The sequence below is a fragment of the Mycolicibacter arupensis genome, from assembly GCF_002086515.1.
GTDB classification, from domain to species: Bacteria; Actinomycetota; Actinomycetes; order Mycobacteriales; family Mycobacteriaceae; genus Mycobacterium; species Mycobacterium arupense.
In genome coordinates this window covers 114,443-170,395 of sequence record NZ_MVHH01000001.1, presented here as the reverse complement: position 1 = coordinate 170,395, position 55,953 = coordinate 114,443, and the positions used below count along the sequence as shown (strand labels likewise).

Annotated in this window: 59 protein-coding genes (2 of these 59 only partly in view); 31 read left to right on the top strand and 28 right to left on the bottom strand. The window is 67.2% G+C overall.

Translation table 11 applies throughout. The annotated features are described in order from the left end of the window. Window positions 1–846: the 3' portion of an Acg family FMN-binding oxidoreductase gene (locus BST15_RS00795; RefSeq protein WP_046190403.1), read on the top strand. 210 nt of this gene lie to the left of the window's left edge; only the last 846 of its 1,056 coding nucleotides appear in the window; its start codon lies off the left edge, out of view; the stop codon is at window positions 844–846. On the opposite strand, the gene BST15_RS00790 is transcribed toward BST15_RS00795, so the two are convergent. Then, complete coding sequence (locus tag BST15_RS00790; RefSeq protein ID WP_046190404.1) at window positions 843–2,549, bottom strand: GAF domain-containing sensor histidine kinase; 1,707 nt, start codon at window positions 2,547–2,549, stop codon at window positions 843–845. The two genes, BST15_RS00795 and BST15_RS00790, sit on opposite strands and share 4 nt — an antisense overlap. After that, window positions 2,542–3,183 (bottom strand): hypoxia response regulator transcription factor DosR/DevR, encoded by a 642-nt coding sequence (gene dosR / locus BST15_RS00785; protein WP_046190405.1) that lies wholly within the window; start codon window positions 3,181–3,183, stop codon window positions 2,542–2,544. The genes BST15_RS00790 and dosR overlap by 8 nt, the downstream gene beginning before the upstream one ends. Before the next feature lie 166 nt (window positions 3,184–3,349). On the opposite strand from dosR, the gene BST15_RS00780 reads away from it, so the two are divergent. Further along, on the top strand, window positions 3,350–4,120 hold the full coding sequence (locus BST15_RS00780) for an SDR family NAD(P)-dependent oxidoreductase (protein ID WP_046190413.1): 771 nt from the start codon (window positions 3,350–3,352) through the stop codon (window positions 4,118–4,120). Here the strand turns inward: BST15_RS00780 and BST15_RS00775 are convergent. Genes BST15_RS00775 through BST15_RS00765 form a run of 3 tightly spaced genes read right to left on the bottom strand, consistent with a single transcriptional unit; the run spans window position 4,117 to window position 7,882 of the window. Next, the gene (locus tag BST15_RS00775; RefSeq protein WP_276037617.1) at window positions 4,117–4,890 is read right to left on the bottom strand and encodes a slipin family protein; all 774 of its coding nucleotides are present in this window, start codon (window positions 4,888–4,890) and stop codon (window positions 4,117–4,119) included. The two genes, BST15_RS00780 and BST15_RS00775, sit on opposite strands and share 4 nt — an antisense overlap. Window positions 4,891–4,907: 17 nt before the next feature. Beyond that, a complete protein-coding gene (locus BST15_RS00770; protein WP_046190407.1) occupies window positions 4,908–5,546 on the bottom strand; it encodes a hypothetical protein in 639 nt (212 codons plus the stop codon). 2 nt (window positions 5,547–5,548) lie between these two features. Then, window positions 5,549–7,882, bottom strand: coding sequence for a nitric-oxide reductase large subunit (locus BST15_RS00765; RefSeq protein ID WP_046190408.1), 2,334 nt, complete (start codon window positions 7,880–7,882; stop codon window positions 5,549–5,551). Between the two features lie 164 nt (window positions 7,883–8,046). On the opposite strand from BST15_RS00765, the gene BST15_RS00760 reads away from it, so the two are divergent. From BST15_RS00760 to secA, 4 genes are all read left to right on the top strand, one after another. After that, window positions 8,047–8,712 (top strand): carboxymuconolactone decarboxylase family protein, encoded by a 666-nt coding sequence (locus BST15_RS00760; RefSeq protein WP_046190409.1) that lies wholly within the window; start codon window positions 8,047–8,049, stop codon window positions 8,710–8,712. A 49-nt stretch (window positions 8,713–8,761) separates the two neighbouring features. Further along, window positions 8,762–9,412 (top strand): ComF family protein, encoded by a 651-nt coding sequence (locus tag BST15_RS00755; protein WP_046294364.1) that lies wholly within the window; start codon window positions 8,762–8,764, stop codon window positions 9,410–9,412. A 119-nt stretch (window positions 9,413–9,531) separates the two neighbouring features. Beyond that, a complete protein-coding gene (hpf, locus tag BST15_RS00750; protein WP_046189130.1) occupies window positions 9,532–10,233 on the top strand; it encodes a ribosome hibernation-promoting factor, HPF/YfiA family in 702 nt (233 codons plus the stop codon). 109 nt (window positions 10,234–10,342) lie between these two features. Beyond that, window positions 10,343–13,114: a preprotein translocase subunit SecA gene (secA, locus tag BST15_RS00745; RefSeq protein ID WP_046189131.1), complete on the top strand. Its 2,772-nt coding sequence runs from the start codon at window positions 10,343–10,345 to the stop codon at window positions 13,112–13,114. A 30-nt stretch (window positions 13,115–13,144) separates the two neighbouring features. On the opposite strand, the gene BST15_RS22470 is transcribed toward secA, so the two are convergent. Further along, on the bottom strand, window positions 13,145–13,495 hold the full coding sequence (locus BST15_RS22470) for an Rv3235 family protein (RefSeq protein ID WP_052751378.1): 351 nt from the start codon (window positions 13,493–13,495) through the stop codon (window positions 13,145–13,147). 395 nt (window positions 13,496–13,890) lie between these two features. Here BST15_RS22470 and BST15_RS00735 point away from each other — a divergent pair, with 395 nt between their 5' ends. The 5 genes from BST15_RS00735 (at window position 13,891) to BST15_RS00715 (ending at window position 19,245) form a co-directional block, all read left to right on the top strand. Next, window positions 13,891–15,285, top strand: coding sequence for a WS/DGAT/MGAT family O-acyltransferase (locus BST15_RS00735; protein ID WP_046189133.1), 1,395 nt, complete (start codon window positions 13,891–13,893; stop codon window positions 15,283–15,285). Continuing rightward, window positions 15,282–16,112, top strand: coding sequence for a polyphosphate kinase 2 (ppk2, locus tag BST15_RS00730; protein WP_046189134.1), 831 nt, complete (start codon window positions 15,282–15,284; stop codon window positions 16,110–16,112). The genes BST15_RS00735 and ppk2 overlap by 4 nt, the downstream gene beginning before the upstream one ends. 57 nt (window positions 16,113–16,169) lie before the next feature. Continuing rightward, window positions 16,170–16,679 carry a DUF6912 family protein gene (locus BST15_RS00725; protein WP_046189135.1) on the top strand — a complete coding sequence of 170 codons (510 nt, stop codon included), beginning with the start codon at window positions 16,170–16,172 and terminating at the stop codon, window positions 16,677–16,679. Window positions 16,680–16,745: 66 nt separating this feature from the next. Then, a complete protein-coding gene (locus BST15_RS00720; protein ID WP_046189161.1) occupies window positions 16,746–17,891 on the top strand; it encodes a ferredoxin reductase in 1,146 nt (381 codons plus the stop codon). Between the two features lie 94 nt (window positions 17,892–17,985). After that, window positions 17,986–19,245, top strand: coding sequence for a fatty acid desaturase family protein (locus BST15_RS00715; protein WP_046189136.1), 1,260 nt, complete (start codon window positions 17,986–17,988; stop codon window positions 19,243–19,245). Window positions 19,246–19,364: 119 nt separating this feature from the next. Here BST15_RS00715 and BST15_RS00710 read toward each other — a convergent pair whose 3' ends face one another. The 4 genes from BST15_RS00710 to aroA form a co-directional block, all read right to left on the bottom strand. Then, on the bottom strand, window positions 19,365–20,597 hold the full coding sequence (locus tag BST15_RS00710; protein ID WP_046189137.1) for a PPE family protein: 1,233 nt from the start codon (window positions 20,595–20,597) through the stop codon (window positions 19,365–19,367). Between the two features lie 10 nt (window positions 20,598–20,607). Continuing rightward, window positions 20,608–20,913 (bottom strand): PE family protein, encoded by a 306-nt coding sequence (locus BST15_RS00705; RefSeq protein WP_046189138.1) that lies wholly within the window; start codon window positions 20,911–20,913, stop codon window positions 20,608–20,610. Window positions 20,914–21,183: 270 nt separating this feature from the next. Next, the gene (gene rsgA / locus BST15_RS00700; protein WP_046189139.1) at window positions 21,184–22,173 is read right to left on the bottom strand and encodes a ribosome small subunit-dependent GTPase A; all 990 of its coding nucleotides are present in this window, start codon (window positions 22,171–22,173) and stop codon (window positions 21,184–21,186) included. Then, window positions 22,170–23,462: a 3-phosphoshikimate 1-carboxyvinyltransferase gene (aroA, locus tag BST15_RS00695; RefSeq protein ID WP_046189140.1), complete on the bottom strand. Its 1,293-nt coding sequence runs from the start codon at window positions 23,460–23,462 to the stop codon at window positions 22,170–22,172. Before aroA ends, rsgA begins: the two co-directional genes overlap by 4 nt. A 141-nt stretch (window positions 23,463–23,603) precedes the next feature. On the opposite strand from aroA, the gene BST15_RS00690 reads away from it, so the two are divergent. Next, on the top strand, window positions 23,604–25,187 hold the full coding sequence (locus BST15_RS00690) for a serine/threonine-protein kinase (protein ID WP_046189141.1): 1,584 nt from the start codon (window positions 23,604–23,606) through the stop codon (window positions 25,185–25,187). 227 nt (window positions 25,188–25,414) lie between these two features. Beyond that, window positions 25,415–26,827, top strand: a complete 1,413-nt coding sequence (locus tag BST15_RS00685; protein ID WP_046189142.1) for a PE-PPE domain-containing protein — start codon at window positions 25,415–25,417, stop codon at window positions 26,825–26,827. A gap of 19 nt (window positions 26,828–26,846) precedes the next feature. On the opposite strand, the gene BST15_RS00680 is transcribed toward BST15_RS00685, so the two are convergent. The 4 genes from BST15_RS00680 to BST15_RS00665 form a co-directional block, all read right to left on the bottom strand. Next, a complete protein-coding gene (locus BST15_RS00680; protein WP_052751380.1) occupies window positions 26,847–27,482 on the bottom strand; it encodes a PPE family protein in 636 nt (211 codons plus the stop codon). Between the two features lie 13 nt (window positions 27,483–27,495). Then, window positions 27,496–28,701 (bottom strand): PPE family protein, encoded by a 1,206-nt coding sequence (locus BST15_RS00675; protein ID WP_046189143.1) that lies wholly within the window; start codon window positions 28,699–28,701, stop codon window positions 27,496–27,498. A 9-nt stretch (window positions 28,702–28,710) separates the two neighbouring features. Then, on the bottom strand, window positions 28,711–29,010 hold the full coding sequence (locus tag BST15_RS00670) for a PE family protein (RefSeq protein WP_046189144.1): 300 nt from the start codon (window positions 29,008–29,010) through the stop codon (window positions 28,711–28,713). A 220-nt stretch (window positions 29,011–29,230) separates the two neighbouring features. Continuing rightward, the gene (locus tag BST15_RS00665; protein WP_046189163.1) at window positions 29,231–30,277 is read right to left on the bottom strand and encodes an LLM class flavin-dependent oxidoreductase; all 1,047 of its coding nucleotides are present in this window, start codon (window positions 30,275–30,277) and stop codon (window positions 29,231–29,233) included. Window positions 30,278–30,368: 91 nt separating this feature from the next. Between BST15_RS00665 and BST15_RS00660 the strand changes: the two genes are divergently transcribed. Both BST15_RS00660 and BST15_RS00655 read left to right on the top strand, forming a co-directional pair. After that, window positions 30,369–31,109 carry a class I SAM-dependent methyltransferase gene (locus BST15_RS00660; RefSeq protein ID WP_046189145.1) on the top strand — a complete coding sequence of 247 codons (741 nt, stop codon included), beginning with the start codon at window positions 30,369–30,371 and terminating at the stop codon, window positions 31,107–31,109. A gap of 4 nt (window positions 31,110–31,113) precedes the next feature. Continuing rightward, the gene (locus BST15_RS00655; RefSeq protein ID WP_046189146.1) at window positions 31,114–31,890 is read left to right on the top strand and encodes an SOS response-associated peptidase; all 777 of its coding nucleotides are present in this window, start codon (window positions 31,114–31,116) and stop codon (window positions 31,888–31,890) included. 35 nt (window positions 31,891–31,925) lie between these two features. Here BST15_RS00655 and BST15_RS00650 read toward each other — a convergent pair whose 3' ends face one another. After that, a complete protein-coding gene (locus BST15_RS00650; protein ID WP_052751381.1) occupies window positions 31,926–32,780 on the bottom strand; it encodes a PPE family protein in 855 nt (284 codons plus the stop codon). A gap of 200 nt (window positions 32,781–32,980) precedes the next feature. On the opposite strand from BST15_RS00650, the gene BST15_RS00645 reads away from it, so the two are divergent. Next, entirely contained in the window at window positions 32,981–33,703 is a 723-nt protein-coding gene (locus BST15_RS00645) for a response regulator transcription factor (protein WP_046294381.1), read from the top strand. Further along, complete coding sequence (locus tag BST15_RS00640) at window positions 33,700–35,151, top strand: sensor histidine kinase (protein ID WP_046189148.1); 1,452 nt, start codon at window positions 33,700–33,702, stop codon at window positions 35,149–35,151. The genes BST15_RS00645 and BST15_RS00640 overlap by 4 nt, the downstream gene beginning before the upstream one ends. Here BST15_RS00640 and BST15_RS00635 read toward each other — a convergent pair. Then, a complete protein-coding gene (locus BST15_RS00635) occupies window positions 35,123–35,983 on the bottom strand; it encodes an SDR family oxidoreductase (protein WP_198528284.1) in 861 nt (286 codons plus the stop codon). The genes BST15_RS00640 and BST15_RS00635 overlap by 29 nt on opposite strands. 205 nt (window positions 35,984–36,188) lie before the next feature. Here BST15_RS00635 and BST15_RS00630 point away from each other — a divergent pair, with 205 nt between their 5' ends. From BST15_RS00630 to BST15_RS00620, 3 genes are all read left to right on the top strand, one after another. Continuing rightward, a complete protein-coding gene (locus BST15_RS00630) occupies window positions 36,189–36,824 on the top strand; it encodes a TetR/AcrR family transcriptional regulator (protein WP_083070772.1) in 636 nt (211 codons plus the stop codon). An 83-nt stretch (window positions 36,825–36,907) separates the two neighbouring features. After that, on the top strand, window positions 36,908–37,081 hold the full coding sequence (locus tag BST15_RS00625; protein ID WP_046189151.1) for a CsbD family protein: 174 nt from the start codon (window positions 36,908–36,910) through the stop codon (window positions 37,079–37,081). Between the two features lie 181 nt (window positions 37,082–37,262). After that, window positions 37,263–37,721, top strand: a complete 459-nt coding sequence (locus tag BST15_RS00620; RefSeq protein ID WP_109370716.1) for an anti-sigma factor antagonist — start codon at window positions 37,263–37,265, stop codon at window positions 37,719–37,721. 18 nt (window positions 37,722–37,739) lie between these two features. Here the strand turns inward: BST15_RS00620 and BST15_RS00615 are convergent, their stop codons facing one another. After that, entirely contained in the window at window positions 37,740–38,237 is a 498-nt protein-coding gene (locus BST15_RS00615) for an aminoacyl-tRNA deacylase (RefSeq protein ID WP_046189152.1), read from the bottom strand. A gap of 201 nt (window positions 38,238–38,438) precedes the next feature. On the opposite strand from BST15_RS00615, the gene BST15_RS00610 reads away from it, so the two are divergent. Then, on the top strand, window positions 38,439–39,101 hold the full coding sequence (locus BST15_RS00610) for a sigma-70 family RNA polymerase sigma factor (RefSeq protein ID WP_234708221.1): 663 nt from the start codon (window positions 38,439–38,441) through the stop codon (window positions 39,099–39,101). Then, complete coding sequence (gene rsrA, locus BST15_RS00605) at window positions 39,098–39,397, top strand: mycothiol system anti-sigma-R factor (RefSeq protein WP_046189153.1); 300 nt, start codon at window positions 39,098–39,100, stop codon at window positions 39,395–39,397. The genes BST15_RS00610 and rsrA overlap by 4 nt, the downstream gene beginning before the upstream one ends. Before the next feature lie 54 nt (window positions 39,398–39,451). On the opposite strand, the gene BST15_RS23205 is transcribed toward rsrA, so the two are convergent. After that, window positions 39,452–39,526 carry a 50S ribosomal protein bL37 gene (locus BST15_RS23205; RefSeq protein ID WP_011728008.1) on the bottom strand — a complete coding sequence of 25 codons (75 nt, stop codon included), beginning with the start codon at window positions 39,524–39,526 and terminating at the stop codon, window positions 39,452–39,454. A gap of 107 nt (window positions 39,527–39,633) precedes the next feature. Beyond that, a complete protein-coding gene (locus tag BST15_RS00600) occupies window positions 39,634–40,134 on the bottom strand; it encodes a hypothetical protein (RefSeq protein WP_131701178.1) in 501 nt (166 codons plus the stop codon). Between the two features lie 307 nt (window positions 40,135–40,441). On the opposite strand from BST15_RS00600, the gene BST15_RS00595 reads away from it, so the two are divergent. Together BST15_RS00595 and BST15_RS00590 are read left to right on the top strand one after the other, a co-directional pair. Next, window positions 40,442–40,657 (top strand): biotin/lipoyl-binding carrier protein, encoded by a 216-nt coding sequence (locus tag BST15_RS00595; protein ID WP_046189167.1) that lies wholly within the window; start codon window positions 40,442–40,444, stop codon window positions 40,655–40,657. 32 nt (window positions 40,658–40,689) lie between these two features. Further along, window positions 40,690–42,186, top strand: a complete 1,497-nt coding sequence (locus BST15_RS00590) for a sensor histidine kinase (RefSeq protein ID WP_046189155.1) — start codon at window positions 40,690–40,692, stop codon at window positions 42,184–42,186. Between the two features lie 72 nt (window positions 42,187–42,258). Here BST15_RS00590 and BST15_RS00585 read toward each other — a convergent pair whose 3' ends face one another. Both BST15_RS00585 and BST15_RS00580 read right to left on the bottom strand, forming a co-directional pair. Continuing rightward, window positions 42,259–42,513, bottom strand: coding sequence for a WhiB family transcriptional regulator (locus BST15_RS00585; protein ID WP_046189156.1), 255 nt, complete (start codon window positions 42,511–42,513; stop codon window positions 42,259–42,261). Window positions 42,514–42,767: 254 nt separating this feature from the next. Continuing rightward, a complete protein-coding gene (locus tag BST15_RS00580) occupies window positions 42,768–43,730 on the bottom strand; it encodes a diacylglycerol/lipid kinase family protein (protein ID WP_046189157.1) in 963 nt (320 codons plus the stop codon). Window positions 43,731–43,769: 39 nt separating this feature from the next. On the opposite strand from BST15_RS00580, the gene BST15_RS00575 reads away from it, so the two are divergent. Next, window positions 43,770–44,162 carry a hypothetical protein gene (locus tag BST15_RS00575; RefSeq protein WP_046189158.1) on the top strand — a complete coding sequence of 131 codons (393 nt, stop codon included), beginning with the start codon at window positions 43,770–43,772 and terminating at the stop codon, window positions 44,160–44,162. Here BST15_RS00575 and BST15_RS00570 read toward each other — a convergent pair. Then, entirely contained in the window at window positions 44,122–45,243 is a 1,122-nt protein-coding gene (locus BST15_RS00570) for an isochorismate synthase (RefSeq protein ID WP_083070758.1), read from the bottom strand. The genes BST15_RS00575 and BST15_RS00570 overlap by 41 nt on opposite strands. Beyond that, window positions 45,240–45,842 carry an acid phosphatase gene (locus tag BST15_RS00565; protein WP_083070757.1) on the bottom strand — a complete coding sequence of 201 codons (603 nt, stop codon included), beginning with the start codon at window positions 45,840–45,842 and terminating at the stop codon, window positions 45,240–45,242. The genes BST15_RS00570 and BST15_RS00565 overlap by 4 nt, the downstream gene beginning before the upstream one ends. Before the next feature lie 78 nt (window positions 45,843–45,920). Here BST15_RS00565 and BST15_RS00560 point away from each other — a divergent pair, with 78 nt between their 5' ends. Continuing rightward, window positions 45,921–46,721 carry a ParA family protein gene (locus tag BST15_RS00560; RefSeq protein ID WP_046189169.1) on the top strand — a complete coding sequence of 267 codons (801 nt, stop codon included), beginning with the start codon at window positions 45,921–45,923 and terminating at the stop codon, window positions 46,719–46,721. Window positions 46,722–47,005: 284 nt separating this feature from the next. Here the strand turns inward: BST15_RS00560 and BST15_RS00550 are convergent, their stop codons facing one another. Together BST15_RS00550 and BST15_RS00545 are read right to left on the bottom strand one after the other, a co-directional pair. Next, a complete protein-coding gene (locus BST15_RS00550; RefSeq protein ID WP_046189160.1) occupies window positions 47,006–48,241 on the bottom strand; it encodes an Rv3212 family protein in 1,236 nt (411 codons plus the stop codon). Window positions 48,242–48,255: 14 nt separating this feature from the next. Further along, the gene (locus tag BST15_RS00545) at window positions 48,256–49,776 is read right to left on the bottom strand and encodes a DEAD/DEAH box helicase (RefSeq protein WP_046686367.1); all 1,521 of its coding nucleotides are present in this window, start codon (window positions 49,774–49,776) and stop codon (window positions 48,256–48,258) included. Window positions 49,777–50,030: 254 nt separating this feature from the next. Between BST15_RS00545 and BST15_RS00540 the strand changes: the two genes are divergently transcribed. Both BST15_RS00540 and BST15_RS00535 read left to right on the top strand, forming a co-directional pair. After that, complete coding sequence (locus BST15_RS00540; protein WP_046191480.1) at window positions 50,031–50,726, top strand: ferritin-like fold-containing protein; 696 nt, start codon at window positions 50,031–50,033, stop codon at window positions 50,724–50,726. 105 nt (window positions 50,727–50,831) lie between these two features. Then, entirely contained in the window at window positions 50,832–51,095 is a 264-nt protein-coding gene (locus BST15_RS00535; protein ID WP_046191481.1) for a DUF3107 domain-containing protein, read from the top strand. Here BST15_RS00535 and BST15_RS00530 read toward each other — a convergent pair. Then, window positions 51,092–51,778 carry an HTH-type transcriptional activator FasR gene (locus BST15_RS00530; protein ID WP_046686365.1) on the bottom strand — a complete coding sequence of 229 codons (687 nt, stop codon included), beginning with the start codon at window positions 51,776–51,778 and terminating at the stop codon, window positions 51,092–51,094. The genes BST15_RS00535 and BST15_RS00530 overlap by 4 nt on opposite strands. 190 nt (window positions 51,779–51,968) lie before the next feature. Here BST15_RS00530 and BST15_RS00525 point away from each other — a divergent pair, with 190 nt between their 5' ends. The 3 genes from BST15_RS00525 to BST15_RS00515 all read left to right on the top strand — a co-directional run bounded on the left by BST15_RS00525 (window position 51,969) and on the right by BST15_RS00515 (window position 55,233). Next, on the top strand, window positions 51,969–53,003 hold the full coding sequence (locus BST15_RS00525; protein ID WP_109370718.1) for a DUF3152 domain-containing protein: 1,035 nt from the start codon (window positions 51,969–51,971) through the stop codon (window positions 53,001–53,003). Between the two features lie 100 nt (window positions 53,004–53,103). Beyond that, window positions 53,104–54,282: an adenylyltransferase/sulfurtransferase MoeZ gene (gene moeZ / locus BST15_RS00520; RefSeq protein WP_109370719.1), complete on the top strand. Its 1,179-nt coding sequence runs from the start codon at window positions 53,104–53,106 to the stop codon at window positions 54,280–54,282. Window positions 54,283–54,378: 96 nt separating this feature from the next. Further along, complete coding sequence (locus tag BST15_RS00515; protein WP_046191171.1) at window positions 54,379–55,233, top strand: TIGR02569 family protein; 855 nt, start codon at window positions 54,379–54,381, stop codon at window positions 55,231–55,233. A gap of 91 nt (window positions 55,234–55,324) precedes the next feature. Here the strand turns inward: BST15_RS00515 and BST15_RS00510 are convergent, their stop codons facing one another. Together BST15_RS00510 and BST15_RS00505 are read right to left on the bottom strand one after the other, a co-directional pair. Continuing rightward, window positions 55,325–55,621, bottom strand: coding sequence for an MGMT family protein (locus tag BST15_RS00510; protein ID WP_046191172.1), 297 nt, complete (start codon window positions 55,619–55,621; stop codon window positions 55,325–55,327). Between the two features lie 13 nt (window positions 55,622–55,634). Continuing rightward, a protein-coding gene (locus tag BST15_RS00505; protein WP_083070756.1) for an alpha/beta fold hydrolase crosses the window boundary here: on the bottom strand, window positions 55,635–55,953 show its end. The gene runs 521 nt beyond the window's last position; only the last 319 of its 840 coding nucleotides appear in the window; its start codon lies off the right edge, out of view; its stop codon occupies window positions 55,635–55,637.

The following is a 55,953-nucleotide window of genomic DNA, read 5'->3' as shown; positions in this document are numbered from 1 at the left end:
ATCTTGAGTTGTGGTGCGGCACTGCACCACTGCGTGGTGGCGTTCGCCGCACTGGGACAGCGGGTCAGGGTGCACCGACTGCCCGACCCGGCTCGACCCGAACACCTGGCGTCGATCGAGCTGTGCTCGCCAGGCGCGGAAGATGATCTCGCGCAGGCCGACGTTGTTCTGGCGGCAGCGATTCCGCGGCGGCGCACTGACCGTCGGAATTTCAGTGACTGGCCGGTGGCCGATGCCGACATCGCATTGATGGGTGCCCGGGCAGCCCGCGCAGGGGTGATGTTGCGACGAGTCGATGCGCTGGACCGGCTGAACGCGGTGGTGGCCCGCGCGGTGTTCCAACACCGAACGGACTACGACTATCTGGCTGAGTTGACGGCGTGGAGCGGGCGTTACGGATCGGTGGCCGGGGTGCCGGCGCGCAACATTCCCGCCCCGGATCCCGGTGCTGCGATCGCCGGACGGCTCTTCGCCGGCCCGGCGCTGGACCAGCCTCCCGGGGCCGCGCCCGACGACGATCGTGCGGTGATCCTGGCATTGGGCACCGAGTCCGATGATCTGCTGGCGCAGTTGCGCGCGGGGGAGGCCACCAGTGTGGTGCTGCTGACGGCGACGGCATTGGGGCTGGCCAGCTGTCCGGTCACCGAGCCGTTGGAGATCACGGAAACCCGTGCGGCAGTTCGCCGTGACGTCTTCGGAACCAGCGGCTATCCGCAGATGCTGCTGCGGGTGGGCTGGGCCCCGATCAACGCCGACCCGCTACCGGCAACTCCGCGAAGGTCGCTGAACGACACGGTCACCTGGCATCTGCCGATGGGCGTCGGATCGGCACACGAAACGGCTTAGAGAAGCGGCGCCGACCAGTGCAGCACGGTGCCGCCGGTCGGGGCTGACGTCACGCTGAACGTTCCGCCGGACTCCTCGGCGCGGCGGCGCAGATTGGTCAGGCCGCTGCGGGTGACGACGTCCGGCATTCCGCGGCCGTTGTCGGTCACCTCGATGGTCAGGTCGTCTTCGACTTTGATCCGGACGGTCAAAGTGGTTGCACCGGAATGCCGGACCGCATTACTGACGGCTTCGGAGACCACCGCTTCGGCGTGATCGGCCAGGGCCGGCTCCACCACCGAGAGCGGGCCGACGAACTGCACGGTGGTGTGCAGCCCCGATCCAGAGAACTGGGCCACGGCGTTGTCCAGTCGCTGCCGCAGCCGGGTGACCGTCGCGGACGCGCCGTGCAGGTCGAATATGGTGGTGCGGATCTCACCGATGATCCCCTGCAGATCATCGACCGCGTCGGATAGTCGACGCTGCACGGCGGCGTCGCGGCTGCGGGGAATGGTGCCCTGCAACGACAATCCGACCGCAAAGAGCCGCTGAATCACGTGGTCATGCAGGTCACGCGCGATCCGGTCCCGGTCGGTCACCACATCGAGTTCGTGCATGCGGCGCTGGGTGGTGGCCAGCTGCCAGGCCAGCGCGGCCTGATCGGCGAAGGCGGCCATCATGTCGAGCTGTTCGGTGCTGAACGGGGCCGCGGTGGGGTGTCGCATCGCGACCACGACGCCGGCCACCGCGTCGGTGGCCCGCAGCGGCAGGATCAGTGCCGGGCCCGCGACATCGACGCCGCTCAACTTCAGCTGTTCGACCCGGCGCGGCTCGCGCTGCGCGAACGCCTGCCCGACCGCGGTATCACTGACCGCGATGGTCTCTCCGGCGATCGAACCCATTGCCGTGCCGACGGTCTCGGCTACCAGCAGGTCGCGGACCTCGGCCTCGGGGTCGTCCTCGTCGATCGGTATGGCGACCAGCGCCGACTCGGCGCCGGTGAGCTTGGCGGCTTCTTCGGCGATCAGCCGGAACACCGTGGTGGGGTCGGTACCGGACAACAGTTCGGTCGCGATGTCGCGGGTGGATTCGATCCAGGACTGTCGTGCCTTGGCCTGGGCGTACAGGCGTGCGTTGGCGATGGCGATGCCGGCCGCGGCGGCGAGCGCCTGCACCAGCACCTCGTCGTCCTCACTGAACGGCTGCCCGTTGGCCTTCTCGGTGAGGTGCAGGTTGCCGACCACCTCGCCGCGCACCCCCACCGGCACGCCCAGGAATGTCCGCATCGGAGGGTGGTCCGGCGGAAAGCCAATCGACGCAGGATGTTGGGAGAGGTCGTCCAACCGTAGGATCTGTGGCTCGTCGATCAGCAGGCCGACCACTCCGACCTGCTGGGGCAGCCGCCCGATTCGGGCGAATGTTTCGTCGTCGATGCCCTCATAGACGAACTGCTGCATGCGGCGGTGGCGATCATGCACTTCCAATGCGCCGTACTTGGCGTCCACCAGGTTGGTCGCGGTCTGCACGATCGAACGCAACGTGGCGTCCAGATCCAGGCCCGAGGTCACCACCAGCATGGCCGCCAGCAGCCCGTCGAGGCGGTCACGGCCCTCAACGATCTGCTCAACACGATCCTGAACTCCGGCCAGGAGATCGCCGAGCCGCAATTGAGACAACTTGTCGCGCAAGGGGTATGCGTGCTCAGAAGACGCGTCGTCAGTCATGCCGCGAGCGCTCGATCTTGGTGGCGAAGACGGCGGCCTGCGTGCGGCGCTCCATGCCCAGCTTGGCCAACAGTCGTGACACATAATTCTTGACGGTCTTCTCCGCCAAGAACATTCGGTCGGCGATCTGCTTATTGGTCAGGCCTTCGGCCAACAGGCTCAGCAGCGTGCGCTCCTGCTCGGACAGGCCGGACAGCGGGTCGGGCTTGGTGGCGGCGCCGCGCAGTTTGGACATCAGGGCGGCCGCGGCTCGGTTGTCGAGCAGGGAGCGTCCGGCGCCGACTTCCTTGACTGCGTGGGCCAGCTCCATGCCCTTGATGTCTTTGACGATGTAGCCACTGGCGCCGGCCAGGATGGCATCAAGCATGGCTTCGTCGGAGGTGAACGAGGTCAGGATCAGGCACCGCAGGTCGGGCAGGCGCGACAGCAGCTCACGGCACAGTTCGATGCCATTACCGTCCGGCAGTCGGACGTCGAGCACCGCGACGTCCGGGCGAAGCGGCGGTATGCGGGCGAGGGCCTCGGCCACCGAACCTGCCTCACCGACCACGTTCAGTTCGGGGTCGGCGCCCAGCAGGTCGATCAGGCCGCGGCGGACAACTTCGTGGTCGTCCACCAGAAACACCGTGACCACATCGCGTCCTCTCGCCGGAGCCGTCGTGGCTGGGTGCACGCTGGCATTGCCCACGGTAACGGCGTGGCCCGCGGAATCACAGGGTCCAAAGCCCCGATCCGGCGCCGCTTCGGTCCGCGCCGGTGAACTACGCTTCATGCGGCTTTGCCAAGACAAGGAGATCGCCGTGGACAGGTCTGCTCTCACCGCGTTATTCGACCTGAGCGGACGCACCGCCATCGTGACAGGGGGCACGCGCGGCATCGGGCTGTCGATAGCCCACGGGCTTGCGGCGGCCGGTGCCAACGTGGTCGTGGCCAGCCGCAAGAGCGACGCCTGTGAGCGCGCCGCCGAGCAACTGCGCCAGGCCGGCGCCCAGGCTCTGGGCGTACCCACCCACCTCGGTGATGTCGATGCGATCCAGCATCTGGTCGACGCCACGGTGCAGCGGTTCGGCGGCGTGGACATCGTCATCAACAACGCGGCCAACGCGCTGGCGCTGCCGTTGGGCCAGATCACCCCGGAGGCATTGAACAAATCGTTCGCGGTCAATCTGCAGGGGCCGGTCTTCTTGGTGCAGGCGGCGCTGCCGCACCTGCGAAACAGTGAGCACGCCGCGATCGTCAATGTGGTGTCGGCCGGTGCCTTCGTCTTCTCGCCGGCGACGTCGATGTACTCGGCGGCCAAGGCTGCCCTGGTCTCCTTCACCCGGTCGATGGCGGCCGAGCTCGCGTCGTCGCAGATTCGGGTCAACGCGATAGCCCCTGGCCCGGTCGATACCGACATGGTGCGCAACAATCCGCCGGAGTTCGTTGCGGCCTTGGCCGGCGCCACCCTGCAGCGGCGCATCGCCGAGCCCGACGAGATGGTCGGACCAGTGCTGCTTCTGGTGTCCGATGCCGGTAGCTACATCACCGGTCAGACCATCCACGCCGACGGTGGAATGGTGGCGCGCTAGGTTGGCTTCTTCGGTCGCAGTGCTTGCGCCGCGGCACCCAGGAAAGGCGTGATGATGTCTACCGGTAGCGGAAAGACCACCGTCGAGTTCTGATCGGCACCGAGCTCCAAAAGCGTTTGCAGGTAACGCAGTTGCAGAGAGGCCGGGTTCTGCGAAAGCCGTTCGGCGGCCTGGCTGAGTTCCTCGGAGGCCTGTAGCTCGCCGCGGGCGTTGATCACCTTCGCCCGGCGTTCCCGCTCGGCCTCGGCCTCACGGGCCATTGCGCGTTGCATCGACTCGGGGATCTCCACGTCTTTGATCTCGACCACCCGCACCTGGACGCCCCACGGTTCGGTCTGTTTGTCGATGATCGTGCGCAGGTCGGCGTTGAGGTCGTCGCGGTGCGCCAGCAGTGTGTCCAGATCCGCCCTGCCCAGCAGGGAGCGCAGTGTCGTCTGGGCGATCTGCGAGGTGGCCACCGCGTAGTTCTCGACCTCCATGATCGCCTTGATCGGGTCGGTGACCTGGAACATCACCACAGCGTTGACCCGGGCCGGAACGTTGTCGCGGGTGATCACCTCCTGCGGGGGAATCGTCAGTGTCACAACCCGCTGATCGACCCGAATCATTCTGTCCACCAGCGGGAAAATGAACTTCAGGCCTGGCTGGTAGAGCGGGCGAGCATGCCCCATTCGGAAAACTACGCCGCGTTCGTATTCGCGCACCACATTCAGCGCGAAATATGCCAGCGCGGCCAGTGCCACGGTGGACAGCGCAAGCACGGTGATCAGTCCTTCGCTCACTTGAGCTACCGCCTCCTGCTCGACACGTCGTCGGAAAAGCCGCCCCACCGGGTGGAGTACCGGTCGATTGCGGCTTCGACGTTCAACTCCTGATCTTTGGCGACCGATCGGTGTGGCCGGTCATCGGGGGCGTTACCCGGGGTGTTCCACAGGTGTCGCAGCAAGGGGATGCTACCCGCCCCTACCGCCAGGATCGTCGCTGCCAGCACCAACACTTCGGCGGCCGAATGGTTCACGAACAATGTCGCTACTGGCAGGATGATTCCGAAACCTGCTACGGCACAGGCTATGCCTCGATGAAATCGACCCGTCTCCGAGTGCGGCCACGGGTCGACCGCTCGGCTGATCTCCCGGCCGTGGGGCGACGTGGTGCAGGTGTGTTTGACCGGACACGCATTGCACACCGATGGCGTCGCCCGGTAGCGCATCACGCGATTATCCGGGTCGAATGAAGCGGGCCACAGCCACTGATCCTGCGGGCACTTCCACGCATCATGGTCGTCGTGGTAGACGAACTTGCCGGTGCGCCACTGCGCAGCACGCTCGGAGGTCCGCTGGGCCATCCGGTCGAAGCCCCAGGCGAAAGCCAGCAGCAGCAGGGCGTAGCCGGCAACCAGCCACACCCATGTCGCCGGCCCGTTCATACTCAGTCCTTGCCTGCGGCCGCAGAGTCTGCCGGTTCCTCGACGTAGAGTGGGTTGTCCGGCAGCTCGTCTACGGTTTCGCCGGAGCGGAAGTTGCGCAGTGCAATCCAGGCGATCCACACGAACGGAACCACCCCGGCGCCGATCAGGATCGCGTCCCCGGGCAGCCGCATCCATTCCAGGAGCGCGTTGCCGGGTTGGGTGATGTAACCCAGCGAACGCGCCTCGAAGTAGCCCGCGTTGACCGAGTGGAACAACTGCAGCACTCCCAGCGGCAACAGGGTGACGAACACCATCCATGCCAGGCCGATGTTCATGCCCCAAAACGAGATCCGGGCCAGCTTGTTCGGCCACTGGTCCGCTGGGATCACGTAACGGAAGGCGAACATCGCCAGGCCGACCGCCAGCATGCCGTAGACACCGAACATCGCGGCGTGTGCGTGGTTGGCAGTCAGTGCGGTGCCGATCTCGTAGTACGACACCACCGGCAGGTTGATCAGGAACCCGAAGATTCCGGCGCCTAGAAAGTTCCAGAACCCGACGGCTACCAGGAACATCACCGCCCAGCGGGCTGGGAAATTGTTCTGCTCGCCGGCTTCCTGCCGGGCGCCCAGCTGCAGGAACGCCCAGGCTTCCACGGTCAGGAAGGTCAGCGGAATCACCTCGGCTGCCGAGAAGAACGCCCCCAGCGCCATGTGTTCCACCGGAGTGCCGGAGAAGTACAGGTGGTGCATGGTGCCGATCACGCCGCCGGCCGAATACAGGATGATGTCGAGGAAGATGACCAGCAACGCGACTCGCTCGCGCACCACTCCGAGCTGGACGAAGATGTAGGCCACCATCGCGGTGGTGAACAGTTCCAGGAAGTCCTCCACCCACAGGTGCACCATCCAGAACCGCCAGAAGTCGGCGACGGAGAAGTGCGTCTCGCTGCCGGCCAGCAAGCTGGCGGCGTAGAACGTCGGGATTGCCAGCCCGGTGAAGAAGAACATCCAGGGCAGGTTCATCTTCGAGGTGGTGGCCAGCTTCGTGCGCATGCCGCGCCAGATGATGACGATCCACAAGAACAGGCCGACGATCAGCAGCACCTGAAACAGGCGCGGCAGATCCAGGAACTCCCACTGTTGGGAGAACACGGTGCCTGGCTTGATCACCCCGAAGATCGACAGTGCCTCGAAGGTCAGCGAACCGAAGACCACTACCGCCAGGGCGCCGAGCAGCCCGTAGACCAGTAGTGATTGGCCACGCGGTTCTCGGTGGGTGATGAAGGGCACCAAGAAGATTCCACCGGCGAGGAACGCCGAGGCGGTCCAGAACAGTGACAGCTGCAGGTGCCAGGTTCGGGCGAGGTTGTAGGGAAGGATCTTCGCGAGGTCGATCCCGTAGAACTCCGACAGATCCGCCCGGTAGTGCTCTACGGCGCCGCCGAGCAGGACTTGGGCCAAGAACAGCACCGCGACCACCGCGAAGATCCAGACGGCGGCGCGCTGCGAACGGGTCAGCGCCACCTCGCCAGGCTGGCGGAAGTGCAGTTTTGTCATCTCTGTGCCGTGCCAGCCGATGTTCTGACTCCAGCGGCCGTAGACGGTGAACATGATTCCGATGCCGCCCAACAGCATGATCAGTGACAGCACCGACCAGACCACCACCGATCCGGTGGGTCCGTTGTCGACGCGAGGTTCCGAGGGCCAATTATTGGTATAGCTGTAGTCGTGGCCGGGCCGATCAGCGGTCGCCGCCCACGCGGTCCAGGCGAAGAACGCGGTCAGATCGCGGATATCACCTGACTCGGCGATCATGTGCGGCAGCAGGCCGTATTTGGTGGAGGCTTCGCCGAAATAGCCGGCGTAGTACTCCTCGATGTCGTTGAACGCCCGGACCTGCCTGTCGGTGAACACCAGTGTCTTGGTGCCGGCGTCATAGCGGTTGGTCCGGAACTCGGCGACCACCTCGTCGTGTGGATTGGTGACGCCCGACGCCGTGAACTGAGCGGCGACGTTTTCGGTGGCCAATCGCAGGTACTCGGCGGTGTAGTCGGGCCCCAGGTAGGCGCCGTGGCCCAGCACTGAGCCGTACTGCATGAGGCCGCGGGCCTGAAAGAGCTGCTGGCCGTGGGTGATGTCATCGCCGGCGAACAGCTCCTGGCCGGATTCGGTAACGACCCTGTCCGGCAGGGGCATTGACGCCGTGTAGGTGCGATAGGCCAGGATGCCCATCACGAGGAAGCCGAAGATCATGACCAGGGCCACGCCCTGCGCCCAGCCCTTGCCGACCAGTGCTCCGGCACGGCCGGATCCGGCGGTGGGCACGCCCACTGGCGTCACATCGGTGCTCATGGACGGACGCTAACAGTATCGAGGATGGAAGTTCTCGAAACTAGCAGTGCCCGCGTGAATTTGGGGCCTGGAGTGAGTTTCATTGTGGACCAAATACCCCTTGACGCATGGGTACGACATACCGTAATAACAGCCCGCGCCGCGAGCCAGAAAGGACTAAACCCATGCCCCGACTCCGCGAGATTCCGCGCGCTGAAGTGACCGACGAGCAGATCCTGTTCTTCTACGACCGGTTGTTCGGTGCGGGTGTAGACCCGCTGGACCCCGATGTCGCCGCGGCGCAGCCCGGCGGGAATCGCACCATCCACGGCACTCCCGGGGATTGGTGGACGGTGTTCGCCCAGGCGCCCCAGGTGTTCTCCCACGCGGTGCGCGGATTCGCGCTCTACCGCAACGCCTCGCTCGACCCGTTGCTGCGCGAGCTCGGCCAGGCCCGCGCGGGCTATGCCCGCGGCAGCCAGTTCGTGTTCTCGCAACACTGCAAACAGATGCGGTCGTTGGGAATGTCCGAAGACAAGATCGCCGCGCTGCCGTCCTGGCAGATCAGCGACGCTTTCTCCAGGCTCGAGCGGGCGGTGCTGGCCTACACCGATGCCCTGGTCTACGACGGCGGGCGGGTTCCCGACGAGGTGTTCGCGGTGCTCAAGGAGAGCCTGTCCGACCGCGAGATCATGGAACTGACCTACATCACGTGTATGTACGACATGCACGCCACCATCTGCCGGGCGCTGCGCCTGGAATTCGACGACCGGCCCGAGCTCATCGAGGAGGTGCGGGTTCCGGATGGGGCGGCGGTCGCTGACCTGTCGGCGGACCTGGCGGGGGAGTAAGAAGCCGGCCGGGCCGATATGTCAGAGGCTGGGGGCAGCATCTCGGAGTGTGCTTGATGCGGTGCTACCCCTGCAGTGCGGGGGTTGTGGCGCGCCCAGCACCCGGTGGTGCGCCGTCTGCTCGGCGCAGTTGATCATCGGGCCCGGCGAACCGCGGGTGGTCACCCCGCGGCTGGACCCGCAGGTGCCGGTGTTCGCGCTGGGCCGCTACGCCGGGGCCCGCCGCCAAGCGATCGTCGGGGCCAAGGAACGGGGCCGCGCCGATCTGCTCGTGCCGCTGGCAGAGGCGCTGGACGCCGCGGTGCAGCGCCTGCTGTGTTGGCAGATCGTCCGAACGCCGCTGACGCTGATCCCTGCCCCCACCCGCCGCAGCGCCGCCCGGCGCCGTGGTGGCGATCCGATCACCCGGGTGGCGGCCGCGGTGGCGCATCGCCACCGCGGCGTGACCGTGGCACCGGTGTTGCGGATGCGCGCCCTGGCGCGTGATTCGGTCGGTCTGGGCAGTGGCGCCCGGGAACGCAACGTTGCCGGTCAGGTGGTGCTGCGCCGACGCCCGCGGGCGGATCTGTGGGTGGCTATGGGCGACGTCCTGGTGGTCGACGACGTGGTCACCACCGGCGCCACTTTGGCGGAGTCGGTGCGGGTGCTGCGGCATGCCCGGGTGCCGGTGTCGGCAGCGCTCGTGATCGCTTCGGTATGAGCCTGTGCCAAATGGGTGTGCCAAACCAGTGGCACGTATCCGGCGGCATGGCTACGGTCGTCATCAAGGGCCGGTGGACCTTGTGAGTACGTGGTCGAGACGATAGGAGAGTGTCGGGCATGGCAAGTCAATTTGTGGAGACCAGTGCGGCTTCGGTCGATGTTCAGGACCGGCCCGATGAGGCGGGCGCGGAGATCGTGGTCAAGGGCCGTAACGTCGAGATTCCAGACCATTTCCGGGTTTACGTCGCACAGAAGCTGGCTCGCGTGGAGCGCCTCGACCGCTCTATCCGCCTGTTCGATGTCGAACTCAAGCACGCCAACAATCGCCGCCAGCGAAAGTCCTGCCAGCAGATCGACATCACCGCTCATGGTCGCGGCCCGGTCATTCGTGGTGAAGCCCGTGCGGACAGTTTCTATGCCGCATTCGAGGCGGCGATCGACCGCCTGGAGAGCCGGTTGCGCCGTGACAAGGGCCGGCGCAACGTCTCCTACGGTGACAAGACGCCGGTGTCGGTGGCAGAGGCCACCGGTATCACCAACCTGGACCCGGAGTTCCTCGCAAGCGCGTTCAACCGGGACGGCACCGCCGAACCCGATCACCGCGATGCAACCGGACACGGTGACGGCCACGAGCATGAGCCCGGCCAGATCGTGCGCACCAAGGAACACACGGCCACACCCATGTCAGTCGACGACGCGCTCTACGAGATGGAGCTGGTGGGTCACGACTTCTTCCTGTTTCACGACAAAGAGTCCGACCAACCATCAGTGGTCTACCGGCGGCACGCCTACGACTACGGGCTGATCCGACTGGTCTGAGGCCACTGCCTTTCCGAACTGCGTTGGCGGCGCACTGCCGCCCTCGGCGCCGGTGTCACCTACCATGGGTGGCGCTCGTAATGCCGAAGACTGAGTAGGGGACATAGCCGTGCTGTCCAAGTTGCTGCGTTTTGGTGAAGGCCGCATGGTCAAACGGCTCAGAAAGGTCGCGGACTACATCGACACCCTCTCCGCGGATGTCGAAGCGCTCACCGACGCGGAGCTGCGGGCAAAGACCGACGAGTTCCGGGCCCGCCATGAAGGCGGCGAGTCGCTCGACGACCTGCTGCCCGAGGCCTTCGCGGTGGCGCGTGAGGCCGCCTGGCGGGTGTTGACCCAGCGGCCCTTCCACGTCCAGCTGATGGGTGGCGCGGCGTTGCACTACGGCAACGTCGCCGAGATGAAGACCGGTGAGGGCAAGACCCTGACCTGTGTGCTTCCGGCCTACCTCAACGCGATCTCCGGCAAGGGCGTGCACGTCGTCACCGTCAACGACTACCTGGCCAAACGCGACAGCGAGTGGATGGGCCGGGTGCACCGATTCCTCGGCCTGGAGGTCGGGGTGATCTTGTCGCAGATGACCCCAGATGAGCGACGCGTCGCCTACAACGCCGACGTCACCTACGGCACCAACAACGAGTTCGGCTTCGACTACCTGCGCGACAACATGGCGCACTCGCTGGACCAGTTGGTGCAGCGTCCGCACAACTTCGCCATCGTCGACGAGGTCGACTCCATCCTGATCGACGAGGCCCGCACCCCGCTGATCATCTCGGGGCCGGCCGACGGCAGCTCCACCTGGTACGGCGAGTTCGCCCGAATCGTGCCGCTGATGGAAAAGGACGTCCACTACGAAGTGGACCTGCGCAAGCGCACCATCGGTGTGCATGAGGTTGGGGTGGAGTTCGTCGAGGATCAGCTCGGCATCGAGAACCTCTACGAGGCCGCCAACTCCCCACTGGTCAGCTACCTCAACAACGCCCTGAAGGCCAAGGAGCTGTTCAATCGGGACAAGGACTACATCGTCCGCAACGGCGAGGTCTTCATCGTCGACGAATTCACCGGCCGCGTGCTGGTGGGCCGTCGCTACAACGAGGGCATGCACCAGGCCATCGAGGCCAAGGAGCGGGTGGAGATCAAGGCCGAGAACCAGACTCTGGCCACCATCACCCTGCAGAACTACTTCCGGCTCTACGACAAGCTCGCCGGCATGACGGGTACCGCCGAGACCGAGGCCGCCGAGCTGCACGAGATCTACAAGCTGGGTGTGGTGCCGATTCCGACCAACAAGCCCATGGCGCGCATCGACCAGATCGACCTCATCTACAAGACCGAGGAAGCCAAGTTCCTCGCCGTCGTCGACGACGTCGCCGAGCGTTACGAGGCGGGCCAGCCGGTGCTGATCGGCACCACCAGCGTGGAGCGCTCGGAGTACCTGTCCAAGCAGCTGACCAAGCGTCGCGTCCCGCACAACGTCCTCAACGCCAAGCAGCACGAGCGTGAGGCGCACATCATCGCCGAGGCGGGCCGCCGTGGCGCGGTCACGGTGGCCACCAACATGGCCGGCCGTGGTACCGACATCGTGCTCGGCGGCAACGTCGACTTCCTGGCCGACCAGCGGCTGCGCAGCCAGGGGCTGGACCCGGTGGAGACCCCGGATGAGTACGAGGCCGCTTGGGACGAGGCGCTGCGTGAGATCAAGGCCGAAGCGGCGGCCGAGGCCGAGGAAGTGATCGCGGCCGGCGGTCTCTACGTGCTGGGCACCGAGCGCCACGAGTCGCGCCGCATCGACAACCAGCTGCGCGGTCGTTCCGGGCGTCAGGGCGACCCGGGCGAGTCACGGTTCTACCTGTCACTGGGTGACGAGCTCATGCGCAGGTTCAACGGTGCGGCCCTGGAGACGCTGCTGACACGGCTGAACCTTCCCGACGATGTGCCGATCGAGGCCAAGATGGTCACCCGGGCCATCAAGAGTGCCCAGACCCAGGTCGAGCAGCAGAACTTCGAGATCCGCAAGAACGTCCTCAAGTACGACGAGGTGATGAACCAGCAGCGCAAGGTGATCTACGCCGAGCGCCGCCGCATCCTCGACGGTGAGAACCTCGCCGAGCAGGCCCACGACATGCTCGTCGACACGATCACCGCCTACGTCGACGGCGCCACCGGCGAGGGCTACGCCGAAGACTGGGATCTCGAACAGTTGTGGACCGCGCTCAAGACGCTGTACCCGGTGGGCATCGATTATCACGAACTGCTGCACGCCGACGACATCGGCGAGGCCGATGATCTGACCCGCGAGGAACTGCTGCAAGCCCTGATCGCCGACGCCGAGAATGCGTACGCGGCGCGTGAGGCCCAGGTCGACGAGGCCGCCGGAGTCGGAGCCATGCGCGAGCTGGAACGCGGCGTCCTGCTCAGTGTTCTGGACCGCAAGTGGCGTGAGCACCTCTACGAGATGGACTACCTCAAGGAAGGCATCGGCCTGCGGGCGATGGCGCAGCGTGACCCACTGGTCGAGTACCAGCGGGAGGGCTTCGACATGTTCCGCGGCATGCTCGACGGGCTCAAAGAGGAATCGGTCGGATTCCTGTTCAATGTCGCCGTCGAGGCCGTCCCGAAGCAGTCGGTGGCGCCCGTGGACGCCCCCGAAGGGCTGGCGGAGTTTGCGCTGCGCGCCAAGGGCGTCGACGGCGCCAACGGAGCGGACGGGGCCGACGGTGCGGCGGGGCTGACGTATTCGGGTCCCGACGAGGACGGTTCTGCCACGGTGCGGGGCGGCGGTGACCTGCAGCCCGCCGGCACCTCTCGCCGCGAGCGCCGCGAAGCAGCCCGTCGTGAGGGCCGGGGTAGCCGGTTGCCGAAGGTGCCGCGCAAGAACTGAGCCCTGCCGGCGACCGGGGACCCGGAGCAGTCAGCCGATGTGCAGCGCCACGATCCGCCAGGCGGTGCCACTTGTGCCGGGGCCGGGCCGGGGCACCGACTCGATGCGGCAGGCCAGGGCGTGCGTGCGCCGTCCCCGGCGGTAGGTGCCGAACGCCTCCACCGCGGTGGTCGGTTCGCCCGAGCCGACCGGTTGCACGCGGACCCGCTGCAACGTTGCCGGCTCCGCCCGACCTGCCGACGTCGGGGAACGCGCCGCGGTCACGGTGTCGGCCAGTCCTGCGGCCAGCAGCGGGAGCAGATGAGTCGACGGCCGGCGCCCGTCCACGACCTCCAGGACGCGGCGCAGGGCGGCATCGGCGAATGCCGCAGCGGACTGCAACCGGGGCGGTAGCGGGTTACGGAGGTACCTGTCGGGCCGCGGTCGCCTGGCATGCCCCGCGCGGGGTCGCCCGGATGCCGGGGTAAGGGGTGCGGGCGTGGGCCGGTGTGGCACCGTTGCGCGTGCGGGCGGTTCGTAGTCGATGACCGGCGCTACGGTCGGGCTCAGGTGTGGTGAGGGTTCGGTGGGCACGGCAGCTCTCCAATGACGGTCATGGGCGACGGTCCTGCAGGAGAGTGGCAGGCGTGTGCGGCGATCATTGCACAGTCGCGGGCGCGGCGTATCCGCCTGCGCGACGGCGCAGCGGCGGGCTACCGTGAGCGGCAGTGTTTTTCTCCGATCCGGGGCTGCATCAGCGCCGGCCCGGATCGAGTCAGCAGGGAGGGCAAGCCACGATGGTGAACCGGCTGTCGGCGTCGGAGGCGTCGTTCTACCGGTTGGAGAACACGACGACGCCGATGTATGTGCAGTCGCTGTTCATCCTGCGCAACCCTCGGGGCGGGCTGAGCTACGACAAGCTGTTGGAGACCGTCGAGCAGCGGCTGCCGCAGATCCCGCGCTACCGCCAAAAGATCCGCCAGGTCACGATGGGCCTGGCGCGCCCGGTGTGGGTGGACGACCACGAGTTCGACATCACCTATCACGTGCGTCATCTGGCGGTCCCTTCCCCGGGCAGTGATCGGCAGCTGCATGAACTGGTCGCCCGGTTGAGTCAACAGTCGTTGGACCGGGCACGACCGCTGTGGGCGGTCTATCTGATCGAGGGGTTGGCCGACAACCGCATCGCCATCTACATCAAGTCGCACCAGGCCCTGGTCAACGGCATGGCGGCACCCGCCATGGGGCACGTTCTGGTCGATCGGTCGCAACGCCCACCGCCGTTCGATGAAGACATCTGGGTGCCCCGTGATGAGCCCGGGGCCGTCGAATTGGTGCTCGGCGCGGTGGGGGACTGGGTCGCTGCTCCCCGGACCCAGCTGCAGGCGGTCGGATCGACCATCGGCAGTCCGCTGACGTGGGTGGGCCGCAAGGCGTTCGATGCGGCGCGGACCATCGCGCGCGGTACCGCACCGCAGAGCCCATTGAACACCGAGGTGTCCCAGAATCGGCTGTTCACCGTGGCGCATGGGGCACTGGAGGACTATCGAACGGTGCGGGCCCGTTACGACTGTGCCATCAATGATGTCGTGCTGGCCGTGATCACCGGCGCGATGCGGAACTGGCTGCTGTCGCGCGGCGAGCCGGTCGGGCCGACCCGGACCGTGCGGGCGCTGGCCCCGTTGTCGGTGTACCCGGACCACGAATTGGACTCCGCTGCCCAGCCGATCGGTGCCGTCACCCCTTTCCTGGTGGATCTTCCTGTCGGAGAGCCGAATCCGGTGGTCCGACTCTCGCAGATCGCCTACGCCACGGAATCACATCCCACCTCGACCGGGCTGGTGGACGCCCGCACGATTTTGACGGTGGCGGGCTTTGCTCCACCGACCCTGCACGCCATGGGCGTGCGGGCGGCGACCGCGTTCGCGGGCTTCTCCGGGCGAGTGTTCAACCTGCTGATCACCAATGCGCCGGGTGCTCAGCGGCAGCTTTACGTCTGTGGAGCGAAACTGCTTGAGACCTACAGTGTGCCGCCGCTGCTGCCCAACAAGGCACTGGCCATCGGGGTGACGTCATACAACGGCACGCTCTACTTCGGCGTCAATGCCGACCGCAAAGCCATGAGTGACGTAGGAATGGTCTCGGCACTGTTGGATGAGGCGCTGGCCGAACTACTGGAGGCAGCACAGTGAGCGACAACGAGTTCGAAGCCGCCACGCGGCGCCTCGCCGACGATGTGTACGAGAAGGAACTCCTGCGCCTGCAAAGCGAATTCGTGAAACTTCAGGAGTGGGTCCGAGCCACCGGCACCCGGGTGGTGGTGATCTTCGAAGGCCGCGACGCCGCAGGCAAGGGTGGCGTGATCAAGCGGATCACCGAATACCTGAGCCCACGCACGGTGCGTATCGCCGCCCTTCCGGCCCCCACCGAACGTGAGCGAGGCCAGTGGTACTTCCAGCGGTACGTCGAACATCTGCCCGCCAGCGGCGAGATCACGCTCTTCGACCGGTCCTGGTACAACCGGGCCGGGGTGGAAAAGGTGATGGGCTTTTGCACCCCGGAGGAGCACGCGCAATTCCTCAAGCAGGCACCGGTTTTCGAGCAACTATTGATCGACGACGGAATTCTGTTGCGCAAGTATTGGTTCTCGGTTTCGCAGGCCGAGCAGTTGCGCCGATTCCGCAAGCGGCGCAACGATCCTCTGCGGCAGTGGAAACTGTCACCGATGGACATCGAGGCGTTGCGCCGCTGGGAGGACTATTCGCGGGCGCGCGACGAGATGATGGAACGCACCGATACGGCGGCCAGTCCCTGGTATCTGGTCGAGTCGGAAGTCAAGAAGCACGCGCGACTGAACATGATGGCGCACCTGCTGGATTCGATTCCCTATCGGGAGGTGGAGCGCCGGCGCGTGAGCTTGCCCAAGAAGCCCGTGGTCACCGGGCTCTACGAGCGTCCCGATCGCAGCCTCTATCGCTACGTCGATGACTACGCCGCCACGCTGCTCGGCGACGCGTGACCCACTGGCTCTCGCGGCTTCGCCGGTCTCCCGACCGCGCGGACTAAGGTCTGGCGCATGCGGGTTTATATCCCGGCGACACTGGCCATGCTGGCCCAACTGGTCGCCGACGGTTCATTGCGTCCGGTCAGCGGGACGGCGTTTGCGGTGACTCCCACACTGCGCGAGTCCTATGCCCACGGCGACGATGACGAGCTGGGCGAAGTCGCACTCGGGGAGGCGGCGCTGGCCTCGCTGCGGTTGCTCGCGGGAGCGGACCCCGCTTCGAGCGATGAGAACCTGCCGACTCGCCGTGCGGTGTTGGTGGCCGAGGTCGACGGGGCTACCGTCCGGCCGGACCTGGATGCCGCGGTGGTTCGGCTGGCGGGGCCGGTGGCGATCACGGATGTGGTCGCGGCCTATGTGGACAACGGTGCGGCCGAACCGGCGGTGCGGGCCGCCCTGGCGGTGATCGACGACGCCGATCTGGGGGACGAGGACGCCGAGCTGACGGTCGGTGATGCCCAAGACCATGACTTGGCCTGGTACGCGACTCAAGAGCTGCCGTTCCTGCTTGACCTGCTGTGATGCCGCCTGGGTAAGGTTACGGTACCGTAGGTTTGTCAACCTTCGGTAGTGGGCGGGGAAGTTTTCGTGAGCAAGAAGCATTCGGCGATCGTCGCGCAGATCGGTGATACCAGGCGGCCGACTGCAGTGGGGTCCGATCGCCATCCCGGCTGGAATGCTGTGCGTCGTTTCGCAACACAGATCACCACTCCGCTTCTGCCCGACGACTATCTGCGGCTGGCCAACCCGTTGTGGTCGGCGCGGGAACTGCGCGGCAAGGTGGTGGCGGTTCGGCGTGAGACCGAGGATTCGGCGACGCTGACCATCAAGCCCGGCTGGGGTTTTCACTTCGACTACCGGGCCGGCCAGTACATCGGCATCGGTCTGCGAGTCGACGGGCGGTGGCGCTGGCGGTCCTATTCGCTGACATCTGCGCCGCTGCGCGGTGCGCGCACCATCTCGATCACCGTCAAGGCGATGCCGGAGGGATTTCTGTCCAGCCATCTGGTGGACGGCGTCTCGCCGGGGACCGTGGTGCGGCTGGCTGCCCCGCAGGGCGAATTCGTCTTACCTGAACCGCCCCCGGCTGCGCTGCTGTTCGTGACCGCGGGATCCGGGATCACCCCGATCATGGCCATGCTGCGCTCACTGGCCCGCCGAAACGCCATCTCCGATGTGGTTCACCTGCATTCGGCGCCCACGGCGGCCGACGCGCTGTTCGCCGATGAGCTCGCCGCCTTGGCCCGTGAGCACCCTGGCTACCGGCTGCTGTTGCGTACCACTCGTGACCAGGGCCGCCTCGAGCTGAGCGGGCCCGAGGTACTCGACGGCGAGGTACCTGATTGGCGTGTGCGGCAGACGTGGGCGTGTGGACCGGCGGCGTTGTTGGCCGACGCTGAGCGTGTCTGGGCTGCCGCCGGCATCGCCGACCAGCTGCACGTGGAGCGATTCGCCGTGGCCCGCACGGCGGTGGCGGAGGGTGGTGGCACGGTCACCTTTGCCGCGAGCGGCAAGAGTGTGGCGGCGGATGCCGCAACGACGCTGCTCGAGGCCGGCGAGAACGCCGGTGTCTCGATGCCCTTCGGATGCCGCATGGGTATCTGCCAGTCGTGCGTGGTGATGCTGGTCGCCGGACAGGTGCGCGATCTGCGCACCGGTGTCGATCACGAGCCGGGCACGCGTGTGCAGACGTGCGTCAGCGCCGCGGCCGGCGATTGCGAACTAGACGCCTGACCATTACCCGCTAGTAACCTACGGAGTCGTAGGTTACGATAGCGTAGGTGCATAGCGTACGTATGGACGATACGCGTTCACGAAAGGCGGTCTGATGGCGGTAACCGACGTCGAGGTGTTCGCACACCTCACTGACGCCGATGTGGCGAACCTCGCCGCGGAACTGGATGCCATCCGCCGGGACATCGAAGCCGACCGCGGAGAGCGCGACGCCCGGTACATCCATCGCACCATCGCCGCCCAGCGGGCGCTCGAAGTGACCGGCCGGCTGCTGTTGGCGGCGGGCAATCGGCGCTGGGCACGCTGGGCCGGCACCGCGACTCTGGGCGTGGCCAAGATCGTGGAGAACATGGAGATCGGCCACAACGTCATGCACGGCCAGTGGGATTGGATGAACGATCCCGAGATCCATTCCACCGGCTGGGAATGGGACATGGCCGGCTACGCCAAGCACTGGCGCTTCACCCACAACTTCGCGCACCACAAGTACACCAACATCCTCGGCATGGACGACGATGTCGGTTACGGCCTGCTGCGCGTCACTCGCGATACGCCCTGGAAGCGTTTCAACCTGTTCAATCTGTTCTACAACGCCATGTTGGCAATCGGATTCGAGTGGGGAGTCGGGTTGCAGCACTTGGAACTCGGCAAGATCTTCAAGGGGCGCAGTGACCGTCAGGAGAGCCTGATACGGCTCCGCGAATTCGGCGGCAAAGCCGGCCGCCAGGTGCTCAAGGACTATGTCGCCTTTCCGGCCCTGACGTCGTTGTCACCCGGGGCTACGTTCGCCTCTACCCTCAAGGCCAACGCGATCGCCAATGTGATTCGCAACCTGTGGGCCAACGCGATCATCTTCTGCGGTCACTTCCCAGACGGCGCAGAGAAATTCACCAAGACCGACATGGTGGGCGAGTCGCAGGGGCAGTGGTATCTACGGCAGCTGCTGGGCAGCGCCAACATCGATGCCGGGCAGCCTATGCGGTTTATGAGTGGCAGCCTGTCGCACCAGATCGAACACCACCTGTTCCCCGATCTGCCCAGCAATCGTTACCCCGAGATCGCGGCGCGGGTGCGCGAGGTGTGTGAACGCTACGACCTGCCCTACACCTCGGGGCCATTTCTGGTGCAGTACGCCAAGACGTGGCGCACGATCGCCAAACTCTCCTTGCCGGATCGCTTCCTGCGCGATACGGCCGACGATGCGCCCGAGACCCGCAGCGAGAAGATGTTCGCCGAGCTGGGGCCGGGTTTCAGTCGGGTCGACCCGGTGACCGGCCGCCGTCGGGGTCTCAAGACGGCTATCTCGGCGGTCCGCGGATGGCGTCGCGACAAGCGGATGAATCAGGCTGCCTGATCCCTGAGCGGCCGGGGTCCTCCGCTTATCCCAGAAATGGCTATGCCGCGCCAGAGCGGATCATGGCGCGGCATATGCGAGGGAAACGTACCGGTCTCAGGCCGGGGGCAATCCCCGGGTCAGCCTCCAGCGGGTGGACGGCCGACCATCATCGGCCGGAACCCGTAGCGGGGGGTGCCAAAGGCGCCGAACCCGCCGCGACCGCCACCACCGGCGCCGGCCATCGGCATCCCGCCGAGGGCGCTGTGGCCGGCTTCGCCCGCGGCGGCCCCAGCGGAACCGACATAGCTGGCCAGCTGGACCGGGGCGGAGTGAACGGCCGCCGCAGGCAGGGCGGCTGCCCAGGTCTGCGGCACCGAAAGCGGGCCGACCAGCGAGGCGTGCCCGATGGTGCCCGCGATTCCGGCACCCAGACTCTTGGCGGCGCCTTCGGCTGCCTTGGCGGCACCCTCGGCGACCTTCTCGACAGCCTTGGTGGCGGGGAGAAGCGAATGCGAGAGGCCGTCGATGTCTTTGAAGGCCGTACTGAACAGACGGATCGGGGACACCATCCGGATGAACGCGTCGAACGGGCTGGACGCGCTCAGCGTTGCTGACCCGGTCAGGCCCCGCATCAAGTCGCCGTACAGTCCGTTGAAGGTGATGGTCGATCCATTCCAGGTGATCGGGTTCAGCAGATCTTCGAGCAGGCTCGTGGCACCCGGGCCCGCGAGGGCGCCCAGTTGGTTGGGCAGCGAGGAGATCAGCGACGCCAGCGTGTCGGCATCGGTCGCGGTCGCTGATCCCACGGCGGCGGCAACGGCGGCCTCCTGGGCTGCCACTCCGGCCGGGTTGACGGTCGGCGCCGGCGCGCTGAACGGCGTGAGCTGCGAGGCGGCCGCCGACTGTCCGGCATAGCCGTACATGGTGACGGCGTCCTGGATCCACATCTCGCCGTAGGCGGCTTCGGTGGCCGCGATCGCCGGGGTGTTCTGCCCCAAGACGTTTGTCGCCATCAACGACATCAGCGTCTCGCGGTTGGCCTCGACCACCGCGGGCGGAACCGTCGCGGCGAACGCCGCATCGTGGGCGGCGGCCGCAGCGCCTGCCTGCGCGGCGATCTGCTCGGCCTGCGCGGCCGCCCGGTTGAGCCACTCCAGGTGCGGCTCGAACGACTTCGCCATCGCCGCCGCAGCCGGACCTTGCCATTCCGCGGTCAGGTCAGTCAGAACGGCGGTGTAACTGGCTGCGGTGGCGTAGATCTCGGCGCCGAGGGTTTCCCAGGCGCGGGAGGCTGCCCACAGGGGCGCCGAGCCGGCGCCGGAGTACATCAGGGCTGAGTTGATCTCAGGCGGCAACGTGCCGAAGTCCATGGCGTCGGTCCTAGCTCACGGACACCGCAGCCGCGTTGGCGGCTTCGGTGGCGTCGTAGGTACCAGCGCTGATGCTCAACACCGTTTCCAGCATCTGCCGCAGGGCCGTGGCCCGGGCGCTGACCTGCTGGTAGAGGTCGGCGTGCGCGGCGAAGGCGGTGGCAGTCATCACGGACACCATGTCAGCGCCTGCAGGGGTTATCTGGGTCGTGGGGGCAGCGGCTGCTGCGTTTCCCGCCGCCATGTCCGAGGTTATGGCCTGCAGCTCGCGGGCACTGGCAGCCAGAACCTCTGGCTGCGCGATAACGGTTGACACGTCTAACTCCTCCTTGCCTGCAAGGGGTTACAGGCATTTGCTAGGACCTCTCTCCAGGACACTGCCAGCGTAGGTAGCGAACCCCGGGTCGGGAAAGCTGCGCACGATCTGTTCACCGGTACGGAGTCAATGTTCATCGGCGGGTCTAAGTCGTAAATTCGAGGACGCCTGATGTTCACTTTGGCCCCCAGCCGTTCACCGTCTGGCGCCCGCCGTCACGGCGTCTCGGTGGCCGATTTGGCCATGCCGGAGCGGCGGGGGAACCGGGGGTCAGCTCTCGCGCAGCACCGCAAGGAGTCGCCGTGCGGCTTCGACTCGGCCTTGCGCAGCACCGGTCAGCGTGTCCAGTGCGCATTCGGGATCTGCGGGCGGGCCCAGGTGGCCACAGCCGCGTGGACAGTCCCCGATGGCCTCGGCAAGGTCGGAGAATGCCAGCAGGACATCGTCGGGGGCGATGTGGGCCAGGCCGAACGAGCGGATCCCCGGGGTGTCGATCACCCACCCCGATCCCGCCAGCCGCAATGCGACCGACTGCGTGGAGGTGTGCCGTCCCCGGCCGATGTCGGTGACCCGTCCTACGGCGCGGTCAGCTTCGGGGACAAGGCGATTCACCAACGTTGATTTGCCGACGCCGGAGTGGCCCAGTAGGACGGTGACCTGGGACTCCAGCAGGGGCGCGACCGCATCGAGGGGGTCGTTACGGCCTGCGGTGACCACCGTGAGGTCCAGGTCTGCGAACTGGCCGGCGAACTGGTCCGGATCCGCCAGATCGGTCTTGGTCAGGCACAGGATCGGTGCCAGGCCCCCGGCGTAGGCGGCGATCAGTGCGCGCTCGACCAAGCCGGTGCGCGGTGGAGGATCGGCGAGCGCGACCACGATGAGCAGCTGGTCGGCATTGGCGACCACGACGCGCTCGGTGGGATCGGTGTCGTCGGCGGTGCGCCGCAACACCGTTCGTCGCGGTCTGCGGCGAACGATCCTGGCCAGGGTGTCGGGCCGGCCGGACAGGTCGCCGACCACGTCGACCCGGTCTCCGACCACGATCGGGGTGCGACCCAGCTCGCGGGCGCGCATCGCGGTTACTTGGAGATCGGCCGCGCCGTCGGAGCTGTCCAACACACATCCCCAGCGTCCGCGGTCGACGCTGACCACCATGGCCGATTGGGCGTCGGTGTGCTCGGGTCGGATTTTGGTGCGCGGCCGCGAGCCACGCCCGGAGCGGACTTTGACGTCGGATTCGTCATAGTCCTCCGGTTTCAAGCGTCGGCCCCCGCGTCGGCCAGCATGTCGGTCCACATTCGGGGGAACGCCGGCAGTGTCTTGGCGGTGGTCTCGATATCGTCGACCTCCACGCCGGGAACGCGCAGGCCGATGATCGCACCGGCGGTGGCCATCCGGTGGTCGGCGTAGGAGTGCCACGTCCCGCCGTGCAGCGAGGTTGCGGTGATCACCAGGCCATCAGGGGTCTCCACGGCATCGCCCCCCAGTCGACTGATCTCGGTGGTCAGGGCCGCCAATCGGTCGGTCTCGTGCCCGCGCAGGTGCGCGATGCCGCTGAGCCGAGACACCGAACCCGGCGTCGCCAGTGCGGCCAGAGCGGCCACCGTCGGGGTGAGCTCGCCGACGGCCTGCAGATCCACGTCGAATCCGCCGTAGCTGCTGGGACCCTGGACCTGAAGGTGGGCAGCGGTCTGGGTGATCCGGGCGCCGGTGGCGCCGATGACTTCGATGATGTCTTCGCTGGGCTGCACGCCGACGGCTGGCCACCCGGCTATCCGAACGCGTCCTCCGGTGACCACCGCGGCCGCCAGGAAGGGGGTGGCGTTGGACAGGTCCGGTTCGATCTCCCAGTCGCGTGCCGTCGCCGTCGCCGGGCTGACCCGCCATCGGTTCGGGGAGCTGTCATCAACCTCGATTCCGGCCTGGCGGAGCATCGCGACCGTCATCGCGATATGCGGGGCGGACGGCAGGCTGTCCCCGGTGTGCACCACGGTCAACCCCTCGTCGAACGCCGCGGCGGCCAGCAGCAGACCGGAGACGAACTGCGACGACGCCGAGGCGTCGATAGCCACGGTGCCGCCGCGGACGGAGCCGGTGCCGCGGATTCCGAACGGGAGTCCCTCGCCGTCCACCGCGATGCCCAGGTGGCGCATGGCCTCCAGCAGGGGCTCTATCGGACGTGCCCGGGCCTGCTCATCTCCGTCGAACGTCACCGTCGCCTCGCCCAACGCGGCCAACGGCGGGACGAATCGCAGCACGGTGCCCGCCAGGCCGCAGTTCAGCCGGATGTTCGGTTCGGGGTCGATGCTGCCGCTGACGGTGACGTGATGGGCCACCGCCTCGACTCGCAGGCCCAGGGCGCGCAGTGCGTCGAGCATCAGGTCGGTGTCGCGGCTGCGTAGCGCGCCGGAGAGCGTGGAGACGCCACTGCCGCCGGCTGCGGCCAATGCGGCCAGCACCAGCGCCCGGTTGGTCTGCGACTTCGAGCCGGGCACGGCCACCGTTGCATCGATGGGAGCGGTGGGTGTCGGGGCCGGCCAGGTTGTCACGGTCTCATCCTGCCAGCGTGCGGTCCCGGAGCTGGTACCGGCGGTTCAGCGAGCCTCGACGAAGGAGAGGTGAAGGGTTCTTTGCCGGCTGGCTGCCTGGTATCACCCCACTGTTCACCCAGGGTCACTACTGTCTGCGGCATGGCTCTGGCGGCGGGCTCGATTTTCGCTGAGTACACCATCTTGAAGTTGTTGGGTGCTGGCGGCATGGGTGAGGTTTACCTTGCCCAGCATCCCCGGCTGCCTCGCCGCGAGGCGCTGAAGATTCTGCGCCGTTCGTTGAGCGCCGACGACGACTATGAGGAGCGGTTTAGGCGCGAGGCCGAAGCTGCCGCGGTGCTGGTGCACCCCAATATCGTGCGCGTGCATGACCGTGGTGAGTACCGCGGCCGGCTGTGGCTCTCGATGGACTACATCGAAGGCGAGACGCTGGGGGAGCTGATCACCCGCAAGTACCCGGCCGGGATGCCGGCCCACGTCGTCATTCCGATCGTCCAGAGCATTGCCGAAGCATTGGATTACGCCCACGACCATGGTGTGGTGCACCGCGACGTCAAACCCAGCAACATCTTGGTGACCGAGGACGGCGACGAGGTCCTGACCGCCGTGCTGGCTGACTTTGGCATCGCCCGGCAAATGGGTGGACCCAGTGGTCTGACCGCGAGCAACCTGGCCATCGGCACCATCGCCTATGCCGCGCCCGAACAGCTGATGGGCGCCGAAGGTCTGGAACGTGCCGACCAGTACGCCTTGGCTGCCGCGACATTCCAGATGCTGACCGGAACGCCCCCGTATCACCATGAGAATCCGGTGACGGTGATCAGTCATCACCTCAACACCCCGCCGCCTCTGCTGAGCGAGCGGCGGCCCGAGCTAGAGCCGTTCGATGACGTGCTCGCCGCGGCGCTGGCTAAAGACCCCGCCGAACGGTTCCGGGACTGCTCGGATTTCGTTGCGGCACTGGCCGAACAGCTTGCTCATCCAGCCTCAGCCGATGACTCGGACTCCGCCAAGACGATGGCGCGAGGCATTGCCCGCGCTGCCGTGCCACGCCCGCCGAGCAGGTTGTCGAAATTGGCCCGACCTGCGGTCCTGGTCCCCCTGGGCCTGGCAGTGGTGGGATCGGTGGCGGCCCTGGTGCCGCGCCTGCTGGCCGAAGAGCCGGTCGAGACGGCAGCGGTCGCCGCGGGGGCAGCGCCGGCGGCAGCCGTGGCGCCACCGCCCAAGGCGCCTGCGTTCGACGGGACGTTCCGGGTCGACGCGAACCGGGCGGGGGAGAAGTACAACGGCGTGCCCAATCCCGAGCCTCCCAACGTCAGTACCTGGTGGGCGGTCAAGTCATCCTGCGACGCCGACCCCTGCACGGCGTCGGCCATGATGCTGGACGCCAAGGACCACCACAAGACCGTCAAGACGGCCTCGGGCGGCAACGAACTGGTCCTCGAATTCACCGGTACCGAGTGGCGTTCGCGCCCGCAGACCTTGCAGGCTCCGTGCGTCGGTGTCGACGGGCGGCAGGGCAGTCAGACCACCACACAGGTGCTGACACTGGAGCCGACTATCCCCGGTGTTCTGCACGGGGCGATGTTGGCCACCGTGGAGAGCAACGAGTGTGGCCAGCGAGGCGCCCAGATCTGGGTTCCGGTGGTGGCCAGTCGATTCGGCGATGTTCTTGCCGAGCTGAATCCGACTGCCGACACCGCCAAGCCGGCCAAGCCGGCCTGATCGGAGCCGCGCGGTACAACCCCCGAGAATGGGGGGCCGGTCGCGGGCGGCGCCAGAGCTCGGGGTGTAGGCGTCGCAGCTGCGCGCGCAGAATGCGCACACGCCCCAGGTCCACGCTGCCTCTATGTTATTTTTCAAGAAAATTATGGGTTCTCAACAGCTTTGGCGCGGTTGAGTGCACCGCCGGAAGCCCGCCTCGTCGGGCCGGGTGAAGGAGCATCAGGGGCATGCAACACATTCGCCGCGTACGCTCGGCCACGGCTGTGGTTCTGGTTGGCGCCTGCTCGATGGTTGCCACGCCCGCGATGTCGGGGATCAGCCCATTGGGTGTGGTGCAGCGTGCCTATACCGCTACGGCGGCGCCCTCCCTCGGTGGCGGCACAGCGTTCATCATCGGCGGCAGCGGGCTGGCCACCCCTGGCCCGACCTACGTCGATGCCGCCGTGTCGATGTACCTTGAGCCGCTCGGTTTCACCGGCACCACGCAGGTGCTGACCATGCCCCAACAGCTTTACCCGTTCCTGGGCCCGTTCGGCGGGACGCTTGATGACTCGGTCGCGCAGGGGCAGCAGGTTCTTTACGAGGCCATCATGGCTCAGTACCAGAACGGCGATCTGAGCGCGGAAAACCCCGCCGTGGTGTTCGGCTGGTCGCAGGGCGCCATCATCGAGTCGATGGTGCAATACCAGCTCGCGGATGCCGGTGTACCAAGCGATTACGTGCATTTCGTGATGATCGGTGACGTCAGTGCGCCCAACGGAGGCATGCTCTCGCGCTTCAACCTGCCCGAGCTGGGGCCGGTGAGTCTGCCGAGCCTGGGGCTGACCTTCAGTGGAGCGGGGCCGTCTGACCTGTACCCGAGCGCGGTCTACAACCGGGAATACGATGGCTTCGCCGACTTCCCGCAATACCCGATCAACTTCTTGTCGGTGCTCAATGCGATCTTCGGCATCGCGTTCCAGCACACCACGTATCTGGGACTGACGGACGACCAGATCGCCGATGCGATCTTGCTCCCGACCGCATCGGCGGACTCACTGACCGACTACTACATGATTCCGGCCGAAGGGTTGCCGCTGCTGTACCCGCTGTTGTTCTTCGGCAGTGGTGGGCAGGCGTTCTACGACCTGCTGGAACCGGTGATGCGCATCCTGGTGAACCTGGGCTATGGAAGCATCGAGCACGGGTGGAGCCAGGGCCCCGCCGATGTCGCCACGCCCTTGGGCTTTCTGCCGGACTCGGCCACCTTGGCGGCCCTCATGCAAGAGCTTCCGCAGGCCCTGAGCGACGCCTGGCAGCAAGGGGTCTCCGACTTCTTCGGCGAGATTCTCCAGCCGACCAGCACGCCGCCAGCATTCTTCGCCGAGATGGAGGGATTCATCAACGCCATCTCGGACAGCGAGACGGCGCAGTTCTTCTCCTACTTCCCCACGCTCGAGGATCTTTTCGGCGACTTCCCGCCCCATACCGGCATTCCGTTCGTGGATGTCGGCACCGCGCTGCTGTTCAATCTGCCCCAGGTGAATTACGAGGTCTTCACCGCCGAGCTGGCCGACGGTGATCTCCTGGAGGCTCTCGGCACCACCTTGGCGCTCAACATGGGCATCCTGCCCTTGGCTCTGCTGGGTGCCGTGATCTGATCTGGCCGCCCAGCAGCACTTACCCCGCGCTGGGAGGCTTGTTCATCACCCGGTGGCGGTAGCCGTATCGGGGAACAAAACGAAACCCGGTGGGCCCGTTGTTGGCTGCCGCGCTGGCACCGGGAAGTCCCGCCAGACCGGCCAGCCCTGCCATCTGGCCGCGGGGCATCATGCCGGCCTCGGCGGCCGCCATTCGGCTCGAAACCAGCGTCGCGGCGGCCTGATTGGCCGAGTAGTGGGCCTCAGTCGCGGCGATGGCGGGGGTGTTCTGGCCGAAGAAGTTGGTGGCGACCAACGTCAACAGCTGGGCCCGGTTTGCCAGGACCGCCTGGGGCGGCACCGTCATCGCGAACGCGGCTTCGAAGGCGGCCGCGGCGGCTTTGGCCTGCACGGCAGCCTGCTCGGCCTGCGCGGCGGTCACTTTGAACCAGGTGGTGAAGGGTAAGGCCGCCGCGACCATGGCGGTGGCCGACGGCCCCCGCCACGGACCGGTGGTCAGGTCGGCGATCGTCATGTCCACCGCAGCCGCGGTCATGGTCAACTCCTGGGACAGCACATCCCAGGCACCTGCTGCTGCCAAGATCGGCCCGGAGCCCGCTCCCGCGTACATGCGTGCGGAATTGATCTCCGGAGGCAGCGCCCCGTAGTCGATCATCGTCGTCTCGGTGCTATCCGCCGAAGGGGCGTCGAGGCATCACGGTCAGCGCGGTTCCGTAGCGGGGTCCACCGAACCCCCGGAAGCCCGCGCCGGCGGCGCCGGCGGCCGGGATCCCCGGCATGCCCGGCATGCCCGTCGGCGGTGCGATCGGAGCCCCACCAAGAATGCCACTGGCGGACGGGAGTGCCGCCGCTGCTGCCGGCCCCACCGGGACCCAGGAGCCGCCAGAGACCGGGCCGATCGTGGACGCCGCGGCCAGGGGCGGCACCCAGCTCGCCGGAACCGAGAGGCCGCCGATCGCGCCGGCGGCACCCGAGGCCGCGCTCGCTGCTCCGGCGGCTGCTCCACTGGCCGCAGAGGCCGCGGCTGGAGCCGCTTTCGCGGCTTCTTTCGCGCCGTCGGCGAACAGCTTCTGCACCCCGAGTACACCGCTGACACCACGCCAGACGGCGCAGATGTTGTTGGACTGCAGGTTCGAGTTCGTCACCACCTGGCTCAGCAGCTGGTTGGACAGGTTGTAGTTCGGGTCGGCGAGGAGGTCATCGGCGCCATAAGGAGTGCCGTCGGCCGCCTTGGGCCACAGCGAGTTCAGCAGGTCCTGCAACGTGTTCGACGCCGTGGGCGTTTGGGTTGCCGTAGCGCTGCCGGCCGCCGCCGCGACCGCATTGGTATTCGCGGCGTCGCCGGTGGGGTTGGTCGGGTTGGGGGGCGAGGTGAACTCGGTCAGCTGGGTCGCGGCGGCGGACTGGGCGTGGTAGCCGTACATCGCCAGCGTGTCCTGTGCCCACATCTCGCTGTGTTCGGTCTCGGTGGCCGCGATCGACGGGGTGTTCTGCCCGAGGATGTTGGTGGCCACCAACTCGTGCAGGAGCTCACGGTTCGCGGTGACCGCGACCGGCGGAACGGTCTGGGCGTGCGCCGTCTCGTAGGCCGCTGCAGCGGTGCGGCTCTGCGCGGCGGCCTGCTCGGCCTGCGCCGCGGTGAGCTCCATCCAGTTCACATACGGCGCCGCCGCGGTCGCCATCGACGCCGAAGCCGCCCCGAGCCATTCCTCGGAAGTCAGGCGGGTGATGACTGCACGGTATTCGGCTGCAGCGGATTTCAGCTCCGCGGCCAGCGCACTCCACGCCGATGCGGCCACGACCAGAGGCTCCGAGCCAGGGCCGGAGTAGATCATGGTGGAGGTCACCTCAGGAGGCAACGACAAGTAATCCATCTTCGGGCCCTAACCGGTCGCTGCTGCGTTGGCAGCTTCGGTGGCGGCGTAGGCGCTGGCCCCGCTGCTCAGGGTGTGCACGAACATCTCGTGAATGGCCATCGCCTGTGCACTCACTGTCTGGTAGGCCTGTGCGTGGGCCGCGAACTGAGCGGCGGTCAGGGCGGAAACTTCGTCGGCGGCGGCGGGCACAACACCGGTGGTGGGCGCCGCGGCTGCGGCACTGTGTGCGGCCATCGACGAACCGATGGATTGCAGGTTGGCGACGGCGGCCAGCAACGCTTCGGGCTGCGTTGTGACGAATGACATGACGGCTCCTCGTCGAAGTCTTTTCAACTGTCGCGACCGCTGCACCGCGGATCGCGAACGCCGTTGGGCGCGGCACCGACGCTATGCGGTTCGAAGCCCGCTAACCCAGCCAGAAAACGGACTGTACGGATACTCCCAGCGGTCGTTCATTGACTGTTGGACAACATGTCCGAACTGTTCACCGAGCGGCTCCCGGACGTTGGTTGCCGTCACCTGTTGTTCATTTTGTCCATGCCGCTTCGGCTAAGAGCCGCAGCGTGGATTCGCGTCCCGGAGAGCGGGCGGGATCCGCGCCCCGGTGGGCCGAAGCGACCGGGTTGAGCATCAACTCGTCGACGCCGAATCGCTGGGCCAAGTCGCGCAGCTGCGCGAGGGCCTCCGACGGGGTTCCGAGGACGGCACGCTCGAGTTCGCCCTGCGCGATGCGCTGCTGCTGCGGTGTGAGAGCGTCCCGCGCGGCGTCCTCGACAAGTTCCAGTGGGCCGGCTGGATGCCCGGTGGCGGTTCGGGACTGCAGATGTAGGTGCGGAAGAGCCAAAGTCGTTGCTTCCTGCGCTGTCTCGGCGACGACGATGTTGACGGTCAGGAACGCGACCGGCTCGTCGGCGAACGCGCTCGGCACGAACCGCGATCGGTAGCCGGCCAGGGCTTCGCCGGTCTGTTCGCCGAAAAGGTGATGTCCGAATACGTAGGGCAAGCCCTTTTCCGCGGCCAGCTGGGCCGAGTCGATCGATGACCCCAGCAGGAACACGCGCGGTCGGGTCAGCGCGTTCGGTGTCGCCTTGAGGACGTAGGCGCCATCTGCGAGCTGCACCGACACACCGGCGTTGCCCAGGAGTGCGATCACGTCCGAGAGATTGTCGGGAAACGATTGGAGCGCTTGGCTGTCGCGATCGCCGCGCCCGCCGCGCAACACCATGGATGCGACGGGGTCAGCCCCCGGAGCGCGTCCAATTCCCAGGTCGATGCGGCCCGGGTGGGCGGCCTCCAGCAAGGCGAACTGCTCGGCCACCGCCAGGGGTGCATGGTTGGGCAGCATCACCCCGCCCGAGCCCACGCGTATCCGCGAGGTGGCGGCGGCGATCATCGCGGTCAGGACGGCCGGGCTGGTCGCGGCCACGGAGGCGACATTGTGGTGCTCGGCCACCCAGTAGCGGGTGTACGCGAGGTCGTCGGCGATCCTGGCGAGGCGCAGCGTTGCTGCCAGCGCATCCGGCGTGGACTGGTCGCTGCGGACCGGCGTGAGATCCAGGACGGAGAGGCGCACAGCGGCGATCTTGCCACCCCGCAGCTGGTGTCGGTTTTTGTACACCGCGCGTTCCGATTTCGTTAACCGGACTGCCGCACAGTGGTGGGCGATGAACAGTGATACCGGGGTTAAGGACGCACCCGATGCCAGTCCTCCCGAGCCGTGGGATATCGGCCGTCCGCAGCCTGCGGTGCAGCAACTGGTGGCCTATGGCGCGCTGCGTGGTGAGGTCCTCGATCCGGGAACAGGTGCGGGCCACCACGCGATTCACTATGCAGCCCATGGCTATTCAACTACGGGGCTCGATCATTCCCCGGCCACCATCGCGCTGGCGCAACGCAATGCCGCCCAGGCCGGTGTGCATGTGGACTTCCAGGTGGCCGATGCGGTTGAACTCGCCGGATTCCAGGGCCGGTTCGACACCGTCGTCGACAGCGCCTTTTACCACCTGTTCCAGGATGACGAGGAGACCCAGCTGCGCTATGCGCGCAACCTGCATCGGGCGACGAAACCGCAGGCTCGGCTGTTCTTGTTCGAAGCGGGGCGTCATAACGTCAACGGCTGGCAGCTGGACGGGATGTCGCCCGAGCGGTTCGCTCCGCTGCTGGAGTCCGCGGGATGGCGCATCGATCACGTCGGGACCACGACCTACCAGGGCACATTCGACCCCAACGCCTTTACCGAGATGATCGCGGTCATGGAGGCGATGGGGCGTGAGGACCTGCTGCCCGGGGTTCGCGCGCTGGCCCAGCGGTTCGCCCATCTGCAACCGTTGCTCGAAGACAACATGGTGCACATGCCCTTCTGGGCAGTGTCCGCCACCCGGATCGATCAGCTGCTGTCACCATGAAGGTATGTGTGGGCGTTTCGCGATAACCACCGATCCGGCCCTGCTGGCGACGCAGATCGACGCGATCAACGAAGTCCCCGCCGGTGCCGATACCGGGCCGAACTACAACGTGGCTCCCACCGACGGGATCGTCACCGTGGTCAGTCGGCACACCGAGGCCGGAGACCAGCCCACCCGGCGGCTGCGGCTGATGCGCTGGGGACTACTCCCGGCGTGGGCGAAACCCGGCCCCGGTGGTGCGCCCGCGCCCGGCGGCCCCTTGCTGATCAATGCCCGCGCCGACAAGGTGACCACGTCGCCGGCCTACCGCGCCAGTGCGGAACGGCGACGTTGCCTGGTGCCGATGGACGGCTATTACGAATGGCGGGCGGCCGCGCCTGAACCGGGTGGTCCGGCGGGGGCCGGGGCCAGATCACGGGCCCGCAAGACCCCGTTCTACATCCATGGCGAGGGCGCGATGTTGTTCGCGGCCGGCTTGTGGTCGATCTGGCGACCTGACCGGCTCTCGGCCACGGTGCTCAGCGTCGCGATCATCACCACCGAGGCTGTCGGTGAACTGGCCGAGATTCACGACCGGATGCCGTTGCTGCTGCCCGAAGACTGTTGGCAAAGCTGGCTGGATCCGGACTCCGCGATCGACACCACGCTGCTGGCCCGGCCGCCGGACGTGACCGGGATCGCGACACACGAGGTATCGACTCTGGTCAACAGCGTGCGCAACAATTCACCTGAGCTGATCGCGCCGGCCACACCCCAACCCCAGCAGGGCTATCTGCTCTAGCTGCGCCCACCGGCAGCGCGAAACGGCGAGCCGCGTCAGCGGCTGTGCCAGGGGTAGTGCGGGGCCCCGGCGGCGGCCGGCAAGACGGCCTCTTCCTCGTTCGGCGACGCCGCTCCGATCTGCCGGATCACCGTGGCCGGGACCGCCGCGGCCCACGAACGGGGCACCGACAGTCCATTGAGGGTGGCCGCCTCGCCCCGTTCGGCGCATACCGGAGCCGACGCGGGGGACGGGGCCATCTCCGGTAGCAGCACGCTCGCGATCTCGTCGGCACCGCTCAGGTCGACACCGAAAGTGCCGGCAGCGGCGATGACGAACGTGTCGTACAGGCGGTCAGCCAACTCGAGAGAGGGCGCGGCCAGGACCGAACCGGCGGCGCGCGGGGGCTGGGTGAAGGGGGCCAGCCGTGCCGCAACAGTGGAGGTGACGGCGTAGCCGTACATGGCCGCGCCATTCTGGGCCCACAGGTGGGAGTACTGGGCCTCAGTGGCCGCGATCGCGGCGGTGTTGTGGCCCAGGAAATTGTTGACCACCAGCGACATCAGCTGGGCGCGGTTGGCGGTGACCATCGAGGGAGGCGCCGTCATGGCGAAAGCCGTGTCATAGGCGGCGGCCGCGGAACGGGCAGCCGATGCCACGCGTTCGGCTTGGGCGGAGGTGACGTGCATCCACTGGGCGAAGGGTGCCGCTGCGGCGGTCATCGCAGCCGCGCCGGGCTCCACCTGGCCGGCGCGCACCGCGTCGATCATCGCGTCGTAGGCCAGGCCCATGCTGCTCAACTCGGCGGCGAGAGCGCTCCAGGCCGAGGCGGCGGCCATCAGTGGCCGGGCGCCCGCCCCCGAATACATTCGGCTTGAGTTGACCTCGGGCGGAAGCAGTGCGAAATCCATTGTCAGACAGTCCTGTTGGTAGTAGGCGTCATCGTCTCTTCGGAATTCCCCCGATTCCCGCCGGTGCGCCGGGGCGCCGTGCGCACCCGGCCTCGACGAACCTAATCTGTTAACTTGAAGTTAACCTGAAGACGGCCGCAGGGGTCTGGATGCCCTTAGCGGATCTCCCCTTCGCGGCGCCACGGTGTTATCAATGGACCATGTCAGAATCCCGATCCGCCGACTCTCGCGGCGGTACGCCCTTCAGCGTGGGGAGGCCACGAGTGCTGGTGGTGGAGGACTCCGAGACCATCCGCGAGATGGTCAATGAGGCGCTCTCGGATGCCGGCTATCTGGCCGAAACCCAGCCCGACGGAGAGTCCCTGGAAGCGGTGCTCGATGGATTTCGGCCGGATCTGGTGGTGCTCGACGTCATGCTGCCGGGGCGCGACGGCTTCGAGTTGATGGACGTGGTGTTGCGTTGGGGTGAGGTGGGGGTGGTGTTGCTCACCGCGCGTGACGGCCTGCCCGACCGGTTGCGCGGCCTTGACGGCGGCGCCGACGACTACGTCGTCAAGCCGTTCGAACTCGCCGAGCTGGTGTCCAGGGTCGGGGCCGTGCTGCGTCGAAGAGGCCGGTTGCCCGCCGCCGTGCAGTTCGGAGACCTGATGATCGATGTCGATGCCGGGCTGGCCTCTCGATCGGGTGCGCCGTTGGGCTTGACCGCCACCGAGCTGCGGATCCTGGTCTACCTCGTCGAGCAACGTGGCCGCATCGTCAGCAGTGCACAGATCCTCAACACGGTGTGGGGATATGAGGCGTACGACCCCAATCTGGTCCAGGCCCATATCAGTGCGCTGCGCCAGAAACTCGAGTCGCATGGTCCGCGAATCCTGCACACGGTGCGGGGGATCGGTTACCGGCTGGAACTGGCGGGCCTGTGACCGCAACTCCCTCGCTGCGGCGCCGACTGACGGTGCTCGTGTTGGCGCTGCTCGCGCTGTCGATGGTGGCGATGGGGATCGGGATCAACGCCAGCTTGAGTGCACTCGCCAACCGCAGCGTGCATGAACGCTTGGAGATCGCCGCAGATCGAGCTGATTCCCTTGTGGCACTGGGCATCTCTGCGGAACAACTGTCGGATCACCTCAACGTCGGCGTGATCGGCGCGCTTGTCGTCACTGCCGACGGCGACAGCTTCGGCGACCCCGAGATCGAGCCCGACGCGAGCACCGGCGGGACGAGCTCGGCCCTGCCGATGGCCCCTTTCCACTCGTCGGAGCTTGTGGTGCACCCCCTGGCCAACGGCGACCGGGTGATCCTGACCGTCGACACAACTGAGTCTGACGAGACGCTGCGCCGCTTGCGGAGCCTGATGATCGCAGCAGGCATGGCGACCTTGGTGCTCGCATCGATCCTGTTGGCAGGGGGGAGTCGCGTCCTGCTGGCGCCGCTGGACCGACTCACCGACCTCGCTCGTGACATCACCACCGGAGACCGCGGTCGGCGCCTGCGCCCCGACCGCCCGAAGACCGAACTGGGCAGGGCCGCAGACGCTTTCGATGGCATGCTTGATGAGTTGGAGGCCTCCGAGAAGCGGGCATACCTCGCAGCGCAGCGGGCCCAGCGTGCCGAGGCGGCGATGCGGCGGTTTCTCGCCGACGCGGCCCATGAGCTGCGCACGCCGATCGCGGGGATGCAGGCCGCCGCGGAGCAGATCGCCGGCAACGTCGGTCAGCAGGCCGTCGCATCACTGGGCGCGGAAACGATCGAGCCCGAAGTTCTCCGCCAGCACCGTCGTGCCAGCCTGTTGTTGACCGAGGCGCGGCGCGCTACCCGGCTGGTGACCGACATGCTGGACCTGAGTTACATCGATGCGGGACTGCCGCTGGAACTCCAGGACGCCGACTTGATCGGGATCGTCGACCATCAGCTGGATCGGGCCGCGTTGCTTGCCCCGCAACTGCGACTGGTGCGCACGGGCCTGGACGCAGTGTCCGTTCGGGTTGACCCGACCAGGGTCGCGCAGATTCTGTCCAACCTGCTCGACAACGCGCGCCGTCACACCCTGCCTGGAGGGCAGATCACCGTCGACGTCCGAAGCGACGAGGGTGTCGACAATGACGGCGTCGTGGTGCTGGTCACCGACACCGGATGCGGTGTCCGCGACGAGGATGCCGAACGCATCTTTGATCGGCTGGTACGGCTGGACAGCGCCCGCGATCGCGACCATGGCGGTGCCGGGCTGGGTCTGCCGATCGCCCGCGCGCTTGCCGTCGCGCACGGCGGAACGCTGAGCTGCGTTCCCCACCAAGGGGGGGCGTGCTTCAAGCTGGTGATCCCGGGGCCGTCGAGTGCCGACGCTAGGGCTGTACGTACCCCGGGGGGTTGACCGTATCGACCCACAGGTCCACACCCAGGTCGCTGCCCGGCACACAGTCATAGACCGATAGATCGGTGACGCCGGACTCCACCAGCACGTCTTCGCACAGCAGCGTGTTGCCGGTGTAAGAGGAGGCGGGCTGGGTCACAATCGCGTAGGCGGCGTCGGCGTAGACCTCAGGTTTGCGAGAGCGGGCCATCGCCTCGTCGCCGCCGAGCAGGTTCTGAACCGCGGCGGTGGCGATCATCGTGCGCGGCCACAGCGTGTTGGAGGCTATTCCGTGTCCGCGTAGTTCTTCGGCCATGCCCAGGGCGCACAGTGTCATTCCGAACTTGGCCATCATGTATGCGGTGGGTGTGAGCCATTGCGGTTCCAGCCGGATCGGCGGGGACAGCGTCAGGATGTGCGGGTTCTCCCGGCCGATCATGTGCGGGATGCAGGCCTGGGACACCGCGTAGGTACCGCGCACCTCGATGCCGTTCATCAGGTCGAACCGCTTGAGCGGTACCTCGAGTATCGACCCGAGATTGATCGCCGAGGCGTTGTTCACGCAGATGTCGATGCCGCCGAACCGTTCGACGGCGGTGGCCACAGCGCCTGCCACCGACTCGCCGTCCCGGATGTCGCCGACGATAGGCAGGGCCTGTCCACCAGCCTCTTCGATCTCGGCGGCCGCGGTATAGATGGTGCCGTCGAGCTTGGGGTGTGGTTCTGCGGTCTTGGCGATCAGCGCGATGTTGGCGCCGTCGGCGGCTGCGCGTTTGGCGATCGCCAACCCGATACCGCGGCTGGCTCCCGAGATGAACATGGTCTTGCCTGAGAGGGGTCCTGGGTGTGGCATGCATGCCACCCTATGCCCGCGATGCCCGGCCGGCGCTCTCGGCAGACCTGGCGCTTTTGTGTCTGGGAGCTGGCTTACGACGTAAACTAAGGCGCCAAACGCCACGTCGTGCGCGAGAAGAGGTGATCTGGTGGATCCCGAGGTGGACGTCGCGTCCGAGGGCGCGCGTCCTTCGCCGCCGTTGAGCCGCGACGGGATCCTGGAGATGGCCATCGACTTCATCGACGAGCACGGACTGGCGAAGCTGACCATGCGCAGGCTGGGCGCCGCCTGCGGGGTCGAGGCCATGGCGCTCTACCGCTACGTGCACGGCCGCGGCGATCTGTTGACCGGCGTCGTCGATCACATCATCGAGCGGCTCTACTCCGATCAATTGGCCGCGCGGCGCCAAGAGGACGGCTGGCAGGACTACCTGATGCGCTTGGCTCACGGGGTGCGCCAGATTGCGCTCGACCATCCCGAGGTTTTCCCGCTGGTCGCCACGCAGGCTCCGGAGGCCCCGTGGGTTCGACCGCCGCTGCGCAGCCTGCGCTGGATGGAAAGCTTCCTCGACACCCTGATCTCCTACGGTTTCGATGACAGCGCCGCGGTGGCCGCCTACCGCTCTTACACCACGTTCCTGATCGGCCACCTGCTGTTGGAGGTATCCGCGCACGGGGCTGAACTGCATCCTGACGAGGCACTTCTTGACGACACGGGGCGTTCTGGCCGCGATCTGACGGAGTATCCGCATCTGAGCCGTCTGCAGCCGGTGTTGTCCCAGGACCACAGCACCGCCGAGTTCGAAGAAGCCTTGGAGGCCATGCTCGACCGGCTTGAGCTGTTGCTCGCCCGCCACTGAGGCGTCATGCGGCAGGCGTTTACGTCGTAAATGCCGTGGGTATGTCCCCGGTCGCAAGAATTGCACCAGGGAGGAGCTTCACGATGGGACTGGCAGACAAGGCCAAGAACGTTGCGCAGGACGCCAAGGGCAAGGTCAAAGAGGTGGTCGGTGACGTCACCGGCAACGACGATCTGCGAAACGAGGGCAAGGCCGATCAGGGCAAGTCGAGCCTGAAGCAGGCCGGCGAGAACATCAAGGACGCGTTCAGGGACTGAGCGGTCAAGGACGCGCCCCGCCCGAGCAGGCTCGGGTGGGGCGCGTCGTGCGTCCGGCCAGCCTGGGTTTACAACGTAAACAAACCGGCGTAGCTTCGGTCGCATGCTGTTCGGTTTACGCCGTAAACGTGGCCGCTGTGGGGCGTGGCTCGGCAGCGGTATCAGGCGAGATTGCGATGAGATGGCCCTCGACCCGTCGATGGCTGCCGGCTCCGGCCTCGCCGAGTGTGTTCCCTCATTCAGCGTCGGTGCGAGCTACGGGGGAGAACGTCTGGACGCTGTCGTGGAACGCAACGGCACGGCGTTACTGGTGCGCGCGGGTGGCACTGTCGATGCATCCAACGTGGCGCTCTGGCGCCGCTTGATCGCCGATGCTTCCACGGCAACCGTGGCTCCGGGTCCGCTGGTTATCGATGCCAAGGCGCTGGAGTTCATGGCCGTCTGCGCGTTCGCGGTGCTGGCCGACGAAGCGGCCCGATGCCGATTCCGCGGCATCACGCTGTATCTGGTCAGTGATCAGCCGGTGGTCGAGCGGGTCGTGGCCGCCGCAGGACTGGACTCCGAGCTGTTGCTGGTCACGAGTGTCGACGAAGCGCTCGGCGGCGTCCCGCGTCGAGACCCCGGGCCGGTGCTGGGCTGAACCGGACCCCGCAAGCGGTCAGTGGGCCTGAACGTCAGCGGTGACCGCGACGGTCAACCGGATCAGGTCCGTGGGTGCCAACGCCACATCCCAGCCGCGTTGCCCGGCGCTGCAGAGCACCCGATCGAAGTCGAGGGCCGAAGCGTCCACCACCGTCGGCAGGGCTTTGCGCTGCCCCAGCGGTGAGATGCCGCCCAGCACGTAGCCGGTCGACCTCTGCGCCGCCATGGGGTCGGCCATCGTCGCCTTAGGCACGCCGAGTGCTGCGGCGACCGCCTTCAAAGACAGCTTTGCCGGCACCGGCAGGACCGCGACCGCCAGGCCCTGCGGTAGGGCGACGATCAGCGTTTTGAAGATCTGTTCGGGCCGCACACCGGCCGGGCCGGTGTCGGACAGTTGCTCAACAGCCTCTGCGCCGAAGGACTGTCGATCCGGATCATGCCGATAGCGCAAGATCTCGTAGGGGACCTGCGCGGCGTTCAATGCGGCGATAGCCCTGGTTGCCGCACGACTCACCGGGTCAGGATACGGGCGGGAAATACGTCGGTGACCGACGCTGTTGAGTAGGGCAGTTACGTGGTCGCTGCGTGCGCGCGGTGGTCGCGGTCCTAGGATCGGGAAGGAGTCCGGGTGTCAGCGACAATCGGTCTGCTGGAAGTCGAGCCCACGGCTGAATGGGTTGTGGGCACTGCGACAGAAGGGACTGCGGCGATCGAGATGGCTGACGGAGACAGTGAGACCGAGTCCAAGGCTGCCGCGGATTCCTCGGCCCCCGTCCGGTCCGATGAGACCGATCAGCAGCTGACCGCGCGGTTCGAACGCGACGCGATCCCGTTGCTTGATCAGCTCTACGGTGGCGCGCTGCGCATGACACGCAATCCCGCCGACGCCGAAGACCTGTTGCAGGAGACCATGGTCAAGGCCTATGCCGGATTCCGCTCCTTTCGGGAGGGCACCAACCTCAAGGCGTGGCTGTACCGCATCCTGACCAACACGTACATCAACGGCTACCGCAAGAAGCAACGTCAGCCTGCCGAATACCCGACCGATGAGATCACCGACTGGCAGCTGGCGGCCACGGCCGAACATTCATCGACGGGTCTGCGCTCGGCGGAGGTCGAGGCGTTGGAGTCGTTGCCCGACACCGAGATCAAAGAGGCGCTCCAGCAGCTGCCCGAAGAGTTCCGGATGGCGGTGTACTACGCCGACGTCGAAGGATTCCCGTACAAGGAGATCGCCGAGATCATGGATACACCGATCGGCACAGTGATGTCGCGCCTACATCGCGGCAGGCGACAGTTGCGCAGTCTGCTTGCCGACGTGGCCCGCGACCGTGGATTCATCCGCGACGGACACGAGCCCGAGGAGGTGTCGTCGTGACCGAACGCTCGCAGGACTGCAACACGCCGTCGGAGGCCGGTGCATCCCACGCCGACTGCTCAGAGGTGATCGCCGAAGTGTGGACGCTGCTGGACGGCGAATGCACCGCCGAGACCAAGGCCAAGCTGCGCCAGCATCTCGAAGAGTGCCCTGGTTGTCTTCGGCACTACGGGGTGGAGGAGCGGATCAAGACGCTCATCGCCCGCAAATGCAGTGGTGACAAAGCGCCGCGGCATCTCTATGAACGGGTGCGGCTGGAGATCAGCCGGACCACCATCGTTCACCGCGAGGCCTAACCGCAGCAAGCCCGGCCGGTGGCCGGGCTTGCGATCAGCTGACGAACGAACGCTTTAGGCGTTGGGTCGCTTGCCGTGGTTGGCTTTGCTGTGCTTGCGGTCGCGCTTCTTGCGCCCACGCTTTGCCATGATTGGCCCTCCTAGCAGGTGTTCTGGTTGCACAGTCTTTCACACTGCCCGGTATGGCGCGGTGGCGGGGCCTTGGGGTGGGCGCCACCACCGCACTTCACCGTGGCTCAGTGAAAGGAACGAGCGCCCGCGAGGGTCTGCGGCACCAGGGCCGGAGGTGTCGCCGGGGCGGGCGGGGTCTCCAGGGCAGGCCCCGCGGACATGGGCGCACCAGGCGGAGTCAGCGCACTGACATCGGTGGGCATGATCGACCCCACGCCGGGGACCACGCGGTTGAGCATGCCATTCAACGCCTGCAGGAATGAGTTCGCGGCGTTCACGCCGGCCGAGGAGCCTCCGACGGCAGATCCGGGCACGCCGAGTGCGTTGGGGGCTCCCAGGGCGCCGGGCACGCTCAGTGCGTTGGGGGCTCCCAGGGCGCCGGGCACGCCGAGTGCGTTGGGGGCTCCGAGGGCGCCGGGGACGCTCAGTGCGTTGGGGGTGCCGAGGGGAGTCGGGGAGCTGATCGGGGCCGGAATCGCCAGCTGGTCGTCAATCAGGTCCGGGGCTGCCTTGGCGGACGCGACGCCGAACCCCAGCGTGGCCAGTGCCATTGCGCCGGCGCACACCAGGGTCAGCCGGACACGGGGCTGTGTAAGACGGTTTACAGACAACGCGGTACTCCTCAAGTTCGATGTCGACTTGTGCCGCGTCACGGCGGTTTCGTCACGCGTTAAAAACACTCGAGTAACGGTGCTATGCAATTGTCACAGCAGAAACACGACATGATCACAGATCGAACTCTCTAAGTCCTCTTAATTATCTTCGAGTTCACTTACCCGAGCGCCCTGCTCAACCGCCGGCGGGCTTGTGGTTCGATAGGTCCAAGCTTTTTGGGCTTAGGCAATCGTTGACAGGGTGATGAACGAGGTGAAGATGGCCGAGGACGTTCGCGCGGAGATCGTGGCCAGCGTGCTCGAAGTCGTGGTCCACGAGGGCGACCTGATCAATGAAGGTGACACCGTGGTGTTGCTGGAGTCGATGAAGATGGAGATCCCGGTGCTGGCCGAGACTGCGGGCACCGTCAGCAAGGTGGCCGTGCAGGTCGGGGACGTGATCCAGGCCGGCGACCTCATCGCCGTGATCAGCTGAGCCCAGCCGGTCGCAACGGCGTGATCTGACCGATGTCCACTCTCGGTGATCTGCTAGCCGAGCACACCGTGCTGCCCGGCAGTGCGGTGGACCACCTGCATGCCGTGGTGGGGGAGTGGCAGCTGCTGGCGGACCTGTCGTTCGCCGACTACCTCATGTGGGTGCGCCGCGACCCCGATGTCGACGGCGCGCTGGTGTGTGTGGCGCAATGCCGGCCCAACACCGCCCCCACGGTGTTGCTCAGCGACGCCGTGGGAACCGTCTCGGTACCGGGCTCGATGCCGTTGGCGGTTGCGGCCTTCGATTCGGGAAAGATTTGGCGGGAAGGCTCCGAAGGCGCTGCTGGACAACGCAACATGGAAGCCGTCCCGATCCGGCACGGCGATCAGATCGTGGCGGTGCTGACCCACCAGACCGCATTGACGGGCGGCCGGGCATCGAGCCGGTTGGAGGCGGCCTACCTCGATTGCGCGGCCGACCTGTTGCACATGCTTTCTGAGGGCACGTTCCCCGATGCCGGTGACCTTGCGGTGTCGCGTTCGAGTCCACGCGTGGGCGACGGTTTCATCCGGCTGGCCGTCGACGGCACCGTGCGCTACGCCAGCCCCAACGCGGTATCGGCCTACCACCGAATGGGGCTAGCGGCCGAGCTGGCCGGCCATGACTTGGTCGCCGTCACCAGACCCCTGATCTCCGACCCGTTCGAGGCCCACGAGTTGGCCGAACATGTGCGGGAGTCGCTGTCGGGGGGATCGAGCATGCGATTCGAGGTCGATGCCGCCGGCGCGGTGGTGCTCCTGCGAACCCTGCCCCTGATCGTGCACGGCCAGCCCGCGGGGGCGGCGATCCTGGTTCGCGACGTCACCGAGGTGAAGCGCCGCGACCGGGCACTGCTGTCCAAGGACGCCACGATCCGCGAGATCCATCACCGCGTCAAGAACAACCTGCAGACCGTGGCGGCGTTGCTGCGTCTGCAGGCGCGCCGCACGGCCAGCACGGAAGGGCGTGAGGCGCTGTTGGAGTCGGTGCGGCGGGTGTCCTCGATCGCCCTGGTCCACGACGCCCTGTCGATGTCGGTGGATGAGGTGGTGAACCTCGACAAGGTTGTCGACCGGATCCTGCCGATGATGAATGACGTTGCCAGCGTCGATATTCCGATCCATGTCGCCCGGGTCGGATCGATCGGATCGTTGGATGCCGATCGGGCGACCGCGCTGATCATGGTGATGACCGAATTGGTGCAGAACGCGATTGAGCACGCCTTTTCCGCGGACGCGGATCGGCGCGCCGTGACGATCCGGGCGGAACGTTCGGCGCGTTGGCTCGACGTTGTGGTCCACGACGACGGCCACGGGCTGCCGGAGGGTTTTCGGCTCGAGACCTCTGACCGGCTCGGCCTGCAGATCGTCAACACGCTGGTGTCCGCCGAGCTCAACGGCACGCTGACCGCACAGGACGCGCCCGGTGGGGGGACCGAGATGGTGCTGCGGATTCCGGTCGGCGGTCGCCGACTGCGCCAGGCCCTGTGAGGCGCTGGACCGGTACCGACGCAAAACGACGCGGCCCCGACCAAGTCGGGGCCGCGTCGTTGTGGCTGGGTGTTAGACCCCGCTGCGAGCCCGGGTGCGGGCGTTGCGGCGCTTGAGCGCGCGACGCTCGTCTTCGCTCATGCCGCCCCATACGCCGGCGTCCTGGCCGGTCTCCAGCGCCCAGGTGAGGCACTCGGTCACTACCGAGCAACGGGTGCAGACCTGCTTAGCGGTAGCAATCTGAGCGAGAGCCGGTCCGCTGTTTCCCACGGGGAAGAACAGCTCCGGGTCCTCGTCGCGACAGACCGCCTTGTGGCGCCAATCCATAGGTCTCCAACTCCTTACTTTGCGCGCAGCGTTGCGCTAGTGCTTTTTCTACTGTGTATAAGCGGCGCAAGAAATCGATACGGCTTGCATCCGATGGCTCGATCGTGTCACAGCCTGGACAGATGTCAAGGGTGCGCTTTATCACGTGGTCAACGTCACGTTTGCGCGGGGCTGCTGCCAGTGCGCCCGTCGGCGTGTACTAGAGTGGGCTTAACTGTGCGCTCATCGGCCGAATTGGGCGCTATCTCCGCAGGTCAGCGGGATTTATTCGCCGGTGGGGCGACCACGCTCAGGGCATCGGGCACGGCCCGGAACGTCATTGTGGTACGTGTGCCCAGGTATTCGCCGTCAATCTGGGTCGCTATCGGTGTGTCGCCGGCGTCCACGCGCAGGATGGCCACGTCGTCGTCGCGGATGAGTTGCTTGGCTCGCAGCTTCGGCCGTTTCGACAGCATCTGTCGAACCAGCCTCAGCGTGGGTAGAACTTTCATGCTGGTGGTCGCGAACACGCCCATGCCCGATTCGAAGGTGGTGTCGGGGTTGGTCCATACACTCCGGTCGTCGGCGTAGGTCCACGGCGCGCAGTTCGAGACGAAGACCAGATGTACCCCCTCGATCGGCGGATCGTCGCCCACGCGCAGCGTCAACGTCGGCGGGCGGCGAGTGCTGGCCAGCACCGCGGGGACTGCAGCCCGGATGTAGCGCAACGGGGTGACGACGTGGCCCTTCTCGCGCTCGGCCTCTACCGCGGCCACCACTTCGCCGTCGACGCCCATGCCGGCGTTGAGTACCGACCACCGCTCGCCGCAGTCGATGAGCCCGATCCGGCGCCAGACGGGGCCTCCCGGCGGATTGATCAACTCGATGAGCTGATTGGTGGCGGCGATCGGGTCGGCGGCAATCCCCAGCGAGCGGGCGAACACGTTCGCCGACCCGCCGGGCACCACCGCCACCGCGGGCAGGTTCGCCGGAGGCACCGAGCCGGGCTTCCCGAGCATGCCGTTGACCACCCCGTGCACGGTCCCGTCACCGCCGTGAGCGATCACCAGGTCGACACCGTCACGACATGCGGCCTGGCCGATCTCACTGGCGTGACCGTGATAGTCGGTGTGCACCACGGTCAGCTCGAGGCGACTCTTGAGCGCGTGAGCCAGGAGATCTCGGCCCGCGGGCGTGGTGGACGTGGCATTGGGATTGACGATCAGCACGGCACGCACGACTGCTGAGTCTATGGGACGGGTGGTTACGCTGGCGGCGTGAAAGCCGTCGCTGACTCGCCGCGCGCCGTGTTCGGCGCGGGTCTGATCGTTGCAGTGCAGGGTGCGGCCGCGTGGGTGGTCGCGGCAATCCTGGTGGTGCGGGCCTTGGCTGGTGCGGATCAAGAGGCCGCCAACGGCTATGGAACCGCGGCCTGGTTCGCCCTGGTCGGTGCCGCGGTCTCGGCGGCGGGCTGGGCGCTGCTACGGGGCCGGCGGTTCGGGCGGGGCATTGCGGTGTTTGCCAATCTGCTCCTGCTGCCGGTGGCCTGGTACCTGGGCGTGGGTTCGCACCGCTGGGGATACGGCGTGGCGGTAGCTGTGGTGGCGACCGCGGTTTTGGCCGCCTTGTTCAGTCCGGCGGCGCTGCGGTGGGCCGACCAACGCCCATAGCCGACAGGATCGTGCCGAACTTCGTCACGGTTTCGGCCAGTTCTTCGTCCGGATCGGATTCGGCGACTATCCCACCGCCGGCGTGCGCCAGCGCGGATCGGCGGTCGGCGGACAGCTGGGCGCAGCGGATCGCCACCACCCACCGGCCGTCGCCGGCAGCGTCGCACCAGCCCACCGCGCCTGCGTAGAAGCCACGGTCGTCCTCCACCTCGGTGATCAGGTCTACCGCAGCCGCGGTCGGCACCCCGCCTACCGCGGCTGTCGGGTGTAGAGCCAGCGCCAAATCCAGTGCAGTGGTGGCGGTGTCGCGCAATCGGCCGGTGATCGGGGTGTTCAGGTGCCATACCGCGGCGGTGCTGCTCAGCAGTGGCTCCGGTGCGACGTCGAGCTCGGTGCACAGCGGTGCGAGCGCGGCGCGCAGCTGGTCGACCACCAACTGGTGCTCGTGACGGTTCTTACCGGATGCGGCCAATGCCGCGCCGTTGGCGGCGTCGATTTCGGCGTCCGCCGAGCGTGGCGCCGAACCGGCGAACGGCCGGCAGGTCACCCGGTCGCCGTCTCGCGCGACCAGCAGCTCCGGGCTGGCGCCCACCAGCACCGTGCCGGCGTACGGGTCCCCGGCCGCGCTCAGGTCCACCAGATAGCCGTAGCTGCTCGGGTCGGCGGCAATCAACCGGCGCAGCAGAGCGCCGCCATCCAGCGGCGCGTCGGCGCTCAGGCGCAGCCCACGAGCCAGCACCACCTTGTGCAGGGCGCTGTGCGGCGCATTGAGCTCCTCCAGCACCCGCTGGATCCTCGCCCGGTGCTCCTCAGGGGTGGGAACCTGCCCGACGACGCGGACCTCTGGCAGCGCCACGGTGGGCACGGGAGGCAGCGCCTGCTCGCGGCGCAGACCACGCGGGACGAACAGAGCGGCGGCAGCCCCGGGACGGAAAGGCAACGCGCCCACAACGATCGGCGCTCTACCCGCAGTCAATGCGGCTTGGGCTTCGGCGACATCGGGGAATCCGGCAACCGCCGCCTCTGCTGACAACGTTCCGGACGATCCGGACAGCACGAAGGCCGCCGATGACGGCCTCATCCGGCGGTCTTCGGCCCGGTCAGCCCGAGGGCGACGAGCTGACGCACGCCGTGCTCGAAGCCGCACACGGCCAACGACGCCACCGGCATCCCAAACCGTGCTCCTTCGGACAACGGGAGCTCGAGCCACCGGGTGATCAGCGCCCGGGAGAAGTGACCGTGGCTGACGAACACCACGTCACGCGTGGCCAGCTGCCGCAACGCCAGCGCCACCATCTGGTCGGCGCGATCGCTGACCTGTGCCACGGTCTCGCCGCCGGGACCGCCGTGCGCCCAGATCAGCCAATCGGATTCGTCGGCGCGGATCTGTGCGGTGGTCAGACCTTCGTAGCGACCGTAGTCCCATTCGGTGAGGCCCTCGGTGGTCTCATCGACGTGCAGTCCGGCAAGCTCGGCGGTCATCTGCGCGCGTCGCCGCGGGCTGCAGAGCACCAGTGGGTCCTGCGGCGCGAGATCGGCCAGCGTCGCGCGGGCCGCGACGGCCTGGCGACGGCCCACCTCGGTCAATTCCAGCTCGGTGCGTCCGGTGTGCCGACCGTTTCGGGACCACTCGGTTTCACCGTGGCGCAGCAGCAGAAGTCGGTGCTCCTCGATCCCCACGCCCGTCGATTCTGCCCGACGCCGGACATGGGCCCCCGTTTGGTGCTCTCGCGCGGCAAGCCGTGCCAGTATGTCGGTGTGACGGGGATGCGGATCTTGGCGGTTGCCAACCAGAAAGGCGGCGTGGCCAAGACCACGACGGTGGCGTCGCTGGGCGCGGCGATGGCCGAGCTCGGCCGGCGGGTGCTGCTCGTGGACCTCGACCCACAGGGCTGCCTGACCTTCTCCCTGGGGCAGGACCCTGACAAGCTGCCGGTCTCGGTACACGAAGTGCTGCTCGGTGAGGTGGAGCCGAATGCGGCGCTGGTGACCACCGAGGAGGGAATGACCCTGCTGCCGGCCAACATCGACCTGGCCGGAGCCGAGGCGATGCTGTTGATGCGGGCGGGGCGGGAGTACGCCTTGCAGCGAGCGCTGGCCAAGCTGGAAGACGAATTCGATGTCGTCGTCATCGACTGCCCGCCTTCCCTGGGCGTTCTGACGCTCAACGGGCTCACCGCGGCCGGCGAGGTGATCGTGCCCCTGCAGTGTGAGACTCTGGCGCATCGCGGTGTCGGCCAGTTCCTGCGCACGGTCAACGATGTTCAGCAGATCACCAACCCGAAGCTGACGCTGTTGGGTGCGTTACCGACGTTGTATGACTCGCGCACCACGCACAGCCGTGATGTGCTGCTCGACATCGCCGACCGCTATGACCTGCCGGTATTGGCCCCGCCGATTCCGCGTACGGTGCGTTTCGCCGAAGCCAGCGCCTCGGGGGCGTCGGTGATCGCCGCGCGTAAGAACAAGGGCGCGCAGGCGTATCGGCAACTGGCCGAGGCGTTGCTCAAATACTGGAAGACCGGTAAGAAGCTGCCCACCTTCACCCCCGAGGTCTGAGCAGAGGTATCAGCCCAGCGGTGATCGCGAGCGCGGCGGAGCCGGGCGCAGCGGGTCGCCGCCGTCAGCCCAGCGGTGATCGCGAGCGCGGCGGAGCCGGGCGCAGCGGGTCGCCGCCGTCAGCCCAGCGGTGATCGCGAGCGCGGCGGAGCCGGGCGCAGCGGGTCGCCGCCGTCAGCCCAGCGGTGATCGCGAGCGCGGCGGAGCCGGGCGCAGCGGGTCGCCGCCGTCAGCCCAGCGGTGATCGCGAGCGCGGCGGAGCCGGGCGCAGCGGGTCGCCGCCGTCAGCCCAGCGCGACCACGGTGTCGCCGCGCTGTTCCAGCACCATCGGACCTGACACCGCCGGAAACACCGTGGACACCCCGGGAGGGCGGCTGACCGGGATGACGCGTTCGGCCGCGCCGGTGGCTTGATCGAAGACGCCGACCCCATCGGTGACGGGAATCAGCAGGTGATCGGCCATTCGGGCGGCCGGCCCCAGCGGCACGGCGGCACCCGAGGCGGCAATGGTGTAGCGGTAGGCCAGGGTTCCGGAGTCGAACACCATCACGGCATCACCGGTCCACCAGCAGATCAGACCGGTGGGTCGCGATACCGGTAACGCGGCGCTGTCGGCGCTGGGCTTGCCCGGCAGCAGGGTTGTGGAGATCGTGCTGCCCGTCTGGTCGACGACTTCGACCCGGGGCTGCGGAGTGGGCAGATAGATCGCGGTGTTGGGTCCCGAGTCCGAGTCGGTGACCGCGAGCACCCGGGCGCCAGAATCGGCGGCCACTCCCGGTTGGGGTATGTGCTGGGTCTCGGGGTCGTCCTCTTCCTTGCCCGGACGCAGCAGGGTCAGTTGTAAGTCGGTCTGGCCGGCGCAGGCTTCCAGGACCGAGACCGCCGACGAGGCCGCCGCAGCCGACACCAGGGTGCAGCCCTCGCCCCGGCCGCGCGCCGAGGGCTTCACCCTGGCGTCGATCTCGCCGTAGGACAGCACCCGGACCAGGTCCGAACGCCACAGTTCCAGGCGCGTGGGCCCGGCGGAGAGCACCGCGCTTCCTTCGGAGGTCACACGTACCGTGGGGTCGGCGTAGCTGGTGCGGGCCGGCCCCCGCAGGCCGGTCGCGGCGACGATGGCACTGGCCTGGCCGCAGCCGCGGGAGTCGGGATAGACCGCGACGGCGTACCGATAGATCCAGGTCACCGCGCACAGGTCCACGTCCCGGGAATAGCTCCAGCGCTCCTCCCCGGTGGCCGGGTCGCGCCCGCTCATTCGCCGGCCGTCGCCGGTGATCACCGTCCCCGAGACCAGCACCGGCGCCCAGGTCGCCGGGCTTGCGGCTGTCCACGCCTGTGCCAGCGCCGCAGGCACCATGACGGCCGACGGGGGATTGGTCGCTGAGTCCGATGCCGCCTGGCTGACCGTGGCGCGGGCATCGCTGGTCCACCAGATGACCACCCCGACGACCACGATCACGACCGCGATCACCGCTGCCGCGACCAGATCGCCGGAGGTGCGGCGCTCGGGTCGCACCATGTCGGCGGCCTAGCTCAGCTGCCGTTCGCGGCAGCGGCCGCCGGCTTGTTCGGGCGGCGCCGGCGACGACGACGGGGCGCGCTGGGGGCACTGTCGTCAGAGCTGGTGGCGGGCCCGGTCTCGCCCGAGTCGACGGTCTGTGCGGCACCGCCGCCGGCGTCGGCCTGGCCGCCGCGGGTGCGTCGCCGCGACCGACTCGGGTTGCGGGGCGCGCGCTGCCGGTCGGCCGAGGTCTCGCGGCGTTCTTCGTCGCCGCTCTCGGGCCGCTTGGCCGGCGACCGTCGTGTCTTGCCGATCGAGCCGCTCACGTCGGTGGGGATGTTCAGCTCGGTGAACAGGTGCGGGGAGCTGGAGTAGGTCTCGGCAGGATCTGGGCAGCACAGGTTGAGCGCCTTGTCGATCAGCGTCCAGCGGGCCAGTTCGTCCCAGTCGACCAGGGTGACGGCGACGCCGGTCTTGCCGGCGCGGCCGGTGCGGCCGATCCGGTGCACATAGGTCTTCTCGTCGTCGGGGCACTGGTAGTTGATGACGTGCGTGACGTCGTCGATGTCGATGCCGCGGGCCGCCACGTCGGTGGCGACCAGTACGTCGATGTCACCGGTGCGGAACGCCTTGAGGGCCTTCTCGCGGGCGACCTGGTTGAGGTCGCCGTGTACCGCACCCACCTTGAACCCGCGCTCGCCGAGGTCGTCGGCGACCTTCTGGGCGGTGCGCTTGGTGCGGGTGAAGATCATCGTCGCTCCGCGGCCCTGCGCCTGCAGTATCCGTGCCACCAATTCGGCCTTGTCCAGCGCGTGGGCCCGGTAGACGAACTGTTCGGTGGCGTCGTGCACGGCCGAGGAGTGCGGCGCCTCGGCGCGGATGTGGGTGGGCTGGTTCATGAAGCTGCGGGCCAGCGTGATGATCGGTCCGGGCATGGTCGCCGAGAACAGCATGGACTGGCGGTCGTCGGGGATGCGGGACAGGATGCGTTCGATGTCGGGCAGGAAGCCCAGGTCCAGCATCTCGTCGGCCTCATCGAGCACCAGTACGGACAGTCCGCCCAGTTGCAGGTGGCCCTGTTGGGCCAGGTCGAGCAGTCGGCCCGGGGTGCCCACGACCACGTCGGCACCGGCTTGCAGGGCCGCGATCTGCGGCTCGTAGGGTCGGCCGCCGTAGATGGCCTGTACCGACAGCGGGCGGTCGCCGGCGGTCAGGTACTTGGCCGCGTCGGCGAGGTCACCGGAGACCTGGATGCACAGCTCACGGGTGGGTACCACGACCAATGCCCGGGGTGCGCCGGTCAGGGGCCGGTCGGGGCTGGTGCTGACGCGCTGGAGCAGCGGGACGCCGAAGCCGTAGGTCTTGCCCATACCGGTGCGGGCCTGGCCGATCAGATCGTCGCCGGCCAGCGCCAGCGGCAGCGTCAGCTCCTGGATCGCGAAGGCGTGCTCGATGCCGTTCTCGGCCAACGCGCGCACGATCTCATCGCGGACGCCCAGTTCTGCGAAGCTCGGGGGAGTGGTAGGGACAGTGGTGGAAATCAATGGGGTCATGCGCTGGCGGATGCCTTTCGAAGTCGGCGCGGTATATCGGTCGATCGCGGTGTGGGTCGGGGCGCACACACTTCGACGGTCAATACTTCGCCCGTTTTCCAAAGGCTCCGTCGGGGGCCCAGCACTCGCCTAGAGGCGGGCCACCCGCGTGTACGCACATTGCGCGGCAATGCCGAAGGGGCAATGCCTGAGAGACATAGTACCTGGTCGGGCCGGGAAGCGGTCTTTTGCCGCGGAACGCCTACAGTGTGGTGATGAATTCGGTTCCCTCGGCCGACGCGGAAACGCAGCCCGCCCCGCCACGGCTGTCCGCCGATCATCCCGGTGTCAACGAGCTGTTCGCGGCGCTGGCCTACGGCGAGGTGGCCGCGTTCTATCGGCTCACCGACGAGGCCCGGATGGCGCCGGACTTGCGGGGCCGGATCTCGATGGCGGCCATGGCCGCCGCCGAGATGGGCCACTTCGAACTCCTGCGCGAGGCACTCGAGCGCCGCGGTGTCGACGTGGTGACCGCGATGTCGAAATACGCTAGCGCCCTGGACAATTACCACCGATTGACCATGCCCAGCACCTGGCTGGAGGCGCTCGTCAAGACCTACATCGGCGACGCGATGGCCGCCGATTTCTACCTGCAGATCGCCGACGGGCTGCCCGACGAGGTTGGCGACGTGGTGCGCGCGGTGCTGGCCGAGACCAAGCACTCGCAGTTTGTCGTCGATGAAGTTCGCGGCGCGGTCACGGCCAGCGCCAGGCAGCGCAGCCGGCTGGCGTTGTGGTCGCGTCGGCTGCTCGGCGAGGCGATCACCCAGGCTCAGTACGTGTTGGCCGACCGCGATGAACTCGCCGATCTGGTGGTGTCGGGTTCGGCCGGGCTGGCTCAGCTGGCCGGGTTCTTCGATCGCCTGCAGCACACCCACGACGAACGCATGCGCGAGCTGGGCCTGGCCTAGGCCGCGAGGTCCGTTATCGCCCAGGGCGAACGGCCGGTGCGCACCAACGGGGGGCCCGTCCACTAGCCTGCTAGACAACGCCCACCGCAAACGAAAGGGGCCGGCGTGGAGGTCAAGATCGGGGTCACCGACAGCGCGCGCGAACTGGTTATCTCCAGTGCGCAGACGCCCGATGAAGTCGAAAAGCTGGTTGCCGCCGCGCTGGGCACGGGCGCCGAGGGCGCTCTGCTGTCCCTCACCGACCAAAAGGGCCGCCGTTACCTGGTGCAGGCCGCCAAGATCGCCTATGTGGAGATCGGCGTCGCCGACAGTCGGAGGGTCGGTTTCGGGATCGGCGCGGACGTCGCGGCCGAGGCCACTTCCGCTTAGCGGTTCAGCGGCACGTGGGACAGGCCGCCCCACGCGAAAGCGACTGTCCCATCGACGGCGTCTTCCTTGGAGATCGGGCGGTCGCTGTCGAGCCAGTAGCGGGCGCAGTCCACGCTGATCGCGACCAGACCCACCGCCACCATGCGCGCACGGTGCGGGTCCAGCCCGGAATCGTGGCTGACCAGGTCGAAGATGGCGTCGATGCACGACTCGGTGGCTACCCGCACCTGAACCGCGACCTGCGGCTCGGCGACGTTGTCGTTCTCGAAGATCAGCCGATAGCCCTGGCTGTCATGCTCGATGAAGTCGAAGAAGGCCTGCACCGCTGACCGCAGTCGCTGACGGTTGTCGGTGGTGGTGCGCAGCGCCTGGCGCACTCCCGAGACCAGGTTTTCCACATGCCGGGCCAAGACCGCCAGGTACAGCTCCAGCTTCGACGCGAAGTGCTGGTAGAGGATCGGTTTGCTGACACCGGCCCGCTCGGCGATCTCGTCCATGCCGGCTGCGTGGTAGCCGCGGTCGACGAAGACATCACTGGCTGCGATCAACAACTGACCGCGGCGCTCGTCGCGGGGCAGGCGGGTGCCCCGACGGCCACCGGCGGCCGGGGTCTTGGCGCCGCTCGCGCGGCGGCCGGTCGGCTTGGCGCCGTCCCGCTCTGCCGTGTCGATCGGTTTGCTCATCGAGTCCTCAATCTGGTTCTGCCAGACGTCGAGTACTGGTTATCGACGTCCGGTACGTGAGAGCGAGACTACGCGCTGCACCCGTCACTTCCACCAGCGACATCCGCCAACCAGGCCTCGGTCGCCAATTCGATCTCCTCCTGGCGCGCCGAAGAGTCCCAGCTCGCAGACCTTGTGCCATCCTGGGACGGTGACCTACGACCCGGGGCGGAGTGGCGGCGGTCGAGCCCCGGTGCTGCGGGATCGCTTCCGCGAGCCGCTACGCGCCCAGCGTGACCCGCTTGCGGCCGGCGCCGGGCGACTGCGGTCGGACCGCGACGTGCACCGTCAGTGGCGCAAACAGACCTGGCTGGGCCGGTTTGTGTCCACCTACGGTTGGCGTGCCTACGCGCTGCCGGTACTCATGGCGCTCACCGTCGTGGTGGTGTACCAGACCATTACGGGCGTCGGGGTGCGCCCTCATGCCGTCGACGACACGGTTCAGGGCCCCCCGACGATCGGATCGTTGGGCACCTCGATCATCGGGGCGCCGCCGCGCGGCCTCACCGAGTTCGATGTGAACCTGCCTACCGGTGTACTGCCTAACGGCGGTCCGTTCACCGAAGCCGGCGACATGACCTGGCGCGTCATACCGGGAACGGAGCCGCAATTCGGCCAGGGCACCGAGAAGGTATTCGCCTACACCATCGAGGTCGAGAACGGTATCGACACCACGGCGTTCGGTGGTGACGAGGCGTTCGCCCGGATGGTCGATCAGACGCTGCGCAACCCCAAGGGCTGGACACACGCCCCCCAGATCGGGTTCGTTCGGGTCGACGGGAGCGGACCCGTCGCGCCCGACTTCCGTATCTCCCTGACCTCGCCCATCACGGTACGGGAGGGCTGTGGCTACGAGATTCCGCTGGAAGCGTCGTGCTACAACCCGTCCTACGGGGCGAAGTCGGAGCCACGGGTGTTTGTCAACGAGGCCCGCTGGGTTCGTGGTGCAGTGCCCTTCCAAGGTGACATCGGCTCCTATCGCCAGTACCTGATCAACCATGAAGTCGGTCACGCGATCGGTTATCAGCACCACGAACCGTGCGACAAGCAGGACGGGCTGGCGCCGGTGATGATGCAGCAGACGTTCGGTACCTCCAACGACGACGCGGCGAAGTTCGACCCGGACTGGGTGAAGCCGGACGGAAAGACCTGCCGCTTCAACCCCTGGCCGTCGCCGATCGCCTAAGCCCGTCGGCCACTGCCCCGGGAAGCTTGCGCGGCCGTTTGTCGTTGCCTCCGCGAGCTGCTGTGATGAAGTGGCGGATGCGACCTTGAGGAGATACCCGGTGCCGAGATCACTGCCGCCGCTGGTGGAACCGGCGGACGAGCTGACCAGGGACGAGGTGGCGCGCTACAGCCGTCACCTGATCATTCCCGATGTCGGCGTGCAGGGGCAGAAGCGTCTCAAGAATGCCCGGGTACTGGTGATCGGTGCCGGCGGGCTCGGTGCGCCCACGCTGCTGTATCTGGCGGCGGCGGGGGTCGGCACGCTGGGGATCGTCGACTTCGACGTGGTCGAAGAATCGAACCTGCAGCGTCAAGTCATCCACGGGGTGTCCGACATCGGCCGCGCCAAGGCGCAAAGCGCCCGCGACTCGATAGCCGAAGTCAACCCTCTGGTGCAGGTCCGGCTGCACCAGCAGCGGTTGGATCGCTCCAACGCCGTCGAGCTGTTCGCGCAGTATGACCTGGTCCTTGACGGAACCGACAATTTTGCCACTCGCTACCTGGTCAACGATGCCGCGGTCTTGGCGCGCAAGCCCTACATCTGGGGCTCGATCTACCGATTCGAAGGCCAGGTGTCGGTGTTTTGGGAAGATGCGCCGCACGGGCGGGGACTGAATTATCGCGACCTGTACCCCGACCCTCCGCCGCCCGGGTTGGTGCCGTCGTGCGCCGAGGGCGGGGTGCTCGGAGTGCTATGCGCGTCGATCGGTTCGGTGATGAGCACCGAAGCGATCAAGCTGATCACCGGGATCGGCGAGCCGCTGTTAGGGCGGCTGATGATCTATGACGCGTTGGAGATGAGCTACCGCACCATCGCGATCCGCAAGGACCCCTCCACGCCGGCGATCACCGAGTTGATCGACTACGAGGCATTCTGCGGCTCGGTCTCCGAGGACGCGGTCGCCGCGACCGTCGGGTCCACGATCACTCCGGTCGAGCTGCGCGCCCTGCTGGATTCCGGGCAACGGCTGGCGCTGATCGACGTGCGCGAACCGGGAGAGTGGGCGATCAATCACATTGACGGTGCCCAGCTGGTTCCGCAGTCCACGATCAACACGGGTGAGGGTTTGGCGAGGCTGCCGCAGGATCGAATGTCCGTGCTGTACTGCAAGACCGGCGTCCGTTCGGCGCAGGTCCTGGCCACGCTGAAGAAGGCCGGATTCGCCGACGCGGTCCACCTTCAGGGGGGAATTGTGGCGTGGGCCAAGCAGATGCAGCCAGACATGGTCATGTACTAGTGGCGCCTGTTGGGTAAATCCCGGCGCACAGATCGCGACATGACCCGCCGCGCCCGGCTCCGCCGTGCTTGCGATGCCCGCGGTTAGTCTTATCGGGTGACCCTCGAGCCGCCGCCTGAACATGTGCTGGCGACGTTCGGTATTCGCAACGTTTCGCCCACACCGCTCGGTGCCGGCTGGGAAGACGGCTGGAAATGCGGGGAAGTGGTCCTGTCGATGGTCGCCGACCATGCCAGGGCCGCATGGTCGGCGAAGGTGCGCGAGACCCTGTTCGCCGACGGCATCCGCCTGGCCCGCCCGGTTCGTTCCACCGACGGACGCTACGTGGTCTCGGGTTGGCGGGCCGACACCTTCGTCGGAGGCAGTCCCGAGCCCCGCCATGACGAGGTTGTGTCGGCGGCGGTGCGGCTCCACGAAGCCACCTCCACATTGGAGCGGCCCCGGTTCCTCACTCAGGCGCCGGTGGCGCCATGGGCCGATGTCGATGTGTTCATCGCCGCCGATCGGGCCGCCTGGGAAGACCGGCCTTTCGCCTCGCTGCAGTCCGGCGCCCGGCTGGCACCGGGTTCGGTGGACGGCCAGCGATCGATCGACCTGATCAATCAACTGGCCACCCTGCGCAAGCCCACCAAGATTCCCAGTCAGTTGGTGCATGGCGACCTCTACGGAACGGTGCTGTTCTCCGGTGCTGCGGCGCCGGGCATCACCGACATCACGCCCTACTGGCGTCCGGCGTCGTGGGCCGCCGGGGTGGTGGTCGTGGATGCTCTGTCGTGGGGCGATGCCGACGACGGGCTCATCGAACGTTGGGAGAATCTGCCCGAGTGGCCGCAGATGCTGTTGCGCGCATTGATGTTCCGCCTCGCGGTGCACGCACTGCATCCGCGGTCGACGGAGGAGGCATTCCCCGGGCTGGCGCGCACGGCGGCGTTGGTTCGTCTGGCTCTGTAGGTTTCGACCGGGCGCACGCCGAATGTGCACTCAGGACGGGATTCCCGCCGCTGGTTCGCGCTGAATGCACGCTCGGTGACGCGTCGGTTGCTCAGAACCGGTGACGCAGCGCGCGCAGATCCACCTTCCCATCGACGGCCAACACTCCCTCGGCGCGCAGGCGCTCCAACTGCTCGGTGCTCAGGTGTGACGCCGGCCGGCCTGAGGCCGGAATCACCCGGTGCCACGGCAGATCGGAGCCGTCGATCCGCAGAATCCAGCCCACGATGCGGGCGCTGGAAAGCCCTGCGGCAGAAGCGACGTCGCCATAGGTGGTGACGCGGCCGACGGGCACGCTGGTGATCAACGCGCGCACCCGCTCGACTTGGTCGTCGGTGACGGCGGCCACGGCGTTGCCTGCCCTAGTTCCGGGAGAGCTGCGCGCGGATCACGGCGGCGGTCTCGGCGGGGCGGGCCTGGTCGACCATGTGATTGCAGTTGAAGTCGATCAGCTGGAAATTCGCACCCAGGCTGTCCCGCAGGCCGTCGATGAGCGCCCCCTCCACATACGGCGGCGAAGTCCGGGTGGCCCGCACCAGGGTGGTCGGCGTGGATCCGGGCAGCACGACGGGGCGGGCCAACTCACTCCAGTACGACATGACCGCGGGCACGCTGATCCGCCAACCGAAACGCCCCGAGGGCGCGGCGACCAGATGCTCGTCGATCTCGATGTCGAGCAGG

Excerpts from the sequence above, each read along its gene's own strand:
- hpf (WP_046189130.1), top strand. The coding sequence starts at position 9,532 with ATGGCAAGTCAATTTGTGGAGACCAGTGCGGCTTCGGTCGATGTTCAG.
- BST15_RS00655 (WP_046189146.1), top strand. The coding sequence starts at position 31,114 with ATGTGTGGGCGTTTCGCGATAACCACCGATCCGGCCCTGCTGGCGACG.
- BST15_RS00620 (WP_109370716.1), top strand. The coding sequence starts at position 37,263 with ATGGCCCTCGACCCGTCGATGGCTGCCGGCTCCGGCCTCGCCGAGTGT.
- BST15_RS00660 (WP_046189145.1), top strand. The coding sequence starts at position 30,369 with ATGAACAGTGATACCGGGGTTAAGGACGCACCCGATGCCAGTCCTCCC.
- BST15_RS00610 (WP_234708221.1), top strand. The coding sequence starts at position 38,439 with ATGGCTGACGGAGACAGTGAGACCGAGTCCAAGGCTGCCGCGGATTCC.
- BST15_RS00765 (WP_046190408.1), bottom strand. The coding sequence starts at position 7,882 with ATGAGCACCGATGTGACGCCAGTGGGCGTGCCCACCGCCGGATCCGGC.
- BST15_RS00680 (WP_052751380.1), bottom strand. The coding sequence starts at position 27,482 with ATGATCGACTACGGGGCGCTGCCTCCGGAGATCAATTCCGCACGCATG.
- BST15_RS00760 (WP_046190409.1), top strand. The coding sequence starts at position 8,047 with ATGCCCCGACTCCGCGAGATTCCGCGCGCTGAAGTGACCGACGAGCAG.
- BST15_RS00710 (WP_046189137.1), bottom strand. The coding sequence starts at position 20,597 with ATGGACTTCGGCACGTTGCCGCCTGAGATCAACTCAGCCCTGATGTAC.
- BST15_RS00545 (WP_046686367.1), bottom strand. The coding sequence starts at position 49,776 with ATGACCCCATTGATTTCCACCACTGTCCCTACCACTCCCCCGAGCTTC.
- BST15_RS00635 (WP_198528284.1), bottom strand. The coding sequence starts at position 35,983 with ATGCCACACCCAGGACCCCTCTCAGGCAAGACCATGTTCATCTCGGGA.
- BST15_RS00790 (WP_046190404.1), bottom strand. The coding sequence starts at position 2,549 with ATGACTGACGACGCGTCTTCTGAGCACGCATACCCCTTGCGCGACAAG.
- BST15_RS00570 (WP_083070758.1), bottom strand. The coding sequence starts at position 45,243 with ATGAGGCCGTCATCGGCGGCCTTCGTGCTGTCCGGATCGTCCGGAACG.
- BST15_RS00595 (WP_046189167.1), top strand. The coding sequence starts at position 40,442 with ATGGCCGAGGACGTTCGCGCGGAGATCGTGGCCAGCGTGCTCGAAGTC.
- BST15_RS00670 (WP_046189144.1), bottom strand. The coding sequence starts at position 29,010 with ATGTCATTCGTCACAACGCAGCCCGAAGCGTTGCTGGCCGCCGTCGCC.
- BST15_RS00630 (WP_083070772.1), top strand. The coding sequence starts at position 36,189 with ATGGCCATCGACTTCATCGACGAGCACGGACTGGCGAAGCTGACCATG.
- BST15_RS00690 (WP_046189141.1), top strand. The coding sequence starts at position 23,604 with ATGGCTCTGGCGGCGGGCTCGATTTTCGCTGAGTACACCATCTTGAAG.
- BST15_RS00735 (WP_046189133.1), top strand. The coding sequence starts at position 13,891 with ATGGTGAACCGGCTGTCGGCGTCGGAGGCGTCGTTCTACCGGTTGGAG.
- BST15_RS00770 (WP_046190407.1), bottom strand. The coding sequence starts at position 5,546 with ATGAACGGGCCGGCGACATGGGTGTGGCTGGTTGCCGGCTACGCCCTG.
- BST15_RS00675 (WP_046189143.1), bottom strand. The coding sequence starts at position 28,701 with ATGGATTACTTGTCGTTGCCTCCTGAGGTGACCTCCACCATGATCTAC.
- BST15_RS00540 (WP_046191480.1), top strand. The coding sequence starts at position 50,031 with ATGAATTCGGTTCCCTCGGCCGACGCGGAAACGCAGCCCGCCCCGCCA.
- BST15_RS00530 (WP_046686365.1), bottom strand. The coding sequence starts at position 51,778 with ATGAGCAAACCGATCGACACGGCAGAGCGGGACGGCGCCAAGCCGACC.
- BST15_RS00685 (WP_046189142.1), top strand. The coding sequence starts at position 25,415 with ATGCAACACATTCGCCGCGTACGCTCGGCCACGGCTGTGGTTCTGGTT.
- BST15_RS00625 (WP_046189151.1), top strand. The coding sequence starts at position 36,908 with ATGGGACTGGCAGACAAGGCCAAGAACGTTGCGCAGGACGCCAAGGGC.
- BST15_RS00585 (WP_046189156.1), bottom strand. The coding sequence starts at position 42,513 with ATGGATTGGCGCCACAAGGCGGTCTGTCGCGACGAGGACCCGGAGCTG.
- BST15_RS00645 (WP_046294381.1), top strand. The coding sequence starts at position 32,981 with ATGTCAGAATCCCGATCCGCCGACTCTCGCGGCGGTACGCCCTTCAGC.
- BST15_RS00550 (WP_046189160.1), bottom strand. The coding sequence starts at position 48,241 with ATGGTGCGACCCGAGCGCCGCACCTCCGGCGATCTGGTCGCGGCAGCG.
- BST15_RS00725 (WP_046189135.1), top strand. The coding sequence starts at position 16,170 with ATGCGGGTTTATATCCCGGCGACACTGGCCATGCTGGCCCAACTGGTC.
- BST15_RS00715 (WP_046189136.1), top strand. The coding sequence starts at position 17,986 with ATGGCGGTAACCGACGTCGAGGTGTTCGCACACCTCACTGACGCCGAT.
- BST15_RS00650 (WP_052751381.1), bottom strand. The coding sequence starts at position 32,780 with ATGGATTTCGCACTGCTTCCGCCCGAGGTCAACTCAAGCCGAATGTAT.
- BST15_RS00590 (WP_046189155.1), top strand. The coding sequence starts at position 40,690 with ATGTCCACTCTCGGTGATCTGCTAGCCGAGCACACCGTGCTGCCCGGC.